General features: G+C 29.3%; 44 protein-coding genes, 3 tRNA genes and 2 other annotated features. Of the genes, 19 read left to right on the top strand and 28 right to left on the bottom strand.

Annotation, left to right across the window (positions count from 1 at the left end; all coding sequences use genetic code 11):
• Positions 1-151: 151 nt before the first annotated feature.
• The 3 genes from ABID14_RS08865 to ABID14_RS08855 all read left to right on the top strand — a co-directional run bounded on the left by ABID14_RS08865 (position 152) and on the right by ABID14_RS08855 (position 2,211).
• Entirely contained in the window at positions 152-1,054 is a 903-nt protein-coding gene (locus ABID14_RS08865) for a ribonuclease H-like domain-containing protein (protein ID WP_354369234.1), read from the top strand.
• Positions 1,055-1,140: 86 nt separating this feature from the next.
• Positions 1,141-1,370, top strand: a binding site (T-box leader).
• A gap of 72 nt (positions 1,371-1,442) precedes the next feature.
• Positions 1,443-2,015 (top strand): tryptophan transporter, encoded by a 573-nt coding sequence (locus ABID14_RS08860; protein WP_354369232.1) that lies wholly within the window; start codon positions 1,443-1,445, stop codon positions 2,013-2,015.
• A gap of 122 nt (positions 2,016-2,137) precedes the next feature.
• Positions 2,138-2,211: transfer RNA gene (locus ABID14_RS08855), tRNA-Cys, on the top strand.
• Positions 2,212-2,248: 37 nt separating this feature from the next.
• Here ABID14_RS08855 and ABID14_RS08850 read toward each other — a convergent pair.
• From ABID14_RS08850 to ABID14_RS08815, 8 genes are all read right to left on the bottom strand, one after another.
• Positions 2,249-2,992 carry an HAD family hydrolase gene (locus ABID14_RS08850; protein ID WP_354369230.1) on the bottom strand — a complete coding sequence of 248 codons (744 nt, stop codon included), beginning with the start codon at positions 2,990-2,992 and terminating at the stop codon, positions 2,249-2,251.
• Positions 2,993-3,650: 658 nt separating this feature from the next.
• A complete protein-coding gene (locus ABID14_RS08845; protein WP_354369228.1) occupies positions 3,651-4,943 on the bottom strand; it encodes a bifunctional folylpolyglutamate synthase/dihydrofolate synthase in 1,293 nt (430 codons plus the stop codon).
• The gene (locus ABID14_RS08840) at positions 4,940-7,591 is read right to left on the bottom strand and encodes a valine--tRNA ligase (protein WP_354369226.1); all 2,652 of its coding nucleotides are present in this window, start codon (positions 7,589-7,591) and stop codon (positions 4,940-4,942) included. The genes ABID14_RS08845 and ABID14_RS08840 overlap by 4 nt, the downstream gene beginning before the upstream one ends.
• A gap of 46 nt (positions 7,592-7,637) precedes the next feature.
• Positions 7,638-7,826 (bottom strand) — a binding site (T-box leader).
• A gap of 36 nt (positions 7,827-7,862) precedes the next feature.
• The gene (locus tag ABID14_RS08835) at positions 7,863-8,474 is read right to left on the bottom strand and encodes a hypothetical protein (protein WP_354369224.1); all 612 of its coding nucleotides are present in this window, start codon (positions 8,472-8,474) and stop codon (positions 7,863-7,865) included.
• A 90-nt stretch (positions 8,475-8,564) separates the two neighbouring features.
• Entirely contained in the window at positions 8,565-9,185 is a 621-nt protein-coding gene (locus ABID14_RS08830) for a hypothetical protein (protein ID WP_354369222.1), read from the bottom strand.
• Positions 9,186-9,271: 86 nt separating this feature from the next.
• Positions 9,272-10,261, bottom strand: a complete 990-nt coding sequence (gene trpS, locus ABID14_RS08825; protein ID WP_354369220.1) for a tryptophan--tRNA ligase — start codon at positions 10,259-10,261, stop codon at positions 9,272-9,274.
• Entirely contained in the window at positions 10,254-11,105 is an 852-nt protein-coding gene (locus tag ABID14_RS08820) for a CPBP family intramembrane glutamic endopeptidase (RefSeq protein WP_354369218.1), read from the bottom strand. Before ABID14_RS08820 ends, trpS begins: the two co-directional genes overlap by 8 nt.
• Positions 11,106-12,389 carry an amidohydrolase gene (locus tag ABID14_RS08815; RefSeq protein ID WP_354369216.1) on the bottom strand — a complete coding sequence of 428 codons (1,284 nt, stop codon included), beginning with the start codon at positions 12,387-12,389 and terminating at the stop codon, positions 11,106-11,108.
• A gap of 101 nt (positions 12,390-12,490) precedes the next feature.
• Here ABID14_RS08815 and ABID14_RS08810 point away from each other — a divergent pair, with 101 nt between their 5' ends.
• From ABID14_RS08810 to ABID14_RS08790, 5 genes are all read left to right on the top strand, one after another.
• Positions 12,491-13,135: a trimeric intracellular cation channel family protein gene (locus ABID14_RS08810; protein WP_354369214.1), complete on the top strand. Its 645-nt coding sequence runs from the start codon at positions 12,491-12,493 to the stop codon at positions 13,133-13,135.
• Between the two features lie 10 nt (positions 13,136-13,145).
• Complete coding sequence (locus ABID14_RS08805; RefSeq protein ID WP_354369212.1) at positions 13,146-13,454, top strand: MTH1187 family thiamine-binding protein; 309 nt, start codon at positions 13,146-13,148, stop codon at positions 13,452-13,454.
• A 164-nt stretch (positions 13,455-13,618) separates the two neighbouring features.
• Complete coding sequence (locus ABID14_RS08800; protein ID WP_354369210.1) at positions 13,619-14,584, top strand: P1 family peptidase; 966 nt, start codon at positions 13,619-13,621, stop codon at positions 14,582-14,584.
• 41 nt (positions 14,585-14,625) lie between these two features.
• On the top strand, positions 14,626-15,375 hold the full coding sequence (locus tag ABID14_RS08795) for an ECF transporter S component (protein ID WP_354369208.1): 750 nt from the start codon (positions 14,626-14,628) through the stop codon (positions 15,373-15,375).
• A gap of 1 nt (position 15,376) precedes the next feature.
• Complete coding sequence (locus ABID14_RS08790; protein ID WP_354369206.1) at positions 15,377-16,168, top strand: type III pantothenate kinase; 792 nt, start codon at positions 15,377-15,379, stop codon at positions 16,166-16,168.
• Between the two features lie 271 nt (positions 16,169-16,439).
• On the opposite strand, the gene ABID14_RS08785 is transcribed toward ABID14_RS08790, so the two are convergent.
• From ABID14_RS08785 to ABID14_RS08735, 11 genes are all read right to left on the bottom strand, one after another.
• Positions 16,440-16,889, bottom strand: a complete 450-nt coding sequence (locus ABID14_RS08785) for a hypothetical protein (RefSeq protein WP_354369204.1) — start codon at positions 16,887-16,889, stop codon at positions 16,440-16,442.
• Positions 16,890-17,095: 206 nt separating this feature from the next.
• Positions 17,096-17,641 (bottom strand): NADPH-dependent FMN reductase, encoded by a 546-nt coding sequence (locus ABID14_RS08780; protein ID WP_354369202.1) that lies wholly within the window; start codon positions 17,639-17,641, stop codon positions 17,096-17,098.
• Positions 17,642-17,769: 128 nt separating this feature from the next.
• On the bottom strand, positions 17,770-18,858 hold the full coding sequence (locus ABID14_RS08775) for a hypothetical protein (protein ID WP_354369200.1): 1,089 nt from the start codon (positions 18,856-18,858) through the stop codon (positions 17,770-17,772).
• Positions 18,859-18,906: 48 nt separating this feature from the next.
• A complete protein-coding gene (locus ABID14_RS08770) occupies positions 18,907-19,173 on the bottom strand; it encodes a pirin-like C-terminal cupin domain-containing protein (RefSeq protein WP_354369198.1) in 267 nt (88 codons plus the stop codon).
• 33 nt (positions 19,174-19,206) lie between these two features.
• Positions 19,207-19,548 carry a pirin family protein gene (locus ABID14_RS08765; RefSeq protein ID WP_354369238.1) on the bottom strand — a complete coding sequence of 114 codons (342 nt, stop codon included), beginning with the start codon at positions 19,546-19,548 and terminating at the stop codon, positions 19,207-19,209.
• A 14-nt stretch (positions 19,549-19,562) separates the two neighbouring features.
• Positions 19,563-19,739, bottom strand: coding sequence for a hypothetical protein (locus ABID14_RS08760; protein WP_354369197.1), 177 nt, complete (start codon positions 19,737-19,739; stop codon positions 19,563-19,565).
• An 18-nt stretch (positions 19,740-19,757) separates the two neighbouring features.
• Positions 19,758-20,177 carry a MarR family winged helix-turn-helix transcriptional regulator gene (locus tag ABID14_RS08755; protein ID WP_354369195.1) on the bottom strand — a complete coding sequence of 140 codons (420 nt, stop codon included), beginning with the start codon at positions 20,175-20,177 and terminating at the stop codon, positions 19,758-19,760.
• Positions 20,178-20,525: 348 nt separating this feature from the next.
• Positions 20,526-21,779 carry a sodium/glutamate symporter gene (gene gltS, locus ABID14_RS08750; RefSeq protein ID WP_354369193.1) on the bottom strand — a complete coding sequence of 418 codons (1,254 nt, stop codon included), beginning with the start codon at positions 21,777-21,779 and terminating at the stop codon, positions 20,526-20,528.
• Positions 21,780-21,926: 147 nt separating this feature from the next.
• Positions 21,927-22,760: a glutamate racemase gene (gene murI, locus ABID14_RS08745; protein WP_354369191.1), complete on the bottom strand. Its 834-nt coding sequence runs from the start codon at positions 22,758-22,760 to the stop codon at positions 21,927-21,929.
• Positions 22,761-23,039: 279 nt separating this feature from the next.
• A tRNA-Lys gene (locus tag ABID14_RS08740) sits at positions 23,040-23,115 on the bottom strand.
• Positions 23,116-23,191: 76 nt separating this feature from the next.
• Positions 23,192-23,860, bottom strand: a complete 669-nt coding sequence (locus ABID14_RS08735; protein WP_354369189.1) for a GntR family transcriptional regulator — start codon at positions 23,858-23,860, stop codon at positions 23,192-23,194.
• A 196-nt stretch (positions 23,861-24,056) separates the two neighbouring features.
• Here ABID14_RS08735 and ABID14_RS08730 point away from each other — a divergent pair, with 196 nt between their 5' ends.
• Positions 24,057-24,683: a PepSY domain-containing protein gene (locus tag ABID14_RS08730; RefSeq protein WP_354369187.1), complete on the top strand. Its 627-nt coding sequence runs from the start codon at positions 24,057-24,059 to the stop codon at positions 24,681-24,683.
• A gap of 265 nt (positions 24,684-24,948) precedes the next feature.
• Here the strand turns inward: ABID14_RS08730 and secA are convergent, their stop codons facing one another.
• The 4 genes from secA to guaA form a co-directional block, all read right to left on the bottom strand.
• Positions 24,949-27,684, bottom strand: coding sequence for a preprotein translocase subunit SecA (secA, locus tag ABID14_RS08725; protein WP_354369185.1), 2,736 nt, complete (start codon positions 27,682-27,684; stop codon positions 24,949-24,951).
• Between the two features lie 849 nt (positions 27,685-28,533).
• Positions 28,534-28,977 (bottom strand): ATP-binding protein, encoded by a 444-nt coding sequence (locus tag ABID14_RS08720; RefSeq protein WP_354369183.1) that lies wholly within the window; start codon positions 28,975-28,977, stop codon positions 28,534-28,536.
• Positions 28,978-29,006: 29 nt separating this feature from the next.
• On the bottom strand, positions 29,007-29,852 hold the full coding sequence (locus tag ABID14_RS08715; RefSeq protein WP_354369236.1) for a MerR family transcriptional regulator: 846 nt from the start codon (positions 29,850-29,852) through the stop codon (positions 29,007-29,009).
• 371 nt (positions 29,853-30,223) lie between these two features.
• The gene (guaA, locus tag ABID14_RS08710) at positions 30,224-31,750 is read right to left on the bottom strand and encodes a glutamine-hydrolyzing GMP synthase (protein WP_354369181.1); all 1,527 of its coding nucleotides are present in this window, start codon (positions 31,748-31,750) and stop codon (positions 30,224-30,226) included.
• Positions 31,751-32,010: 260 nt separating this feature from the next.
• On the opposite strand from guaA, the gene ABID14_RS08705 reads away from it, so the two are divergent.
• Positions 32,011-32,448 carry a LytTR family DNA-binding domain-containing protein gene (locus ABID14_RS08705; RefSeq protein ID WP_354369179.1) on the top strand — a complete coding sequence of 146 codons (438 nt, stop codon included), beginning with the start codon at positions 32,011-32,013 and terminating at the stop codon, positions 32,446-32,448.
• 10 nt (positions 32,449-32,458) lie between these two features.
• Positions 32,459-32,911 (top strand): DUF3021 domain-containing protein, encoded by a 453-nt coding sequence (locus ABID14_RS08700; RefSeq protein ID WP_354369177.1) that lies wholly within the window; start codon positions 32,459-32,461, stop codon positions 32,909-32,911.
• Positions 32,912-33,074: 163 nt separating this feature from the next.
• Here the strand turns inward: ABID14_RS08700 and ABID14_RS08695 are convergent, their stop codons facing one another.
• Positions 33,075-34,268: a dicarboxylate/amino acid:cation symporter gene (locus ABID14_RS08695; RefSeq protein ID WP_354369175.1), complete on the bottom strand. Its 1,194-nt coding sequence runs from the start codon at positions 34,266-34,268 to the stop codon at positions 33,075-33,077.
• Positions 34,269-34,654: 386 nt separating this feature from the next.
• On the opposite strand from ABID14_RS08695, the gene amaP reads away from it, so the two are divergent.
• The 8 genes from amaP to ABID14_RS08655 all read left to right on the top strand — a co-directional run bounded on the left by amaP (position 34,655) and on the right by ABID14_RS08655 (position 39,252).
• Complete coding sequence (amaP, locus tag ABID14_RS08690) at positions 34,655-35,200, top strand: alkaline shock response membrane anchor protein AmaP (protein ID WP_354369173.1); 546 nt, start codon at positions 34,655-34,657, stop codon at positions 35,198-35,200.
• A 9-nt stretch (positions 35,201-35,209) separates the two neighbouring features.
• The gene (locus tag ABID14_RS08685; protein WP_354369171.1) at positions 35,210-35,545 is read left to right on the top strand and encodes a DUF2273 domain-containing protein; all 336 of its coding nucleotides are present in this window, start codon (positions 35,210-35,212) and stop codon (positions 35,543-35,545) included.
• A gap of 18 nt (positions 35,546-35,563) precedes the next feature.
• The gene (locus ABID14_RS08680) at positions 35,564-36,106 is read left to right on the top strand and encodes an Asp23/Gls24 family envelope stress response protein (RefSeq protein ID WP_354369169.1); all 543 of its coding nucleotides are present in this window, start codon (positions 35,564-35,566) and stop codon (positions 36,104-36,106) included.
• Positions 36,107-36,226: 120 nt separating this feature from the next.
• Positions 36,227-36,349 carry a hypothetical protein gene (locus tag ABID14_RS08675; protein WP_354369167.1) on the top strand — a complete coding sequence of 41 codons (123 nt, stop codon included), beginning with the start codon at positions 36,227-36,229 and terminating at the stop codon, positions 36,347-36,349.
• A 396-nt stretch (positions 36,350-36,745) separates the two neighbouring features.
• Positions 36,746-37,099, top strand: a complete 354-nt coding sequence (locus tag ABID14_RS08670) for a hypothetical protein (RefSeq protein ID WP_354369165.1) — start codon at positions 36,746-36,748, stop codon at positions 37,097-37,099.
• Positions 37,096-37,485, top strand: a complete 390-nt coding sequence (locus ABID14_RS08665; RefSeq protein WP_354369163.1) for an HIRAN domain-containing protein — start codon at positions 37,096-37,098, stop codon at positions 37,483-37,485. The genes ABID14_RS08670 and ABID14_RS08665 overlap by 4 nt, the downstream gene beginning before the upstream one ends.
• 91 nt (positions 37,486-37,576) lie before the next feature.
• On the top strand, positions 37,577-38,320 hold the full coding sequence (locus ABID14_RS08660) for a nitroreductase family protein (RefSeq protein ID WP_354369161.1): 744 nt from the start codon (positions 37,577-37,579) through the stop codon (positions 38,318-38,320).
• Between the two features lie 110 nt (positions 38,321-38,430).
• Positions 38,431-39,252, top strand: coding sequence for a copper amine oxidase N-terminal domain-containing protein (locus tag ABID14_RS08655; RefSeq protein ID WP_354369159.1), 822 nt, complete (start codon positions 38,431-38,433; stop codon positions 39,250-39,252).
• Positions 39,253-39,427: 175 nt separating this feature from the next.
• Here the strand turns inward: ABID14_RS08655 and ABID14_RS08650 are convergent, their stop codons facing one another.
• The 4 genes from ABID14_RS08650 to ABID14_RS08635 form a co-directional block, all read right to left on the bottom strand.
• Positions 39,428-40,441 carry an alpha/beta hydrolase gene (locus tag ABID14_RS08650; protein WP_354369157.1) on the bottom strand — a complete coding sequence of 338 codons (1,014 nt, stop codon included), beginning with the start codon at positions 40,439-40,441 and terminating at the stop codon, positions 39,428-39,430.
• A 130-nt stretch (positions 40,442-40,571) separates the two neighbouring features.
• Positions 40,572-40,730 (bottom strand): hypothetical protein, encoded by a 159-nt coding sequence (locus ABID14_RS08645; RefSeq protein ID WP_354369155.1) that lies wholly within the window; start codon positions 40,728-40,730, stop codon positions 40,572-40,574.
• Between the two features lie 182 nt (positions 40,731-40,912).
• A complete protein-coding gene (locus tag ABID14_RS08640) occupies positions 40,913-41,182 on the bottom strand; it encodes a GNAT family N-acetyltransferase (RefSeq protein WP_354369153.1) in 270 nt (89 codons plus the stop codon).
• 188 nt (positions 41,183-41,370) lie between these two features.
• A tRNA-Lys gene (locus ABID14_RS08635) sits at positions 41,371-41,446 on the bottom strand.
• Positions 41,447-41,673: the final 227 nt, after the last annotated feature.

Here is a 41,673-nt window from a genome sequence, read left to right as displayed (position 1 = left end):
TTTCCTCCTGGTTGTTTTATTTTTTGGTTAAAAACATTGTACCAGTTTTGGTTTCAAATGACCTATTCTTTTTACACAATTATATGGACTTTATCCCACATTCACATATTAAACTATAACTTACTCATGTTATAATAAATATGGTGATAATATGAAAAAGATAATCACAAAACTTCCTCACTCATCGGATTTTAATTATTTAAAAATTGAGACCACTGGCCTTTCTAAAGATAAAGACAATATAATCGCATTATCTACAATATTAAAAAACAAATGTGAAATAACGACCCTAGTTGTTGAGGATTTAAAAGACGAAGAAAAAATTGTAGAATTTTTTTCTAAAAATTTGTCCAAAAATAAATTCATTACTTTCAATGGTAAATCTTTTGATGGACCTTTTTTAGAACAAAAAATCCTATTTTATTTTGAAAATTTATATATAACTAATTTTTTTGATGTACAAAAATTAGCTCGCAAATATAATTATTTATTAAAGGTTCCTTCTTATTCAAATGACACTCTTTTAAAATTTTTCAATATAGAGCCCAGTAAAATTAATGGAAGAGATATTAATAAATTATATAAAACTTATCTTAAAGGCGATAAAACTTCTCTTCAAGATATAGCTAGATTTTCTATAGAGAGTATCAAAAACTTGCAACTATTACACGACAAATTGACAAATTTTATCAAGGAAAATTTGTCAATTTGCATAGACAATTATAAATTTGAGACCATCGATATGGAACTAATTAAAAATCAAATAATATTAACTGGAAAGACAAATTACCCAGACAAATTATTCTCATCTAATGAACTTTTTAATTTAGATATAGAGAAAGATTTCTTGCTAGAGATAAATACAGAAAATCTGCCTTATGATGAGGATTATGATTGTTACTTCGTAAGAAAATCAAATTATGGAAAAATCACAAATAAATCAAGTATAAAAAGCCCAAAAGAAATTTTAATTCTCTATTACAAAAATTATTGCTATGAAAATATTTTATCACTGGCAGAATTTATTATTAGAAAAACAATAGTTAACAACTAAATTTATCCTTTTACTGTACTAAGTAAAGGTATAAAAAGTTGAATTTACTATTGACTTTTAATCTAAAACAAGTATAATAAATTATAAATAAAATGTTGATTAGAAAGTAGTAGCTATAAATTTAATTTGTAGAGATCTGATGTTTGGTGAAAATCAGAAGTTAAAATATAGTGAATGGGTCTATGAATGCGAGGCGAATTATAGTAGCTAAGACGGATTTCTCCCGTTATCGAGATAGGATATGTTAGTATCTGAAAAAGATGCAAATTAATTTGCAATAAAGGATGGCACCGTAAATATACCATTTACTCCTTATAAGGGGTAAGTGGTTTTTTTTATCCTTGATACTATATATCTTTTAAAATAATATTTTAAAGGAGTTAGAAAAATGAACGAAAAAACAAAAAAATTAACAAGAAGTAAGAATGTAACTACAAAGAAAAATACACAAGTTATGGTGACATCAGCAATACTTTTAGCTCTAGGGCTAGTGCTTCATATGATTATCCCCAGTGCTGGTATAAAGCCAGACTTCCTACTGGCATGTATGTTTATTGCAATTACTCTAACGGATAATAAAAAACAAGTTTTTGCTATTACAATAGTTTCTGGTATTTTAACAGCAATGACTACTAATTTCCCAGCAGGACAATTACCCTCAATGATAGATAAATTTCTCTCAGGTTTTTTATTTTTAATGATTTATCGCTCTATAAACAATCGAAAAAGTATAAATACAATTCATATTGGAATTATTTCTGCAATATCCACCTTGTTTTCAGGTGTTATATTTTTAACATCAGTTTTTATACTGGGAAAAATAATGGGACTTGTTGATGTAATGACAATTTTTGAAAGAGGTTTTTATCCTATGATAACATTGATAGTTTTACCAACATCTATTGCAAATGGTTTTTTTGCAGGCCTATTAAATAAAATCATTAATTTGAAAAAATATTGATTATATAGCTAAATTCAAAATATTATGTTAAAAATATCTACAAGTAGAATTTACATTATTTTAAAAACTATGTAAATTCTACTTGTATTTTCTATTTAATAATGATATACTAATATTGTTATGGCGACATAGCCAAGTGGTAAGGCGCGGGTCTGCAACACCCTTATCGCCGGTTCAAATCCGGCTGTCGCCTCCATAACGATCTATCTTAATCGATAGATCTTTTTTTATTTTTAATTACTAAATATTTTATTTATTTCTTTTTTTAACTCATCTGAACTCGTTGCATTTAAAGTTTTATAATTATCTTTATATTTACCAAAATAAATAGCATTCATACCGGCTGCCAAAGCTCCTAGATAATCATTCACGAGATTATCACCAATCATAATACTATTAGTTGGCTTTACTCCTACATCATCCAAAATCATTTTGTAAAACTTCAAATCTGGTTTTCCCATTTTAAAATCACCTGATACATAAATATAATCGACAATATCTCTTAAATTAGCTTTATCAATCTTAATATGTTGTACTTCGCTAGCACCATTTGTTATTATGCCAATTTTGTATCCTTGTTCTTTTAAATACACAATCAATTCTCTCATGCCATCAATATGTAAAGAATAATCATTTCTCATATTTAATATTTCATCAAAAAATTTATACTCATCTAAAACTATTTTATATACACTTTTTAAATCTTTTACAACTGAATTTTTAAAAGAAATTAAATCCGCAAATTTATAGTCATCATTTACCATCAAAAGGTCTATTGAATCCAGCCCAACTAAATCATTAATAGGATAATCTGCATATCTTAACATATTTTTTCTAAGAATTGTTCTAAAAGTTCTTAAAAAATCTTTTGTATCAATATTTAAACCTAAAAGATTTTTAATTTTATCAAAAATATTAAAATTAATCTCTTTAGATTTTAATAAAGTATCGTCTAAGTCAAAAAATACGACTTTCATATTTTTCCTCCAATAAACTATTCTATTTAAAACTCTCTTTTAATCATTATATCTACAAATTTATATTGTTCAAAGTATGAAGCTAAATATAAAAATAAAAGAAAAGACTTCTATTTTATTTATACAGAGCGACTCCTATATAGGTAGATTCCTCTACTACAAACCTTTCGGGTTTTCCGCTCGGAATGACAGTTGTGGGGGTTATAAGCGTATATAGACTTTAATTCTTGGTAATTATCCTTTTGTGTATTCTAATAACAATAGTAAATCTTAAATGAAATCCTCTCTAAGTGTCATATAGACCAAGTGAGCGACAGCAAACGCATAAAGAGTCTGCATGTGGTGGAGAGAATTTTTCCCCTCCCATGTCATCCTGAGCGAAATAGATCTTGTCAGATTCTGAAGTCGAAGGATCTGCATATGACGGAGAGATTTTGTTTAGGTAAAAAAGAAGTGGAATGGAAAATATAATAAAAAGACTTATATTAATAAATATAAAGCAACCCCTATACAGGTAGATTCCTCGACTACAAACCTTTCGGGTTTTCCGCTCGGAATGACAGTTTAATAGATGTTCTTTTATCCAAACAATTTAATTCTTAGTAATTATTTTTTTATTTTTATCTTAACTTAAGTTATTTTAGATATCAAAAGCATCTTAAATACTATAATCATATCCTAAAATTTCTGCTCTCGCTTCGCTAACAAAATAAAGAGAGCCGGTAACTAGAATTATATCTTTATCTTTATATTTGTTTTTATAATAATAGAGGGCATCTTCTACCTTCATTACTTGTGCTTTTAAATTGTACTCATTAGCCTCTTTTATTAAGTCATGGATATCTGAACTTCTTTTATAATTTAAATCTACAAACACTACCTCGTCTGTAAAATTAGATATTTCAGCTAGCATTTTTGCATGTTCTTTATCTGATAATACAGACATTATTAGATGAAGTTTATTAAACTTAAAATTTTTAAGTGATTCTGTAAGTTTTTTGATTCCATCTTCATTATGTGCCCCATCCAATATTATTAATGGATTTTTAGATACAATTTCCATTCTTCCAGGCCATACTGAATTTTTCAAAATTCTTTTTATATCTTCAATATTTACATCCAAAATTTTATTTTTATTCAATAAATATAAGGCATATATTGCACCAATGGCATTTTCTATTTGATAAGTGCCGAGTTGTTTTATACTAAATTCTTCCCATTTATCTAGTTTTAATTTAAAAACAGAACCAGTTAAATCAGACATTATAACTTCATATTCTAAATCATAAGAATAATATAATGATGCATTCTTATCTTCTGCTTCATTTATTAAAACTTTTAATATTCTTGGATCTCTATTAGTTGTAACTACTAGTCCATTTTGATTAATTATACCAGCTTTTGCGAGAGCTATCTTTTCTATTGCGCTCCCCAAATATTCCATATGATCCATAGAAATTGATGATATTATTGAAATTAATTTTTCTTTATCAAAAATATTAGTAGAATCAGCTCTACCACCCATTCCTACTTCCATTATTGCAATATCTATTTCTTTTTCTTCAAAATAAATTACTGCCATAATTGTCAAAAATTCAAATAGATTAAGCCTGCCATATTCTTCTTCTATTAATTTTTCATTTTTAATAATAAATTCAGCAATTTTAACAAAATTATCTTTACTTATTTCAATATCATTAATCTTTATTCTATCTCTATAAGTTATAAGATGTGGGGACACAAAAGTCCCCACTGTATAACTATCTTTTAATACATCTTTTAGAAAATTTACTATAGAGCCTTTGCCATTTGTGCCCGCAACATGAATTACTTTTAGTTTCTCGTGAGGAGATCCAATTTGTTCAAGGAATTTTCGTATACGCATATTGCCAGTCGATTTAAATTGTCCAATTCTAGACTCAATGTTTTCTATAATTTTTGAATAACTCATAGATTTTCTTTCACTTTCGCAATTTGAATTTCAATTGATTTTAAGATTTCTTGATATTTAACAACTTTTTCTTTTTCTTCATTTACTAATTTTTCAGGAGCTTTTGAAATAAAACCTTCGTTAGAAAGCTTTCCTTCTGCCCTTTTAAGTTCAGCTGTAGCTTCTTTTTGTTCTTTTTCGAGTCTTTTCAATTCTTTTTCAAAGTCTACAAGCTCTTTTAATGGAAGTATAATCTCAGCTCTATCAAGTACAATAGAGATATTATCTGAGTTTTCTTGGTCTTTTTCTTCGATTATTTCAACTGAATTTGAAAAACCAAGATTTAATAATATATCTTTTGTGTTTTCAAATATTCCTTTAATTTCATCATCTTTAGTCCAAATAATTGTATTAGATTTTTTAGAATTTTCAATATTCATTTCAGCTCTTGCATTTCTAATTTCACGAATAGCTTCTTCAATATATTCAGTAGCTTTTTCTTCTTTTTCAAAAACTGTTTTTTCGTCATATTTTGGCCAATCTGAAACAATTAATGCACTCTTTCTATTAGGCAAAGCTTGCCATATTTCTTCTGTAATATAAGGCATAAATGGATGAAGAAGTTTTAATACATTTTCAAGAACATACAATAACACTTTCATCGTATTAGTCTTCGCATCTTGGTCATCAGAATAAAGTATTGGTTTTACCATTTCTATATACCAATCACAAAAATCAGACCAAATAAAATCATAAATATCATCTGCTGCAAGTCCAATTTCGTATTTATCAATTTTTTCCGTTATAGATTTTATTGTTCTTTGAAGTTTAGATATTATCCATTTATCTTGGTATAATAGCTTTTCTGTATCAAAATTAGAATCAATTGAATCATCAGTTAAATTCATCATCAAAAATCTTGTTGCATTCCAAAGTTTATTGGCAAAATTTCTGTTAGCTTCAACTCTTTTAGTGTAAAATCTCATATCATTTCCTGGAGTATTGCCTGTTACTAGAGTAAATCTCAACGCGTCAGCACCATAATCTTTTATTATATCCAGTGGATCAATACCGTTGCCAAGTGATTTACTCATTTTTCTGCCTTGGTCGTCACGCACAAGTCCGTTTAATAAAACGTCAGTAAATGGTAGTTTGCCAGTTTGTTCAAGAGCAGAAAATACCATTCTAATTACCCAGAAGAAAATAATATCATAACCAGTAACTAAAACATTAGTCGGATAAAAATAATCGAGCTCAGCAGTGTTTTCAGGCCAACCCATTGTTGAAAATGGCCATAGTGCAGAAGAAAACCAAGTATCTAAAGTATCCTCATCTTGAGTATAAGTTTTATTTTCATGCCCTTTTGTGTTAGAAGGGTCTGTTCTTGAAACCACAATTTCATCATCTGTATCTGAATACCAAACAGGAAGTCTATGTCCCCACCAAAGCTGTCTTGAAATATTCCAGTCTCTAATATTTTCCAGCCAGTTTTCATAAACTTTGCCAAATCTTTCAGGAATTATTCTGAGATTTCCTTTTCTATATTCTTCCAAAGCAGGTTTCGCAAGGGGCTCCATTTTTACAAACCACTGTTTTGAAATCAAAGGTTCGATGACAGTTTTACATCTTTCACAGTGGCCAATAGCGTTGTGATGATGTTTTTTGCCCAAAAATAAACCTAATTCTTCAAAATCTTGAATTATTCTTTCTCTAGCGTCAAATCTTTCAAGACCTGCATAAGAACCTGCATTTTCATTTAAATAACCCTTGCCATCCATAATAATATATTGACCAAGATTGTGGCGAGTACCAATTTCAAAGTCGTTGGGGTCATGGGAAGGTGTTATTTTTACAGCACCAGAACCAAATTCCATATCTACATATTCATCGGCAATGATAGGGATTTTTTTGTTGTTCATAATAGGAACTAAAACATATTTTCCAATTAAATCTTTGTAGCGTTCATCTTCTGGGTTTACAGCAATTGCCAAATCACCAGGTATTGTTTCAGGACGAGTTGTAGCAATTTCAATTCCACCATCCCTGTCGGCAAAAGGATATTTAAAATGCCAAATAAAACCATCTTGTTCAATATGTTCTACTTCTGCATCAGATATAGATGTTTCACAAGAAGGACAATAATTGATTATTCTATTTCCCCTATAAATTAAACTCTTTTCGTATAATTCAATAAATACTTCTTCAACTGCTTTAGATAATTTTTCATCAAGCGTAAAACTTTGTCTTGACCAATCACATGAAATACCTAGCTTTTTTAATTGATTTACAATATTGCCCCCATATTCATGTGTCCAGTCCCAAGCTTCGTCCAAGAATTTTTCTCTACCTATATCTTCTTTAGATATTCCTTTATTTTTTAATTTTTCAACTACTTTTGACTCAGTAGAAATAGATGCATGGTCAGTTCCTGGTATCCAAAGTGCAGAATATCCTTGCATTCTTTTTGTTCTAATTAAAATATCTTGTATTGTATTATTTAGTGCATGCCCCATGTGTAAATTTCCAGTTACATTTGGAGGTGGCATGACAATTGTATACGGCTTCTTGTTTTCATCAACTTCTGCTCTGAAAAAATCATTCTCCATCCAATAATCATAAATTTTTTCTTCAAACTCTTTTGGTGTATAAGTTTTATTTAATTCTTTCATTTTACCTCCCAATTTTATGTTCTAATACTAAAAAAGCGTCCTTCATCCTAAGGACGAAAGACGCGGTACCACCTTAATTTTTATCATAAATAAACACTTAAAATCTTTAACGCGATTAACGTAATGCCAAGCATTAAGCTAAAAAGCAACCTTCATTGTACTTAAACGATGTTTCTCACCACCCAACATCTCTCTATAGATCAGTTGCAACTACTCCTCTTCTCTATGCCATATAAAATTAACTATATTATAAAAATAAAACCGTAATTTGTCAATTATTAGTTACTGTCAACTCATCTATTTGAACTAAAGGAGACTTCCCTTTAGAAGTTTTTACAAAAATATTTGAAATATCAACAGTTAATTTTTTAGAACTTTCTATCTTTTCTATATAATTGTTTTTCAAAATTTCTGTTGGATTTTCAGAATTTGCTTCAATATTTATATTTTTTTCATTTCCATTCTCATCAACTAACCTGAGCGTTGCAACAACACCAAGAAGCTCATTAGTACTTGAATAAACTTCAAAGTCGATATTTTGTCCTCCATCTACCTTATTAAATATTATAGTCGCTTTTACCACTGCATTTTTATCATCTTCTGCATCATAAAATCCAAAGGCATTTACTGAATTTGGTTTATCTTCAGTAAAATTCTTTTTATTTATATTTTTATCAAAAACTACATCCTCTGACTTTACTATCTCTTCAAAACTAACTAAATCTTCTTTTTGTACTTCGCTACTTTTTACTTCATCATCCACACCTTCTATGATACCAATAGCAGAAGCAGATTCTTCAGTTTTTTCAACTTTTGTTTTGTTATTATAAAATAAAGTACCAAAAATAATTATAATGACAAGAGCAATTATTCCTTTTTTCATATTATTTCCTCCTTATATAATTAAAATTAAAATACCAACTAATTAGAAAAGTTTAATCCATTATAAATAATATATTTTCATATTCTGCTATTATCTAGATGCAATAAAACTACTAATTCTTATCGGTAAAGGATAAGTTTTCCCATTGTTAGATAATGCAAAGGCATCCTTAATAACTACTTTAACCTTATTATAATTCTCTAATCCACCTATACTATGAGTAACACTTAGGTGGTCCGTTGCACTACTTGATGAGGCAGCCATATTAAATCCCTTTATAAATTTACCGTTAGTCGTATATAACTCAACTCTACAAGTTGAGCTCATCAATACACTTGAGGAGGCATATACATCATAATTTAAATGTAAGAAAGAACCCGACCATAATCCAGCAGTAACAGAAGCCTTTGCAATAGCGTAGGATTTTAATGACTCATTATTAAAGCTTCTAATTTGTTCTTGTCCATCTTCCAATTCTATTAACCCTATCGCAACTGCAGAGTTATTATCATTTAAGAAAATATCTTTATCGAAGTTCGAATCAAATACAATATTTTCAGAGTTAACCAGATTTTCTAAATCCATATCATTATGGCTCTGTCCCATATATAGATCATTTATCCTATCTAATTCAATATTCTCTTTAGCATATACCGGAGTCATAATTAACAAAATCAGTGCAACTATCGAACAAACTACTTTCTTCATCATAAATACCTCCTAAAATATAAACTACATCTATCTAATCAACTAAACTGTATCATGGTTTTTTAAAAAGGTCAGCCCTTAATTTGTTATTATCTAGGAATAAATCCAACTTTCTTATATACTTTTCTAAGCATTTTATTAGCCAAATAGCTAGCCTTTTCTGCTCCGTCTTTATAAACTTTCTCTAAGTATTCTTTATCACTTCTTATTTCTTTGTATCTTTCTCTTAAAGGTCTAAGACCTTCTACAACAACTTCCCCCAAGTCTTCTTTAAATTCACCATATCCTAAATTTTGATATTTATCGACTATTTCATCTACACTTAAATCTGAAAATGAAGAATATATATTTATCAAATTTTTAAGACCAGGTTGTTCATCTGAATATCTAAAGTTGCCAGTGGAGTCTGTTACTGCTCTTTTTATCTTCTTTCTTGTAGCATCTTCTGAATCAAGAAGTAATATATAAGCATCTTTATTTGTATCAGATTTACTCATCTTAAATTCTGGCTCTTTTAAAGACATTATTCTAGCACCAAGTTTTGGAGTAAATACCTCAGGTATTGTGAATGTTTCAGAGTATCTCGAGTTAAATCTTTGTGCAATATCTCTAGTTATTTCTAAATGCTGTTTTTGATCTTCTCCAACTGGCACAAGGCTTGTGTTATATAATAAAATATCTGCTGCCATTAACACAGGATAATTTAAAAGTCCTGCTCTCACATCAGAATATTTTTTGGATTTATCTTTAAACTGTGTCATTCTTTGAAGTTGACCTAAACCTGTTATAGTATTAAGTACCCAAGCAAGTTCGGCGTGTTGATGCACATGAGACTGGATATAAATTATACTTTTTTCTGGGTCAAGGCCTGCTGCTAAGTAAAGGGCCAACACATCTAAAGTGTTTTTCCTAAGATTTTTAGGTTCTTGATCCACGGTTATCGCATGCATATCTACGATACAATAAAGGCAATTGTAATCCTCTTGCAAACCTATAAAGTTTTTTAATGCTCCAATATAATTTCCTATAGTAAGAGAACCAGACGGTTGTATCCCACTATATACTATCTTCTTATCCATTTATTAATTCCTTCCTTCTATTTCCCAAAATCATTATAATTATTATACTTATTATTTCAATTATTGTTACAATTATACTTCCTTCAGGTCCATAATTAGTATCAACGATATGTGAGTTTAAAATATTAAAACTAATTAAGCTATTAAAACCATTAAAGCCGCTCACAGGCAGACCATATATTAATGCCATTGAAAAATTCCAAGCAGCATGTACTCCACTAACAAACATAATATTTTTTGTATAAAACAAAAGCAACGCAAAAAATATTCCCACTAGCATTGTATTTAAAGTTGAAATTAAAGTCACCGAGTTGTTAAAAAGATGCATCAATCCAAACACAATTGCAGGTACAAAAATAGCTACTTTTTTGCCAAATTTTTCTAATAGAAATCTAGTTAATAGCCCTCTAATTAAAACTTCTTCAGATGTTGACTGAATAAAAAATGCTATAAAATAACAAATAAAAATAAAATTAAAATTATTCCAATCAAAGCTTTTAAAATAAATAAAATTAAATGCCAGTGCAATTAAAACAAAAACCGTTATCTGAAAGAAACCCCAAAAGAGACCTTGCCCAATATTTTTAAATAAATTATATTTTTTATAAAAAATATACTCTAAAGGTTTTTTTATAATAAATTTTAAAAATAAAAAAACCGACAAAAGTTGCCCACAAGTGCCAAGTAAAAACACTAGATTAGAATTTTCCCAATCACTGTAAAAATAAGTTTTACCATAAAAAACAATCGAAAATAAAAACAGAAAACCGTATGTTAAAACAAAAATACTGGCAAATAGAATTAATATTTTAATCAAAAATTTCAAAATTTTTTTTACATTCATTTATCTACTCTTGATATCTTCCCATCTCTCGTTAACTATTCTTCTAAGCTTATTTTCATCAAGTCTTAAAACTTGTCTATCTTTCATGATGAATTTACCATCTGCTATCACAGAAGAAACATCTGCGGAATTAGCAGAATATACCAGTGAAGAAATTAAATTATTACGTGGTGTAAATGAATTAGAATTTAAATTAAAAATTGCTAAATCTGCTAAGTAGCCTTCTTTTACTAAACCAAGATTGTCATAGCCCATCGCTTTAGCTCCATTTATAGTAGTCATTTTTAAAATTTCAATTGCCTTAACAGCTTTTTCATTCATTTCGACCGCTTTATTGACGATACTACCAATGTGCATTTCTTCAATTAAATCTTGATTGTTATTAGATGAATCACCGTCAGTGCCCATTGCCACGCTAACTCCATTATCAATTAGTTTTTGAATTGGTGTAAAACCACTTGCAAGCTTTAAATTAGAACTAGGATTATATACCGGATAAAATTTTTTATCTTTTATTAAATCTATTTCTTCGTCCGTAATATGTGTACAATGTGCAGCTATAATGTGATTTTCAAGCATTCCAATACTATCAACATATTTAATTGGTGTCATACCATGAAGATTTAAACAGTTTTCGACTTCAGTTAGTGTTTCTGACAGATGCATATGAATAATACCGTCATATCTTTCTTTTGCTCTTTTAGAAATCTCTTTCAAAAATTCTTCACTACAAGTATATATAGCGTGTGGAGCAGGATAAACCCTCACTCTGCCATTAGATTTATTGTGATAATTATTGTATAGCTTGTCAATTTCTTCTAATTTTTCACTACCTTTGCCGTCGATATCAGTTAAACCTCTAGTAAGTACACCACGCATTCCACTTTCTATTAAAGCATCTCCAACTTTGTCCATTTCATAATACATATCACAAAAAGTCGTAACGCCCGATTTTATATTTTCTACTATTGATAAAAGTGAAGAATAATAAATATCTTCACTGTTTAATTTTGCTTCAATTGGCCAAATTTCATTATTTAACCAGTCCATCAAATTTAAATCATCGGCATAATTTCTAAAATAGCTCATTCCTAGATGTGTATGAGAATTAATAAAACCTGGTGTCACTAGTTTATTTTCTCCATTAAATATTTCACTTGCGTCTACATCTAAATTTTTGTCAATTTTAGAAATCTTATTTTCTTCAATAAAAATATCTATGTTGTCAACTATTCTCTCCTCTTCTATATCTAGAAAAGAAATATTTCTCAATAAAATGCTCATAAATACCTCCAATATTATCATTATAGCAAAAAACAATAATATTTTTTAATTTTTGACAAATAAGTTCAATAATATTATTTATTTGATATAATTTATTTATTATGAACAACTATTTTGACTTAAACTCAATTTTTGACATCATAGGTACAATTGCCTTTGCAATTTCAGGAGCATTGTTTGGCGCCAAAAAGAATATGGATGTATTGGGTGTGCTCGTTTTGGGAATAGTTACAGCACTAGGGGGTGGATTTATAAGAGATTTAGTACTGGGGATAACACCACCAAATATGTTCCAAAATTCCACTAATGCAATAATTGCAACCTTATCTTCACTATTAGTTTTTTTAATACTCTACATAAAAACTGACAAAATTGACAAAAAATTAATCAATCACTTAAGTAAAATTATGACAATATCCGACACTATCGGACTGGCTTCTTTTACAATCACAGGTATTGCCACCGCTATTAGTGTAGGGCATGAAGAAAAATTTCTACTTGTTTTTGTAGGGACTGTCACAGGTGTTGGCGGTGGTGCCATAAGAGATGTGTTATCTGGCTCAGTTCCCTTTATATTTAGAGAACAAATTTATGCAGGAGCGTGTATACTTGGTTCATTCGTATTTTTAATAGTTAGGCATTTTGTGCCAACTGATATTTCCCTAATTATTTGCTTTTTAACAGTATTAATTGTTAGACTAATAGCTGTAAAGAAGAATTTAAATTTACCAAAAATTACAGATTAAGGAGGAAGATATGGCAGTAGCAGAATTGACACTTGTGCCAATTGGTACACAAAATACATCTGTTAGTAAATATATAGCAGGTGCACTTGACTCTATAGGTTATATAGAAGGACTTAGTTATGAATTAAATCCGATGGGTACAGTTTTAAGTCACGATGATATTGGCGTTTTATATGACGTAATACAAAAAATGCAAGAATCTGTATTTGAAAAAGGTGCCAATAGAGTCTATTCAGTGATAAAAATTGACGATAGACGCGACAAAGATTATACTTTTAAGGATAAAATAACATCTGTCAACGAAAAAAGAAAAAAATAATATTTAGTCCTGCCCATTTTTGTGGCAGGACTTCTTGTTAGTTTTAATTATCATCCATTTTCTTAAAAAATTAACCTAGACAATATTTATCCTTTGCATTTACTAAAAAGTATTTATTTTTTACAATTCTATGATATTATCTAATTAATATATAAGGAGGGCATATGTATAAAGGATATTTGACAGATGTAGATGGAGTTAAACTTGGGCATGCTGAAAATTTAGATGCTCTTACTGGAGTAAGTGTAATTCTTTGTGAAGATGGTTTTACTGGTGGAGTTGATGTAAGAGGTGCAGGACCTGGCACTCGAGAAACTGATCTTTTAAAATCAGAAAATCTTGTGGAAAAAGTTCATGGTATATTTTTAACTGGAGGCTCTGCCTATGGACTTGATGCAGGCGGTGGAGTGATGAAGTATCTTGAAGAAATTGGCAAGGGTTTTGATGTTGGCGTTGGAATTGTACCTATTGTTCCCGGCGCAGTTTTATTTGATCTCGCTATTGGAGACTCCAAAATAAGGCCCGACAAAGATATGGCATATCTTGCCTCCAAAAATGCAAGTTCAGTGGATAAAACAATGGGCAATTTTGGTGCAGGTTGCGGTGCAAGTGTTGGTAAAATTAAAGGAAATAATTTTGCAATGAAAACTGGAATAGGACAATCATCGCTTAAAGTAGGAGATTTAATTGTTTCATCTATAGTTGCCTTAAATGCTCTTGGAGATATATATGATTATGAAAAGTCAAAGAGAATCGCGGGTGTATATGATAGAGAAAACTCCAAACATTTATCTACTACTACACTTTACGAAAATAACTTTAATGGTTATAATAACAAGGTGACTGCTTGCAACACGACTATTGCAGTTGTAGCAACGAATGCAAAACTCACTAAAGCAAATTGTAATAAGGTCTCACAAATGGCTCATGATGGTTATGCAAGAAGCATAAATCCAGTTCATACAATGCAAGATGGAGATACTATCTTTACAATAGCTAAAGGCGATATCGATAGTGATGTAAATTTAGTTGGTATGTTGGCAGCTAAAAGCATATCTCGTTCTATAGCTAATGCAGTATATAGTGCAAAAGACGCTGGTGGTCTAGTTAGTTATAATAATATTATTTAAATTTGAACAGTATCTTTTATGAACTGTATCGGAGGGAAAAATTGAACAGAACAACTAGTAAGAATAGAAAGCTTGTAATTTCAGCAATGCTTGGTGCCATAACTATGGTGCTTGGATTGACTCCTCTTGGTATAATACCAATGGGTCTTATTAATCCCACTACAATGCATATTCCTGTTATTGTAGCTGCCATTGCTGAGGGTCCAATAGTAGGAGCTATGGTAGGGCTAATTTTTGGAGTGTTTTCGCTTTTAAATGCAATACTTAGAAATGCAAGTCCCGTAGCATTTGTTTTTTATAATCCATTAATATCTGTTGTGCCAAGAATCTTGATAGGCATAACTTCCTATTATAGTTATATTGCTTTAAAGAAAGTTTCAGATAAAAATTTAAAAGGTTTAACTCAAATTTTGTGGATTGCAATTATTGGATTTTTATCATTTTTGATGTATAAAAATATCACTACAGGAGCTAGTCCTTTAAATATAACTTTTGTGGGAATATTAATAGCATTATCAATTGGCTTGTTTGTTTATTCGTTAAAAACAACTAAACAAGATTTTCCAATTGCTCTAGGTGCTTTTGTAGGATCTATGACAAATACAATATTAGTGTTGGGTGGCATCTATGTTATATATGCCGAAAAATATGTAAAAGCTTTAAACATTCCGCTAGAACAAGCTAAATCTGCAATATTAGGAGTGTCTATAACATCAGGTATACCCGAAGCAGTGCTTTCTATTATAATAACAACTGCTGTTATTAGAGCTTTAAAATCGAGAAGAGGTTAAAATGTTACTTGCTATTGATCTAGAAAATAAATTTACGACATTTGGTATTTATTCTAGTGAAAATAATAAAAATTTAAAATTAATTTCGTATTTTTCTTTAAAAACTGATCGTTCAAAATCAGCTGACGAGATTGCATTGATTTTGAAATTAATGCTTTTGGACAGAAATATAGTAATAAAAAATATCAATGATATTATCATATCTTGCGTAGTTCCTGAACTACTCCCTGTCTATCAAGATGTGTCAAAATACTTGATTAAAAGAGAACCAATTATCGTATCAGCTGGATTAAAAACTGGTTTAAATGTTAAATGCGAAAATCCAAAAGAAGTAGGCTCCGACAGGATAACAAGAGGCGTATCGGCTATTTCTAAATATGACAAGAATATAATAATTATTTCAGCATCATCAATAACTACAATTGATTTAATTAATGAAAAAAGAGAGTTTATCGGGGGGTTAATTGTGCCTGGAATAGACTTGTGGCAAAAATCCCTGTTTGCAGAAACATCAAAACTTCCTAAAGTTGAAATAGTAAGTGCCAACTCTGTGCTTGGCAATAGTACAATAAAAGCCATGCAATCGGGCTTATACTATGGATATAAAAATAGCATTTTAGGTATTTTGGACGATATTTTTAGAGAATATAATTTAGATAAATCAAAAATAAAAATTATAATTACGGGTATATTTGCAAAACTATTATTAAAACAAGATAGTTATAAACTAATTGTAGATGAAAATTTAGGCCTTGAGGGTCTAAGATTGATATACGAGAAAAATTATAGTTAAAATAAAATTAAAAATCGCCCACACTCACTTTGTGCTAACCCCCTAAGCTTTAAATAGATTAGGGGGTTTAATATGGGCAATTATAAACATATAGCTAAATTACAAATTATATTTACTAATACTAATATCTATTTAAAATAGACAAATCAAAATCCAATTAAAAATAAAAATAAATACCCCGCCTCGGCTGTTAAACAAAGTAAAATTTTATTTTTAATTTCAAAGTATCAATATTTAAAATTCAATCAATATTTTGGATTTTTAATTAATTTCAAACTTCGTTCAGTTCTCCTGTATAAGTAGCGTAATAATTACCTTCAGTTCCTCCAGTATAATCAACCTTTAAATCACCTTTATATTTCTTATCTTTATATTCATAAGTATAATCAGTTATGCTGCCTTTAAATTCTGGACTATCTTTGATAAGTTCTACTTTAAAATTTTCTAATTTAGTGCCATCTTCACTTTCATCAAAACTTGCATTTCTCTCACCGCTAAATCCTGCTTTTGCATATTCTACAGTATCTTCTATATCTTCATCTACTACTTGTGTACCATTTTCATTGGTATTAGAAGATATATTATTTTCTGTTTTTTCTGTAGAACTCATTTCTTTATTATTTGTGACATTATTATCATTTTTAGGTTTTTTGCTGCATCCAACAACTCCCACCAATAGGATTAATATCACACATAAAGTATTTACGGTAGATTTTTTCATTTACCTTCCTCCTTAAAATTATTATATAGAATCGATAACTTAAAATTTTTAAACGTTTGCATATTTCTATTATTTCTTTCAATGTAAATCTTTATCGTATTTTAGCTATATCTTAACTACTATTATATATATTGTAAACTATTTCACGCTATTTATTTTGTTTTTATTGTATAAAAAACCCCTAACTAAAAGTTAAGGGCTATATATTATCCTATAATTTTTTTTGCATGTTCTATAAATTCATTTACAGCAGTTTGTAAATAAGCTTCTGTGTTCTTATCAATATTTCCATTTCCATCAAATAGTTTGTCAATTGTTGCTAAATAAACTTCTGGTCTTTGCATTGGTATTAGATTTACACACACTAGAGGTTGTCTTAAGGCAAAGTTTGCACCCATTCCCCCATATTGTCCAATTGATGCACTAAATACTGCTGCTGGTTTTCCATTCCAAAGATTACCTGTTGGGTTTTTTGATATTATATCTATTACATTTTTGATGGCTGGTGCATATGATCTATTATATTCTGGTGTGAAGAACATATATCCATCATATTTTCCTATTTCTTCTCTTATTTTTTTGTATTCGTCAATGGGATTTTCGCCGTCTAAATCTTCGTTATAAAATGGTAAATAAGATATATCTATCATATTTACTTCTATATCTTCAGAAAATAATTTTTGCACCACTTGTGCCACTTTTTTGTTCCATGATTCTTTTCTAAGTGAACCTACTAATAAACCTATTTTCATTCTATTCCTCCAAATTTAATTAATATATTTTTCAATATTTTTGGTATCAGTTTTACCATTATTTTCAATTACTACTTTTTGGGAATTATTACCTTTGGTTAAAATTTCACCATTTATTTTTAAACTTTTCACTTCCCATTGTCAATATGGTAAGATACAACTTCATCTCCATGAGTGACTATGTCTCCACCAATTACTAACTCATCTATTACAGCATCTTTTAAAACACTAATTCCATCTGCTGCCAATTCTTTTATTTCTCCTTTTACAAGAGTCTTGCCAGTTGAACCTTTTGTCGATATATTTTTCCCTATTTTTATTTTTCCAACTGGTCTTGAAAATTGCATTCCAATAGATCCATCGCCTTCAGTTATTATTTCCTCAAAGAATGCATCTTCTATAGTTCCATCATATTGGTTAAATCCTCTTGCACCTAATCCAAAAGTTTTTATAGATTCTTTGGCCACAAAACTTTTAACTGTTCCAAAGTTGACAAATCCAATGACACTTGGCCCAAAACTTGTAATCTTTCCTTCAACTTTCCATTTATCCACAGTTACCCATACATCCAATACCATATCATTAGTGCCATATGTTGTAACAGAACCCTCAGATATGATTTCATTTGCATGGGCTCCATATGATATAAATATGCCACCGGTTATTAGATCGGGCTGTCCTGTTGGTATCATTCCATTGGAATATATATCTGAAGTAGATAGCTTATTAATTTCTACTTTTCCTACTTCATCATTAAATCCGGAAATTAAAATTCCACTTCCAATCACTGGTGCTTTTTTCCGACCAATTTTTATATTTTGAGCATCTAGAGTTATCAAACTGCCTTCTTTTGGATTGAAATTATAAACAGTGAGTGCTCCCTCGTAAATACTTACTCCATACTTAAGTGGTTTTTCAGCAAATGCACGAGCATCTGCAAAAATTATATCTCCCAAATCATCTTCGCTTGAATCTATAAAGATGACTCTTCTATTTGGAGCTGTTTGAATAGCTAAGTTTGAGACTTCATTATCTCCTGCAATTGCTATGCCATCTCCATTTATAAAACTTAGAAAAATATCATCTTTAGTTGCTAAAATTTTTTGCCCTTTATTTAGATGCAAACTTTCTGGTACACTTATGGAATTTTCCAATTCTATAGTACTTTCATTTTTTCTAATAGCCTCTTTTAATCCTTCGAAATTTTTTACTTTCATAAAGCCTCCATTTTAAATACTTAACTACGGACTCTAAACTTTTTATAATTATGCATCAAATTCTATTTCTTCTTTAATAAAAGTTCCATTTCTCAAATCATCAAAAGCAGTCCTAAGTTCTTCTTCTGTATTCATTACAATTGGGCCTGCCCAGGCTATATCTTCGTTTAATGTCTTAGAGCTTACAAATAAAACTTGTGCTTTTTTATCTGTATTTTTTATAGTAAGTGTATCCCCGTTTGAAAGTTTTGCAGCAGTTTTTTCTTCTATAAGTTCTCCTTCTACATAGACATCACCTATTAAAGTGAAAATCATAACAGAATCATATTCTTTGGTATCTACTGTAAATTATGCATTTTCGTTTAAATGAATATCATAATAATTCATTGGTAGATGTTCTCCTTTAAAGCCTTCACTATCTTTATATTTACCAGCTAATAGCCTTAAATATCCACCATCAAATTCTATCTCTTCAATATCTGCATTTTTAATACTGTGGTAACTTGGCTTACTCATCTTTTCTTTTTGAGGTAAATTAAGCCATAGTTGTACTCCTAGCATCCTTTCTGACTCCGGCAATGACTCTGCATGTTGAATTCCAGAACCTGAGTTCATCCACTGAACCTCACCATCAGAAATGCCATCTTCATTTCCTAAAGTGTCTTTGTGTACCATTTGTCCTTTATAGATATATGATATTGTTTCTATTCCTCTGTGTGGATGAAGAGGAAAACCCGCTGTGTAATCATCTGGTTAGTACTATCAAACGAATCAAGCATTAAAATTGGATCAAATTCTTTTACTGTTTGATTACCCAATACTCTGACAAGACTTACTCCTGCACCATCTGTTGTTCTAAATCCTTTAACTTTTCTATTCATCTTTTTATCTCCAAAAAATCAATCACTTAAATTATCTATTATCCTATTTAACATATTAATAAACAGAGTCTTTTCCTCTTCACTAAAGTCTTTCATTGCTTTATCATCTACTTTTTTAACAATTTCTTTTACTTCTTGAGATTTTTTTCTTCCTTTATCTGTCAAATAAATATTCTTTGAACGAGCATCTTCTTTATTTTCTCTTTTTTCAATTAAATTCATATTTTCCATGCGAAGTATAAGGCCTGCTACAGTTGACTTATCAAGTGCACAACCATCAGCAATATCAATTGCCTTTGCTCCATCATTTTCTAACAAATACTCCAATATTTTTGGTTGCCCAAAACATAAATTTAAAGGACTAATTGCCTTTATTATATGCTGGTTAGATTTATTAAAACATCGCAATATACTAAAATGAAATTCATTTTCTAACATCTACAACCCCCTTTTTTAAATAGGTGGTATACAAACTATCTTCACATAAAAATTATTACCCAAAAATTTTTTAATAACACAAATTATTATATTATAGCAATTATATTATTTCATTATATAGATAATATACTATTATGATAAAAAAATTATAAATAATGATAAGTGAATAAAATTTTAACTCTTAAACTACAAGAGCAGAAAATATTAAAAATTAGAATCTCCGTGTACTTGTGTAGTGAGAAATCTTTCTATAGAGTATTTATTCTGTATAAATAAGTAAAATTAAATCCTAGCATTAAAAAAGAGAACATCCAATGTTCCCTTCAATAAAATGACAGATTCTAAAAATTAGTTAATATATTTGCTTGCTCCCTCCACAAAAGTTTTTATAAAGATAATAGTTTGTGGTTGATAAATTATATCTACTAAAAACGCTCCTACTATTGGAACAATCATCATAGCTTTTCTACTCATTCCGTATTTCTCGTTTACTGCCGTCATATTTACTATAGCAGATGGGGTTGCTCCTAATGAGTGACCACACATTCCTGCACACATAACGGCTGCATCATAATCAGAGCCCAATATTTTAAATACTACAAAATATGCCATCAGAGATATAAATAAAACTTGGCACATTACAACCAGTAGTACTCCTCCCAATAATCCTGCCAAATCCCAAAGTTTTAAAGTCATTAGTGCAAGTGATAAATATAAATTTAGCATAACATTTCCTATGCCATCAACTAAAGCAAAATCAAACTTATAGAATTTAAATTTTTCATTTAAATTTCTAAGAATAACTGCAACAAACATTGCCCCTACATAAGTAGGAAAATCCATATTTATGATTTTACTTATTTGTGCAGAAATTATTGTACCAAGTGCCATAGCAATTATAATCGCTGCTACATTTTTTATAATGTCAAGCTCTGTAGATTTTGTTGCTGAAGCTGCATTTATTTCAAATAAGCTATCATCATAAATTTCATCGGAAGTATCTGGAGATAGATTATTTTTTTCAATTAGCCTTCTACCAAGAGGACCTCCTATTAACACTGCTGATATAAGTCCAAAAGTCGCTGCAGCAGCACCCACTAATGGTGCAGTCTCATAACCCATTTTGGCAAATGTATCTCCATAAGAAAGAGCAGCTCCATGTCCTCCTATCATAGAAATTGCACTAGACAAAAGTGCATATGGTGATTCTAAATTCACAATTTTAGAAATTACCATTCCGATTGTATTCTGCAGTATTGATACAACGCCACATACTAGCCAATAAATAATAAGTGCTTTCCCACCTTTTTTTAGCAGAGCAAAACTTGCTCCAAGTCCTACAGTAGTAAAGAATGCTAACATAAAGGTATCTTGGAAAATGTTTTCGAACTCAAAGGCAAAAGAATTTGATATATGTCCTCCCCAAGTGATAAACATAAATAAAAATCCTCCAATTACTGGAGCTGGTATACAATATTTTTCTAAAAACTTAACTCTGTTTTTAAGTCCATATCCCACTAATAGTAAAATAACCGCCAAAGCAAGAGTCATTGTACTATCAGTTTTTATTGTAAAAATACCGTCAATATTTTCAAAAGTCATATTATAACCTCCTTTAATGTGAAATAAATCTGTCATTAGTATAACGTTAACATATTTACATATACTTTACAATACTTTTAGGTTAACAATTTATCAAAAAAATAAAATGTGTGATAAAAAAACTATCTAGTTTAATTATCACACATTTTATTTTTTCAAATATTTATCAAAACTACTTAAATCTACTTGATGAAAAGAAAGCTTAAATCCATTCAAGTCTAATACTTGATTTAATGTATGTTTAAAAGCCTCTACATCGCCAGTAATGTAAAAATCAATAGTCCTATTATCAATAGGTTCATTATCCTTTTCTATTGACAAAATCTCCATTGCTCTTTCTATTGATAGATGAGCTGGATTGATTATTTTTACATTTCTATTATCTTTCTTATAAATCTTTTTAAATGAATCTTTAACTACTGGAAAATGCGTACATCCCAATATTATGGTATCATAATCAAAATCACCAAATTCATTTAAATGATTTCTGATAATTTTTTCCATATGCTTTTCTTCAAATTCACCTCGTTCAACTGCGAGAACAAGATCTGGACAGGCAATTGATCTAAGTTCAATCCCCGAATCTAAACTTTTTATGGTATTATCATAAACTTTACTCTTAACAGTAGACTCTGTTCCAATTAAAGCTATTTTTCTATTATGAGTTACCTTAACTGAATCAATACTGCCCCAACTGATTATACCTAGAATTGGATAATCATATCTATTTTGTGAAGCATCTAGTCCATGACATGTAGCTGTATTACAAGCAATGACAGATAAATCCACACCTTTATCTTGTAAAAAGCCCATAGCTTCAATGGTAAAATTTTTAATTTCTTCAGGACTTCTAACTCCATATGGCATTCTTTTTGTGTCGCCGAGATATACGAAATTTTTATTGTGTATTCTATCTATGGCTTTTTTTAGAACAGAAAGTCCACCTGCCCCACTATCAAAAAGACCTATAGCATTACTCATTAACCATTCACCAACTTCTCAAAACTTAACAAAATTAAGCAATAATTTAAAAAACCGTTTAATCCTTATATAATTATAACACTTTAACCATAAAAAATACTCTTATTTAAAGAAAAGAATGATTGTAATTAATTTACAATAGCGTAATTCTCAAAGCAATAAAGCTACCAATAAATAAAATGAAAAGATTCTAAAAAAATATAAAACATTTTTTCACAAATTTAAGTAATAGAATATAAAGAAAAAAAGCTGTAACAGTCACAATTACAGCTTTTTTTATGGTGCACCTTCAGGGAATCGAACCCTGGACCCACTGATTAAGAGTCAGTTGCTCTACCATCTGAGCTAAAGGTACGTGTAAATTATTTTTTACTTTAACTTTACAACGAAAATAATTATATTAAAAAAAAACACTTGTGTCAAGTGTTTTTTTAATTTCTAAACATTTTATAGTCTACTTGTGATTCAAACATTTTGTAAATGTTTTCTATCATTTCAATACTTGCTTGTTTTGCTTCATCAGATTTTTGTTCTTTTATACAATTAAAAACCTTTTGTAAATTTTCATAATGAACTTTTAAATTGTTTTTATCTCTAAATATAAAATTTCCAAATCTGTATAGTCTATTATTGACCATAATCATAACTTCTCTTAATATTTCGTTGTTCAATGAGCTAACAAGAGCAATATTCCACTCAATAATTAGATTTTGAATATCATTTGAATCTTCTTTTTCTATTTCTTTAGCAAGTTTTTCATTTATCTCTTCAAAATACTTAGTTCTTCCATTTAACCCTTTTTCTGCTAAAAGTCCTACCGCTAATGGTTCCAAAGCTTCCCTAACTATGTATAAATTTTTGGCCTCTTTCATTGAAATTTTGGAAACCAAATAAGATTTTCTTGGGAAGTTTTTAGCTAAACCATCATCTTCAAGCTTTTTAAGGGCTTCTCTCACAGGAGTTCTACTGACCCCTAATTCTTTAGCTATATCCATCTCAATTAATTTATTGCCAGGTAGTAGCTCATTAGTAAGTATTTTTTCTTTTAGATCTAAATAAACTAAATTACTAAGTGATTTTTTAGTATTTTTAAGATCCATAATTCCCTCCTAAAATATTAAATTTTCTACTAAAATGTTTTCATGAATTACATAAAAGTACAATTATTTTTCCGTTAAAAATATTATATCATAACTGAGCGCATTTGATAGCATAAAAAAAGTTTATTTTTAATTTCAATGGGTAAAAAAATTTATAATAAAGAAAATAAAGCAATTTTAAAACGGAGGAATAAAAATGATTAAAAAATTATTGACCGCAATTGCAATTAGTTCAGCATTAGTTTTATCTGCTTGTAACAAAGATGGAGCCAATGTAAATAAAACAACCACAAACACTATGAACGATAACACTAAAGTTGAAGGCAATTTAGAAACCCCAGCCAATGCAGAACAAAATGCCTCAGTCACTGAAAATGCCAAAGATGCTAGCCCTGCACCTACTGTTTCTAGAGAAGAAGCTTACGATAAATTTTTAGAATCGCATAAAAATGCAAAAATTAGAGCTTTTGAATTGACAGAAGAAAATGACAAACCAGTGTATAAAATCAAAGCTTATGATGACGAAAACGAATATGAAACAGCTATTAACACAGAGGATGCATCTGTAATTAAAGATGAAAAAGAAGCAATAGAACTTGACGAAAAAAATAATATAGAGATTTCAAAAGAAATGCTAAAAGAAATTGATAAATTTATCGAAAAGACTGACGCAGACGTTGCTGACAGTTATATTTTAAACGAGTATAAACTAACAGAAGACGATGGAAAATTAAAAGTTGAATTAGAATATACTAATAAAACCCAAGACATAAGTTATGAATATGATTTTGAAACGGAAGAATTAATTGAAAAAGATATGTAAAAATATAGTAGTCTGCAATATGTAGACTACTTTTTTATTAAGTATTAGTATATAGCAAGCATAATCCACATTCTGCTGGTAACCAAAAGATTATATATTACGCCTAAACTTCCTTATAATAATTTAGTAATTATTATGATGCATTTTAAAATCTTATTACTTGAAGTATGAGCTCAAATTCTTTTTTATACTAATCCAGTATTAAGAAATTTTAGTATTAAAAAGTAAAAGACAGTTCAAAAATAGGAACTGTCTTAACTATATATTATTTAAATTTACCGTGGCAATTTTTATACTTCTTACCGCTGCCACATGGACAAGGGTCATTACGTCCAATCTTTTTATTTTTTCTCACATATGGTTTTTGTTTGCCGTCGTCAGGATTTACTGTTTCTACCTCTTTAGCAACCCTTTTTCTTTGTACTTCTGGATTAACTACATGGTAAAGCATTTTAATAGTATCTTCTTGTATAGAAGCATTCATAGCTTCAAACATGTCAAATCCTTCCTCAGCATATGCTCTTACAGGGTCTGTTTGACCAACTGCACGCAGCCCTATTCCCTTTCTCAATTGATCCATAGCATCAATGTGATCCATCCATTTTTGATCAACATTTTGAAGAAGAGCGACTCTTTCAATTTCTCTAAATTTCTCTTCGCCAAATTCTTCTTCTTTTTCTGCGTATTTATCATTAGCTAATTCTTTAATATATTCTTTAACTTTTTCAGCATTAGGCTCTTCTAGTTTTCTTAAGAAATCTTCATCAAAACCAAATGTACTAACACCAAAGATTTTAATTGACTCAAAATCTAAGTGTTTTTGGTTGTTATCATCTAATTTATTATAGAAATCAATAGCACTTTCAATCACACTATTTCTCATTTCTACTATATCAGAGTGGATATCTTCGCCTTCTAAAACTTTTCTTCTTTCGCTATAGATGACCTCTCTTTGTTTATTCATGACATCATCATATTTCAATACATTTTTACGAATACTAAAGTTATTACCTTCAACTTTTCTTTGGGCAGATTCAATTAATCTTGTTAAAATTCTATGTTCAATTGGTTCATCTTCTGGTGCATCAATTCTTTCCATAGTATCTTTAAATCTATCACCAGCAAAAAGTCTGATTAAATCATCGTCTGCAGAAATATAAAATCTAGATGAGCCTGGGTCTCCTTGTCGACCAGAACGACCACGCAATTGGTTATCAATTCTACGAGACTCGTGTCTTTCTGTACCAATTATACGCAATCCACCTGCATCTTTAACCTTTTGAGCTTCTTCATCAGTTTCTTTTTTGAATTTTTGAACTAAAGCTTGGTATTTTTCTCTAGCAGCTAGAATTTCATCATCTTCTGTTTTAAAATACGAATCAGCATATTCTATCATTTCATCTTCCATACCTTGTTTTTGAAGTTCTCTTTTAGCAAGGAATTCAGGATTACCACCAAGAACAATATCGGTACCTCTACCTGCCATATTCGTAGCAATTGTTACAGCACCAAATCTACCAGCTTGAGCAACTATTTCTGATTCTTGTTTATGTTTTTTAGCATTCAAAACATTGTGTTTTATTCCCTCACGTTTCAAATATTTAGATAATTCTTCAGATTTGTCAATAGTAATAGTACCAACAAGAACAGGTTGTCCTTTCTCATTAGCCTCTGCTATTTCTTTAGTAACAGCTTTAAACTTAGCATCTTCATCTTTATAAATATGGTCATTTTCATCATTTCTTATAACAGGTTTATTAGTAGGAATTTCTACAACATCAATATTATAAATATCCCTAAATTCGCCTTCTTCAGTCATGGCAGTACCTGTCATACCAGCAAGCTTATCATACATCCTAAAATAATTTTGGAATGTAATTGTAGCAAGAGTTTTGGACTCAGCACGGACATTTAAACCTTCTTTAGCCTCAATAGCTTGGTGTAAACCTTCAGAATATCTACGTCCATACATTAGACGACCAGTAAATTCATCAACAATTACAATTTCATCCTCATTAACTACATAATCCACATCTCTTTTCATATTACCTTCAGCTTTTAAAGCTTGATTAATATGATGAGAAAGTTCCATATTATTAGCATCAGCAAGATTTTCTACTCCAAAATATTTTTCAGCTTTGGCAATACCTTTATCTGTAAGAGTAGAAGTTTTATCTTTTTCATTTATTACATAGTCAACAGTTTCTTCTTTAAATTCTCTATTAAATCTCTCAAAACTAGATTCATCTTCAGTCTTAACTCTTGAGGTCAAAGTATTGACAAAATCTCTTGCTCTGACATATAAATCAACAGATTCATCACCTTGACCAGAAATTATAAGAGGAGTTCTAGCTTCATCAATTAATATAGAGTCAACCTCATCGACAATACAATAATGTAGGTCACGTTGAACCATTTCCTCTTTGTAAATTACCATATTATCTCTAAGATAATCAAAACCAAATTCGTTGTTAGTTCCATAAGTAATATCACTATTGTAGGCTTCTTTTCTTTCTTCTTGACTCATATCGTGGATGATACAACCAACAGAAAGCCCCAAGAATTCATACACTTTACCCATCCAGTCCCTATCACGACTAGCCAAATAATCATTTACTGTGACAATATGACAGCCTTTACCTTCAAGGGCATTTAGGTAAGCAGGTAAGGTAGCAACCAAAGTTTTACCTTCACCAGTTTTCATTTCGGCAATTCTACCTTGGTGAAGAATAATACCACCAATAACTTGAACTCTAAAATGCTTCATTCCAAGCACACGCCAAGCCGCTTCTCTGACTACAGCAAAAGCTTCAGGCAGAATATCATCTGTAGTTTCACCATTTGCAATTCTATTTTTAAATTCAACTGTTTTTTCTTTTAATTCACTATCAGAAAGTTTTTGTATGTCTTCATCAAGACTCATTACTTTTTTTACTAGTGGTTCAATTTTTTTCAGTTCTCTATCGCTATAGGTTCCGAAAATCTTTTCCATTAAACCCATTTTACCACTCCTTTTGCTCAAGACTTAATTTTATCATTAAAAGCCCTATATTTCAAGTAAAATCAATATTTTGGGCGTTCTCCATAGCTCCTAATAAATTATATGTTTACTAAAAATTAAAGTCAACATAATAAGGTCAAAATTATGAAACTTTATCTATAATTTAACATTTATTTACTAGGATGATAATATTTTTAAAATAACCCTAATTAAATATCACATCACTTTGATATAATTCTTTTAAAATAATATGAGAGAAGTCAATACTAGGTATTTAATATTAAAAAGTATATACAAAAAAATACAATTTTTTTATTTTGCTAAAATCAGTTACATAAATCTAAGAAATTGGACTTTAGAATTTATTAAATTTTAAGAAATTTTTAAAAAATATAAGCTCACATACTATCAAGAGAATCTGATACACAAAACTCTTCACAAACCCAGATTAATTATACCATCCTATCTTTCATGACTTCTTCCTTATTCCTAATATGTTTTTAATTATCAATTTTTATTTTGAAACACTTTATCTTGAATTTAAAATTTTTTTCTGCTCTTTTATCTAGGCATCTTTGATTAAAATCTTTTCTCTGTTCTATAATTGTTGTATCTGATTCTCATAATTATCTTTTTATTCTTTAAGATTTCTATTTCTGTTTTGACTTACTTTAATGTCTTTTCTTTATTCATTCTTAGCACTTCTTTTAAATTTTAAACAAATCATGACCACCGTGTAATTGATGGTCATGATTTTACTAAAGCTACAAAAAAATAGCAAAGATCTCTCTTAAAACTTTATCCCGAATATTATATTATTTTCGTGAGAATTTGATTTTCTTATTAACTTTATTTATTTACTTTCCAATATCCATCTTTAGAACTGCCTACATACTCTATCATTTTTTCATCTGTGAGAACTTTTAAATCTCTTTCAATCGTACTTATAGATACCCATAATATATGAGATAGTTCAATTGTTGTTATGTTTGAATTTTTTTTTATAAGTTTCACCATCTTATTTCGTCTATCTTTTGGTTTTAATTTTTTACCGTCATTTTCATCCTCATTTTGACCGTCATTTTGAGTGTCGTAATTTAGATTCTTTAAAATTGTAGTAAAAAAAGATTCTGTTGACTTAAACTCAGGTTTTAATTCTTCTTTATAATTTTCTTCTGCTTCATAAGCTTCTATGATTTTTCTAGGTCCAGATCCTCGTCTTTCCATTAAATTCATTCTAGCAAATACATCCGCTGTGATTGGGTTCCTTCTTTCGGTAGATTTAATTTCCACCGTATTTTAAATAGATTTATAATTTCAATCTACATGTACTTATCAATAAACTTTTTATCTGCTTCTATCAACTTTTTGTAATATTCATCATATGATGGGCTAAACTTTCTCATTAAAGGAATAGCTTTTTCATAGTAACCTGAACTCTCCATATGCTTTTTCAATTTTTCTTGGATTCGGTATATAGGATTATTAATATATAAATCACTTTTCTTAAATAATTTATAGTCTTCTATAATTTCTCTGTTTTCTTCTAACCATTCCTCTGCATTGAATATAGCCTCAAGCTTTTGTTGATTAATAGTCTCTAAATCAAGTTTTGATATTTCTTTTGACGCTTCCTCAAGATATTTTTTCTCATTATCTCCTATATCAAAATCAGACATAGAATCAAGAAATTCAATATATTTCTCATAATATTTAACTTTATCGTCATCCAATTTATCAGACAAAAAAGGTTTATAGGATAAAAAGAATACTTGACCAAAGTATCCTGGAAAAGTCCTCGTTAACTTGGTATATATAGTCTCTTGATTATCTATAACTTTCAATTGTTCTTTGACTTGTTCTATATTTGCTCCATCAAGTAATAATTTTAAGGTTTCTACTCTAGTTTTTTCTAATTGTGATTTAATTTCTCTATCTCGAATGATGATTGCTAATGAAGAATTACTATTTCCATGTAAAATATCTTTAATTTCATCAATAGAACATTCTAATTTTCTATACATAGATATTTTATTTAATATATCAACATCCACATCAGAATATACTCTATAATTATTTTGCTCTCTTTTAGGGGTAATAAATCCTTTTTCCTCATAATACTCTATCGCTTTGCGTGTTAGACCAGTTTTTTCCCTAACTTCATTCATTAACACAATACTTACCTCCTTTTAAATTAAGCATATCAACGCCCCCAAGGGACAGGTCAAGAAATATTTTATAATTTATTTACAATTCTATTGATTTAATGTTTTTTGATTTATTATTACTGAATAATTTTGTCTTACTCTTTCAATAATTTATAATTTTTAATTATATTAATATCAAATAAAAAGACTAGCTTAAAATATTTCATAAATCAGATATAAGAAAATCAGAATTATGTTTTTTAGCTAGTCATTAATTTCTAAAATTTTTCCATTTACAGTGGTTTGCCACTCATTTTAGTATCAATAATTTATCATAAACCACTTACACTATTAGAATTATCCACAAAATCAAATGTTATAAAATCTCAAACTTATTCCCATTCTATAGTTGCTGGTGGTTTACTTGTGATATCATACACTATTCTATTTATATGATCTACTTCGTTTACTATTCTATTTGATACTTTATCTAATATATCCCAAGGTATACGAGAGAAATCTGCTGTCATAAAGTCAGTTGTTGATACTGCTCTTAGAGCTAATGTATAGTCATATGTTCTAAAGTCGCCCATTACTCCTACTGTTCTATTGTTTGTGAGAACTGCAAAGTATTGGTTTACTTCTCTTGCTATTTCTGATTTTTCTAATTCTTCTCTAAATATTTTATCTGCATCTCGTAAGATATCTAGTTTTTCTTTTGTTATTTCTCCCATAACTCTAATTGCAAGTCCTGGTCCTGGGAATGGTTGTCTATCTACTAGATAATCTGCAAGTCCTAGTTCACGCCCTAGATCACGCACTTCATCTTTAAATAACATGCGAAGGGGTTCGATAATGTCTTTGAAATCTACGAAATCAGGTAGTCCACCTACATTGTGGTGACTTTTTATTACTGCTGAGTCGCCAAGTCCTGATTCTATAACATCTGGATAGATTGTTCCTTGTGCTAGGTAATCTACTGATTTTATTTTCTTACCTTCTTCTTCAAATACTCTGATAAATTCTTCGCCAATTGTTTTTCTCTTTGTTTCTGGATCAGTAACTCCTGCGAGTCTATCTAAAAATCTTTTTTCTGCATCTACTCTGATGAATTTCATTCCACTGTCTTTGAAAGCTTCTTCTACTTCGTCACCTTCATTTTTACGCATTAGTCCGTGATCCACAAATATACATGTTAAGTTTTCTCCAACTGCTTTTGATATTAATGCTGCTGTTACTGATGAGTCAACTCCCCCTGAAAGGGCAAGTAGTACTTTTCCATCTCCAACTTTTTCTTTTATTTGTCGTATTGCTACTTTTGCATAATTTTCCATTGTCCAGCTTGGTTCTTCGCCACATATATTTAAAACAAAATTTGCGAGCATTTTATTTCCATTTTCTGTGTGATTTACTTCTGGATGAAATTGTAATGCATATAGATTTTTATCTAAATTTTCCATTGCTGCTATAGGACAATTTTTACTATTTGCTACTATTTCAAATCCAGCTGGCAATTTTTCTACTCTATCTACATGGCTCATCCATACTTTTTGATTTTCATCGAGTTCATCAAAAATTTTGGAATTTTTTGTTACAATTTCTGTTTTTCCGAATTCTCTTTCTTTTGGAGCTGCAACAACTTTACCGCCTAATGTATGTGCCATTAGCTGCATGCCATAACATAGGCCAAGTATAGGAATACCAAATTCAAAAATTTCTTTATCTATTTGTGGAGAATTTTCTTCATAAACAGAGTTTGGTCCTCCTGTAAATATTATTCCACCGATTTCATCTCTTTTCTCTTTAATTGTGTCAATAGCCTTATTATAAGGTACTACTTCACAATATACATTTAAGTCTCTTACTCTTCTGGCGATTAAATGATTATATTGACCGCCAAAATCTACTACAAGTATCATGCAAAACCTCCATATCTTTTCTCACTTTATTTTATAATAAAACCAAAGATATTACTATAGTTTTCAGCGAAAGTATTAATAAATGTATAATATAGGTGTATTTAGAAAAAATAGTAGTGACATTGTATTAAGAATATAACTGTAAATTTTTAAGAAAGTTATTACCACCTATCCGTAAATAACTACCGATTATCAGAATTTTGTAGAAATTAAATATTGCATGAAATATAATTATTTTAGAAAAAGTAAGGAGGAGAAAGGTGAAAATTGAGATAAAAATTAACAAAAATTTAAAAGAACCCATACTCACTATCGAAGCCCCCTCTCTAAATGAGGATATAAAGAAAATTACTGATTATATTAATACTATTAAGACAGACGTTTTGGCTGGCGAGTATATGGATAAAATAGAAGTTATAAATCAAGATGAAATTATAAAGATATTTGCTCAAGATAAAAAAGTATATGCTCTTGTACATAATAAAATATTAACTTTGAAGTTACCTTTGTACGAGATAGAAAAAAGATTAAGAAATTCATTTTTACGAATTTCAAATTCTGAGATTATAAATGTGAAAAAAATTAAATCTATCGACTTAGATTTCATTGGAACTATTTGTATAACTTTAAGTAATAGTGAGTCTGTATATTGTTCAAGAAGATATGTAAGTATTATTAGAAAAAAATTAGGTATTTAAGGAGGAACAAATGAAAACTATTTTTAAACGTTTTGTAATTGGCAGTTTTATAGGAATCTCAATAAGTCATTTAATAAGTTTAATTATTTCTATAATTCTTGGGCATGAAAATTATCAAGGAGCATCTCCTCAACTTATTGCAAGCTTTGGCAACGAAATTAATGCAATGGTTGTTCAAACTCTTGCATCAATGGTACTGGGAGGTGTATTCTCTGCAGCTTCATATGTTTTTGATAGGACAGATTATTCTATAACAAAGCAAACAATAATACACTTTCTTATAACTACTCCTGTATATTTGGCAATTAGTTACTATTTAGGATGGTCAAGTAAGTCATTAAAGGGATTTTTATTGACACTCATAATTTACACTTTTATATATATAGTAATATGGCTAACAGTTTATCTTTATTGGAAACAGAAAGTTGCCAAATTAAATAATGATATCAAAAAATATAATTAAAATACTTGAAAAAGCGATAAGAGCAGTAAAAGAACTTTTTATTATTCTTTTCTATATTATTTTGTTCAGAATATTATATTTAATAAAACATAATTTCCTTTTAATTAAAAAAAGAAACCAACTTGCATGTTGGCTTCTTTTTGTTTTAATTCTTTATCTATTTTTAATTAGTTTCTGGATTATTTCCCCTACCTGGTACTCTTTTAAATATTCCCGTTACCATAAGAGCTATTGCTCCGTCTGTTGTTACATTGCATGCTGTTCCAAAGCTATCTTGCAGTGCAAATATTGAAAGCATAAGAGCTGTTCCTGTGTCATTAAATCCAAGTATTGATGTTATTAGCCCAAGTGAAGCTACCACGGTTCCCCCAGGCACTCCTGGTGCTGCTATCGCAAATATACCTAGTAATAATATGAATATTATCATATTTGCTGTTTCTGGTAATTTACCTGTCAATATTTGTGATACTGTCATAACAAAAAATACTTCTGTAAGTACTGAACCACAAAGATGTGTGTTTGAGCAAAGCGGTATTGCAAAGTCCCTGATTTTTGGGTCTAGAGTTTTAGCTTGCCTTGCACATTTTAATGCTACTGGTAGTGTTGCTGCAGATGACATTGTTCCTACTGCGGTTAAATATGCTGGTACATAATGACCAAATACTTCTTTTGGATTTGTCTTGGATATTGCTCCTGCTATTGAATACATAAGAGTCATCCAAATGAAATGACCAACTATAACGATTAAAATTATCTTTAAAAATACTGGCAATTCACTTATAATTGCTCCTTCATAAGAAAGCACTGCAAATGTTGTTGCTATATAAATTGGAAGTATTTTAATAACTACATTATTTACTATAGATAGAACTATTCTATTTAGTTCCATCAATAAATTTTCCCATGTTTCTGATTTTGTTACTATTACTGCTATACCAAATAATACTGATGTTACAAGTGCCGTCATAACAGGCATTATAGGGTCAATAGATAGTTTAAATATTGATTCAGGAATTACATTGCCTGCTCCTACATTTGAAGCTATATTTAGTTTAGGAATAATTGCTTTTCCTGCCAAGAAACTCATAGTAGCTGCACCTACAGATGAAATATAGCATATTGCAAGTGTTACCGTTAAAATTTTACCTGCACTTTCTTTCAATGAAACTATCGCTGGTGTAATAAAGCCTAATATTATTAGAGGCACTATGTAGCCTATTAAATCACCAATTACTCTTTTTACTGAATCGATTACTATTATAAGTGACTCGCTAGAAATTCGACCTACAAATATACCAATAATAATTCCTAATAATAGTTTAAAAACTAGTGTATTAAAAAAACTATTTTTTTTCATATTATCCTCCTTTTATTTTTAAAAGTACTATACTTTTTCTTATTATTTTACCATTGTATACTTATAAAATCATCAAAAGTCAAAAAAAATTTTTACTTTAGTAAACAAAATAATTATTTTTTTAAGATAAAATATATTTTTGTAATTGAACATTGTTCATTTGTTAAAATTTATACTTCCCTATTTTCCAACATCTAATGCTATTTTAACGACATCTAAATATATAAGTACAAAATTTTATTATTGTATTTCTAGTCTTTTTGTCATTTTAAGAGTCATATTACTTTAAATTTTCTGTGTAAAATACAATTTTCTGGATATATATTTTGTATAAGCAGTTAATCATCAATTGGTGGAATTGGTTATGTATTAAAGGGGGAATGAGATTGAAAAGATGGCGAAAATGGATTGATATAATTTTTGCTATCGCCCTACTTCTTGCCATATTTTGTTCATATTTTTTAATATACGATTATGGTGATGTTACGGCAACACTTAGCAAATATCAAACTGAGGAATGGTTTTATTATTTCTTGACGATTGTATCAATTATAGGTGGTCTTTTTGCTTTATTTATTTTAATTAAAGCAATTGCTCTTCCTACAATCAATAATTATTTAATTGATAAAGATAAATCTGGCGAGATGCTTATTACTTCTCGAGCTATTGAAAACAATGCTCTTACTACAGTAAATAAGTATCCTGAAGTTAGAAATTCAAGAGCAGATGTTAAAGTAAACAATGGCAAAAATCATGAGATAACTGCTAAAGTTATCTGTGGTGTATATGATGGTGAAGATTTAAATTCACTAGGCAATTTAATTAGAGAAGATGTTGCGGATAATTTGGAAGTTTTTACTGGCTATCCAGTTAATAAAGTTGATGTTGAATTTTATGATATCAAAAAAGATTCCAATAAAAGAGTAGTTTAGGAGGCTCATATGTTGAATAATTATGGGAATTTTCCGGATTATCAAGATAATTATGAGAACTCAAACGAAAACCGTGATAAAGAAAAAGTAGTTGTAATTGACAAAAGAAAAGATGAAGAAGTTTCTATATTCAAAGATAAGTTTAGAAATTTCACAAAATTACACTGGAATGAGTTCAAATACACTCTTATTGGACTTATCATTGCAATACTATTTTTGACAATTGGTTTTTTTAGAACACTTCTAATTATCATCTTATATTTGATAGGCAATATCTATGGTAAGTTTAAAGATGGTAATCCGAAAACTTTATTTTGGTTAGAAAGATTTTTTAGTAGATATTAATTTAAAAGGAGATGTACTATGGCTAACGAAGCAAAATACAATGAAATCGCAGGAGTAAATAAAAAAGAACAAGAAAAAATGGAGAGACAACAAAAGAGAGAAGATTTTGTAGAAAATGTTCAAGACAATATAAATGATGCTGCAAAATCTAATCAAACACATGAATCAAAATTAACTTTTGAAGATTCTGTAATTGAAAAGATAGCTGCAATTGCTTGCCACGAAGTTTCTGGAGTATTAGATATGAAAGGTGGCTTCTTCTCTGGAATTTCAGAACAATTTGGAGGTTATAGTTTGACTAAGGGCATATCTGCAGATGTTGGTGAAAAAGAGGCTGCAATCGATGCGGCTATTATCCTAGAATATGGACACTCAGCTCCAAAAGTTTTTGAAGAACTAAAGAGGAATATTGCTCAATCTGTTGGACAAATGACTGGCCTTAAAGTTGTAGAAGTTAATGTGCGTGTCGATGATGTTATGACAAGAAAAGAATTTGAACTAAAAAGACGTAACGAAAGAAACGAAAATCAAAATTACGAACAAGGACCTTCTTTAAGATAATTTAGTATATTTATAAAACTGTCGGTTTACCCCGGCAGTTTTTTTATTCTACTACTTTGAGAAGTATTCTAATATTTAAGGTATAATTATATTAATATATGTTTAAGAGGTGCTGGTATTATGAATTTACTACATAACTTTTTTATTGCAAGTATATTTCAAGATTTTGATAATCCAATGGATGAAAACAAAGATCTAGCTATCTCCCCTATTATTATAGAATTAAAAAAAGATATTAAATAATTAGAAGAAAAACTAGCTAAACTTATATTAAATCCAGATGAACTAGAATTAGTAATATGCAAAAATATTCAAAATGAATATTGGCTAAAATTTGGAGAACTAGAAAAGCTAGCCTATGAAAAGGAATGCATTGCTTTAAGACTTAAACGTAAAATTGAACTTATTCAAAGATGTATTAATCTTCAAGAACCTACAGATTTACTTGAAATTGAAGAAAAGCTTGATATAGAATTTGAAGAATACCAATTAAAACTACAAGATTATATTTACAACATAAATTTAGCAAAAGAATTATCTAAATTAGACAGGCTATCTTTAGATGAAACTAAAAAACTATAATCACTTTATCTAAAAATTATAAAAATTCTTCACCCAGATTTAAATAAAAATTTTTCTATGACCGATAAAATATTATTTCAAAGAGCGATAGAAGCATACAAAAATGGAGACTTAATTGGTCTTGGAACAATTGATTTAATTTTATCTTCTAAAGATTATACAGTACCTACAGAAAATTCGATTGAACTGTTAAATTCTAAGAAGAGTAAATTACTCTCTCAAATAAACAAAATAAAAGAAAAAATTAATAATATAAAAAATGAATATCCTTACAAATTTAAATTTATATTGGAATCCGTATCACGAACAAAAGAAAGAGAGCTCCAATTATCAGAGGTTATAGCTCATTTTAGTGAGGCAGAAAACATCTATAACACAGTTCTTAAGAATATGATAGGAGAACAACAATGAAAGAAATAGAACCTATACTTCCAATTTTTCCAACTAATAATCCTAGTAAAAATTTTCCTCTGCCTAAACCTTTTGAACAGGATATTTTCTTATTTCAAACACATATAGCAGGAACCACATATATAGATGATATAGAAGCAATAGAAAAAAATCTACAAATAGATTATAAGTTAAACTTTTATCGGGAACCAAATAATACTTACGACTCAGGTGCCATAGTAATTAAAACAAATGATAATTTAAAAATTGGATACGTTCCTAAGAAAGATAATATTGTTTTTTCTAGACTAATGGATGCTGGCAAACTCCTTTATGGTAAGGTAAAATCTAAAGAAAAAATTGATGATTGGTTAAAAGTTATTATTGACATATATTTACATGAATAAAATTCTGTCTCAATTGCTTTAACTAAATAATTTGAAAACATGTTGAAATATACTTCGTTTTTTTGATATTATCAATATAGAGGTGATTTTCGTGAAAGATATAATTACAACTTTAAACAATAGAAGGACAATTAGAGAATTTACTAATGAAAAAATTGACGATAATATAATAAAAGAAATACTAAATGCTTTGATGCACAGCGCTACCTCCAATGGTCTTCAACAAGCCAGTATTATAAGAGTTACAGCAGAAGACAAAAAGAAGGCTATAGCCAAGGTTTGTAACCAAGAATATGTAGCTCGCGTACCTGAACTATTTATATTCATTGCAGATCACTATCGTAACTTTAGATTAATTAGAGATAATGGCAGAAATTATGATACCGTATCCAATGTAGATATTTTCATACAGGGGTTAACAGATGCTACTATTTTAGCAAGTAATATGGTTTCAATGGTTGAAAGTATGGATTTAGGAGCATTCTTTATTGGTTCTATATTAAATGATACACAAAGAATTATAGAGATATTGAATTTACCTAAATTGACTTATCCTGTAGTAGGAGTGGGATTTGGCAAACCTAACCAAAAACCACAAATGAAACCTAAAATTCCTAGTGAACTTAGAGTATTTGAAAATTCTTATGTTTATTACGAAGATTATAAAAAAACTTTTAAAAAATATGATGAGGAAATGCAAACTTATTACGATTTACGTGATGCAAACAGACGTGTAGATTCTTTTTCTGACCAAGTTTATAATAAGACACAAAAACCTATCTCAAAAAGAGATGAATTTCTTAATGTAGCTCGCAAGAATAGTTATAAATTATAAAATTAATTTATCATTTTAATATAATAATATTATACAAAAATAACATATAATTTTGACTTAAAAATAAATTGTGGTATAATTAAAACAAAATTTGTAAAGGAGTAATACCAATGAAAAAATTTCAAAAAGTAGCTCTAATCACTGCTTTTGCAACATTAACAGCTACTCAAGTATTTGCAGAAGAAGCTGCAAAAGAAGTACTTAAAAACGACACTGTAGCAGTTGAAGAAAAAGCTAAGGAAGAAGTAAAAGAAACAAAAGAAGCTGCTAAAGATGAAGTTAAAGAAATAAAAGAAGAAGCTAAAAAAGACGTTGAAGAGGCTAAAGAAGAAGTAAAAGAAGTAAAGGAAGAAGCTAAAAAAGACGTTAAAGAGGCTAAAGAAGAAGCTAAAGAAGTAAAAGAAGAAGCTAAAAAAGATGAAAAAGCTATCGTTCTTGAAATCAATGGCGCTAAAGTTGAACAAACTGAAGAATATGCTTCTTTTATTAAAGAAAATCGTACTTTTGTACCATTAAGACTTATTTCTGAAAAACTTGGTTTTACAGTTGAATGGAATGAAGAAACAAAAGACATCACTATTACAAACAAAGATGAAAAAGTTGTTTTCAATACTCAAAAAGACACTTACATCGGTAAAGATGGCAAAGAAGTAAAAATGGATGTAAAACCTGTTGTTAAAAATAACAGAACTTTCTTACCAATCAGATTTGTTTCAGAAGCACTTGGCATCGAAATCAACTGGGATGGCGAAACAAGAACAGTAACTGTTGGAAAAGCAGAAACTAAAACTGAAGAAAAAGTTGAAGACAAAAAAGAAGAAAAAGTAGAAGAAAAAGCTGAAGCTAAAAAAGACGAGAAAGCTGAAGTTAAAGAAGATAACAAAGAAGACAAAAAAGTTGAAGAAAAAACTGAAACTAAAGAAGTAAAATAACTTCAAACTAAAAGTGGTTCACATATATTGCGAACCACTTTTTTATATAATTTAAATATATAATCATACAATAATATTTATCTACTAATTCAAAAGAAACTCTTGTCCCTAATGCTAAACGTATGGGTTCAAGTCTCATCTTTAGCACCAATCATATAATTATCTTCATGCAAGATTAATAATTTTCATCAAAAAAATTAACTAAATCTTTAAATACAGTCTCCTTATCTTGTTCATGAATTATCTCGTGTTTCATTGAGTCATAAACAATCTTTTTTATATTTCTATATCCAATACTAGTTAAATCTTTAATAGTTTGATTTAAGCCATTTTCAAAGCCTGTAAACGGATCCTCTTTACCAGCAATAATTAGAATATCCAAATCTTTATTCTGACATTTAAATTTCTTTAAGTTGTTCAACTCTTCTACGCTTTCAAAAACTGTAAGATAAGCTCTGTTTTTATAAACAGCTGGCATTAAATCATCATTTTTTATCGCTAAAAGATTATCAGTATCATAACTAATTGAATCCATATATCTTTCTTTCCCTCGATACAAAAATTTAAATATTAATAAAGTGCGATGTTCCCCTAAATAAAAAGTAAAAATATTCCCAAAAAACTTAGCCAAATATGACATCGGATTAAAATTTGGAGGTCCACATAGAACTAATTTATCAATTTTCAAATCACAATCTTGTAGATAAATTCTTGCAAAGATAGACCCCAAAGAATGCCCAAATATGTAAATTTTCTTACCTAGAAATCTATTATTCAAATATTCCGTAATTAAAAAATTATCGTAAACTATTTTTTCTGCTCCATCCATATATCCTAATTCATATCTACCATCTGTAGAAAGGCCATGCCCCCTATTGTCTGAAATAAAACAAGAATATCCAGATTTAACTAAGTAATTAATCATATCAATATATCTCTCTTTATGTTCAAGAGCACCATGAATAATTTGCACGACTGCTTTCGTGTCTTCCGCTTCATAGAGTTTAGCATCTAAGATAAAATCGTCATAGGATTTAAATAAAACTTTTTTATATTTATCTTTATCTTCCTCAATTACATTAAAAGTCAAATCACTAAAATCCATAACGCTCTCATGCTTCTTGCGTCTATAATGAATTTGAGGAATAAAAACAGCCACTAGAAATAAAACAATACCAAAATAATTCATAAGCACCTCTAAGAAATTATAACAAAAAAAGGCCTATTCAAAATATTAAATCGCATAGCAATGTTTTTATATAATAAGTTTTCTCTCAATTTAAGGGCACTGTTAAGCCTATAAATTGAGATTTCTTAGTTTAATCTTCTTTTTCGCTTTTATATGACCTTATACCAAAAACTACACCTATAGCTGTACCTATTGCCATCCATAACCAAATATTATCTAAAACAATTCCTAACGCAAATCCTAAACCTATTTCAATAGGTAAAGTAACCCAGTTGATTACAATCTTCATTACTCCTATTATTATCCATCTCGACTATACTCCTTCAAAAATTCTAATTTTATTTCTTAAGACAAGAGGTTGAACGCCCAGTACTTATCGTAAATATCTGCCGTTACCATAATTACGGCAACGGCAGATAAGTCTTAAATATTATTAACAAATTAGAAAAAAAGGAAAGTATTGTTCTTATTTTACTCTACTCTTAAATCGTCAAATTCAGGTCCTTCTAATTTTTTTAGAACATAAGAACAAGTAGGTTTAATTTTCTTACCTTCTTTTTTGGCATCTTCAACTAATTTTTTAACGAGTTCTCCAGCAAGACCTTGACCACCGAATTCAGGTTTAACAATAGTATGCTGAGCATCACGTACATCACCAAAATCTTGGTATTCTAAAATACCTTTATAATTATTTTCGCTTTCACCAATATAATAACAGTTGTTTCCTCTTTTAACTTCCATAAAGATTCCTCCTTAACTTTGGTTAATATAAATATTACCCAGTATTATGGTAATAAAACTAATATATTTAAAACCAATACTATTCTTTCTACAAAGAGATAGAATCTTTACTTCAAAAATACACAAAGAATTCAGAATGACTCTTTACTTCAGTTTATATGTTTTATTATTGTTAATAAATAAAAAAATGGTGACCCATGCGCGATTCGAACGCGCGACACCTTGATTAAAAGTCAAGTGCTCTACCGACTGAGCTAATGGGTCACATACTTCTATAAAATTTATTTGTTTAACTAATTTACTATAATATTAAGACTTCTAAAGCTCATTCTCTTTTGCTTCGCAAAGACTAAGGCATTGCCACCATTTCTTTTCAAGAAATGGGCCACTTACTTATACCGACTGAGCTAATGGGTCACATACTTCTATAAAATTTATTTGTTTAACTAATTTACTATAATATTAAGACTTCTAAAGCTCATTCTCTTTTG

Source organism: Peptoniphilus olsenii, assembly GCF_040545475.1.
Taxonomy (GTDB): domain Bacteria; phylum Bacillota; class Clostridia; order Tissierellales; family Peptoniphilaceae; genus Peptoniphilus_A; species Peptoniphilus_A olsenii.
This window is presented reverse-complemented; position numbering and strand designations above follow the sequence as displayed.

Bases quoted from the DNA above. Each gene is read 5' to 3' on its own strand.
- ABID14_RS08785 (WP_354369204.1), bottom strand. From the start codon at position 16,889: ATGAAAAAATCTACCGTAAATACTTTATGTGTGATATTAATCCTATTG.
- ABID14_RS08800 (WP_354369210.1), top strand. From the start codon at position 13,619: ATGTATAAAGGATATTTGACAGATGTAGATGGAGTTAAACTTGGGCAT.
- guaA (WP_354369181.1), bottom strand. From the start codon at position 31,750: ATGATACTTGTAGTAGATTTTGGCGGTCAATATAATCATTTAATCGCC.
- ABID14_RS08655 (WP_354369159.1), top strand. From the start codon at position 38,431: ATGAAAAAATTTCAAAAAGTAGCTCTAATCACTGCTTTTGCAACATTA.
- ABID14_RS08815 (WP_354369216.1), bottom strand. From the start codon at position 12,389: ATGAGCATTTTATTGAGAAATATTTCTTTTCTAGATATAGAAGAGGAG.
- ABID14_RS08680 (WP_354369169.1), top strand. From the start codon at position 35,564: ATGGCTAACGAAGCAAAATACAATGAAATCGCAGGAGTAAATAAAAAA.
- trpS (WP_354369220.1), bottom strand. From the start codon at position 10,261: ATGGATAAGAAGATAGTATATAGTGGGATACAACCGTCTGGTTCTCTT.
- ABID14_RS08675 (WP_354369167.1), top strand. From the start codon at position 36,227: ATGAATTTACTACATAACTTTTTTATTGCAAGTATATTTCAAGATTTT.
- ABID14_RS08850 (WP_354369230.1), bottom strand. From the start codon at position 2,992: ATGAAAGTCGTATTTTTTGACTTAGACGATACTTTATTAAAATCTAAA.
- ABID14_RS08865 (WP_354369234.1), top strand. From the start codon at position 152: ATGAAAAAGATAATCACAAAACTTCCTCACTCATCGGATTTTAATTAT.
- ABID14_RS08700 (WP_354369177.1), top strand. From the start codon at position 32,459: ATGAAAACTATTTTTAAACGTTTTGTAATTGGCAGTTTTATAGGAATC.
- ABID14_RS08805 (WP_354369212.1), top strand. From the start codon at position 13,146: ATGGCAGTAGCAGAATTGACACTTGTGCCAATTGGTACACAAAATACA.
- ABID14_RS08755 (WP_354369195.1), bottom strand. From the start codon at position 20,177: ATGTTAGAAAATGAATTTCATTTTAGTATATTGCGATGTTTTAATAAA.
- ABID14_RS08715 (WP_354369236.1), bottom strand. From the start codon at position 29,852: ATGAATGAAGTTAGGGAAAAAACTGGTCTAACACGCAAAGCGATAGAG.
- secA (WP_354369185.1), bottom strand. From the start codon at position 27,684: ATGGGTTTAATGGAAAAGATTTTCGGAACCTATAGCGATAGAGAACTG.
- ABID14_RS08790 (WP_354369206.1), top strand. From the start codon at position 15,377: ATGTTACTTGCTATTGATCTAGAAAATAAATTTACGACATTTGGTATT.
- ABID14_RS08735 (WP_354369189.1), bottom strand. From the start codon at position 23,860: ATGGATCTTAAAAATACTAAAAAATCACTTAGTAATTTAGTTTATTTA.
- ABID14_RS08830 (WP_354369222.1), bottom strand. From the start codon at position 9,185: ATGATGAAGAAAGTAGTTTGTTCGATAGTTGCACTGATTTTGTTAATT.
- ABID14_RS08775 (WP_354369200.1), bottom strand. From the start codon at position 18,858: ATGAAAGTAAAAAATTTCGAAGGATTAAAAGAGGCTATTAGAAAAAAT.
- ABID14_RS08770 (WP_354369198.1), bottom strand. From the start codon at position 19,173: ATGATTTTCACTTTAATAGGTGATGTCTATGTAGAAGGAGAACTTATA.
- ABID14_RS08835 (WP_354369224.1), bottom strand. From the start codon at position 8,474: ATGAAAAAAGGAATAATTGCTCTTGTCATTATAATTATTTTTGGTACT.
- ABID14_RS08670 (WP_354369165.1), top strand. From the start codon at position 36,746: ATGACCGATAAAATATTATTTCAAAGAGCGATAGAAGCATACAAAAAT.
- gltS (WP_354369193.1), bottom strand. From the start codon at position 21,779: ATGACTTTTGAAAATATTGACGGTATTTTTACAATAAAAACTGATAGT.
- ABID14_RS08820 (WP_354369218.1), bottom strand. From the start codon at position 11,105: ATGAATGTAAAAAAAATTTTGAAATTTTTGATTAAAATATTAATTCTA.
- ABID14_RS08840 (WP_354369226.1), bottom strand. From the start codon at position 7,591: ATGAAAGAATTAAATAAAACTTATACACCAAAAGAGTTTGAAGAAAAA.
- ABID14_RS08640 (WP_354369153.1), bottom strand. From the start codon at position 41,182: ATGGAAGTTAAAAGAGGAAACAACTGTTATTATATTGGTGAAAGCGAA.
- ABID14_RS08760 (WP_354369197.1), bottom strand. From the start codon at position 19,739: ATGAATAGAAAAGTTAAAGGATTTAGAACAACAGATGGTGCAGGAGTA.
- ABID14_RS08780 (WP_354369202.1), bottom strand. From the start codon at position 17,641: ATGAAAATAGGTTTATTAGTAGGTTCACTTAGAAAAGAATCATGGAAC.
- murI (WP_354369191.1), bottom strand. From the start codon at position 22,760: ATGAGTAATGCTATAGGTCTTTTTGATAGTGGGGCAGGTGGACTTTCT.
- ABID14_RS08730 (WP_354369187.1), top strand. From the start codon at position 24,057: ATGATTAAAAAATTATTGACCGCAATTGCAATTAGTTCAGCATTAGTT.
- ABID14_RS08650 (WP_354369157.1), bottom strand. From the start codon at position 40,441: ATGAATTATTTTGGTATTGTTTTATTTCTAGTGGCTGTTTTTATTCCT.
- ABID14_RS08845 (WP_354369228.1), bottom strand. From the start codon at position 4,943: ATGAGTTATTCAAAAATTATAGAAAACATTGAGTCTAGAATTGGACAA.
- ABID14_RS08810 (WP_354369214.1), top strand. From the start codon at position 12,491: ATGAACAACTATTTTGACTTAAACTCAATTTTTGACATCATAGGTACA.
- ABID14_RS08860 (WP_354369232.1), top strand. From the start codon at position 1,443: ATGAACGAAAAAACAAAAAAATTAACAAGAAGTAAGAATGTAACTACA.
- ABID14_RS08665 (WP_354369163.1), top strand. From the start codon at position 37,096: ATGAAAGAAATAGAACCTATACTTCCAATTTTTCCAACTAATAATCCT.
- ABID14_RS08645 (WP_354369155.1), bottom strand. From the start codon at position 40,730: ATGAAGATTGTAATCAACTGGGTTACTTTACCTATTGAAATAGGTTTA.
- ABID14_RS08685 (WP_354369171.1), top strand. From the start codon at position 35,210: ATGTTGAATAATTATGGGAATTTTCCGGATTATCAAGATAATTATGAG.
- ABID14_RS08695 (WP_354369175.1), bottom strand. From the start codon at position 34,268: ATGAAAAAAAATAGTTTTTTTAATACACTAGTTTTTAAACTATTATTA.